The organism is Pseudomaricurvus hydrocarbonicus (assembly GCF_011602365.1).
GTDB lineage: Bacteria > Pseudomonadota > Gammaproteobacteria > Pseudomonadales > Cellvibrionaceae > Pseudomaricurvus > Pseudomaricurvus hydrocarbonicus.
Map to the genome: position 1 here is coordinate 1 of NZ_JAAONZ010000015.1, position 57,671 is coordinate 57,671.

47 protein-coding genes and 1 pseudogene (1 of these 48 running past the window's edge) are annotated in these 57,671 nt (G+C 50.2%); 30 read left to right on the top strand and 18 right to left on the bottom strand.

Translation table 11 applies throughout. The features are described from left to right. Positions 1-585: 585 nt before the first annotated feature. Together G8770_RS16625 and G8770_RS16630 are read right to left on the bottom strand one after the other, a co-directional pair. Positions 586-1,713 (bottom strand): alcohol dehydrogenase catalytic domain-containing protein, encoded by a 1,128-nt coding sequence (locus G8770_RS16625; RefSeq protein WP_167189385.1) that lies wholly within the window; start codon positions 1,711-1,713, stop codon positions 586-588. 264 nt (positions 1,714-1,977) lie between these two features. After that, a complete protein-coding gene (locus G8770_RS16630) occupies positions 1,978-2,478 on the bottom strand; it encodes a lactoylglutathione lyase family protein (protein ID WP_167189388.1) in 501 nt (166 codons plus the stop codon). A 94-nt stretch (positions 2,479-2,572) separates the two neighbouring features. Here G8770_RS16630 and G8770_RS16635 point away from each other — a divergent pair, with 94 nt between their 5' ends. From G8770_RS16635 to G8770_RS16645, 3 genes are all read left to right on the top strand, one after another. Continuing rightward, a complete protein-coding gene (locus tag G8770_RS16635; RefSeq protein ID WP_167189391.1) occupies positions 2,573-3,442 on the top strand; it encodes a LysR family transcriptional regulator in 870 nt (289 codons plus the stop codon). 637 nt (positions 3,443-4,079) lie between these two features. Continuing rightward, positions 4,080-4,988, top strand: coding sequence for a haloalkane dehalogenase (locus tag G8770_RS16640; protein WP_167189394.1), 909 nt, complete (start codon positions 4,080-4,082; stop codon positions 4,986-4,988). Positions 4,989-5,102: 114 nt separating this feature from the next. Next, entirely contained in the window at positions 5,103-5,519 is a 417-nt protein-coding gene (locus G8770_RS16645) for a GFA family protein (RefSeq protein ID WP_167189397.1), read from the top strand. A 620-nt stretch (positions 5,520-6,139) separates the two neighbouring features. Here the strand turns inward: G8770_RS16645 and G8770_RS16650 are convergent. Continuing rightward, positions 6,140-6,613, bottom strand: coding sequence for a PEP-CTERM sorting domain-containing protein (locus tag G8770_RS16650; protein ID WP_167189400.1), 474 nt, complete (start codon positions 6,611-6,613; stop codon positions 6,140-6,142). A 550-nt stretch (positions 6,614-7,163) separates the two neighbouring features. Between G8770_RS16650 and G8770_RS16655 the strand changes: the two genes are divergently transcribed. From G8770_RS16655 to G8770_RS16705, 10 genes and pseudogenes are all read left to right on the top strand, one after another. After that, positions 7,164-7,811, top strand: a complete 648-nt coding sequence (locus tag G8770_RS16655) for a PEP-CTERM sorting domain-containing protein (protein ID WP_167189403.1) — start codon at positions 7,164-7,166, stop codon at positions 7,809-7,811. Positions 7,812-8,430: 619 nt separating this feature from the next. After that, positions 8,431-9,699: an MHYT domain-containing protein gene (locus tag G8770_RS16660; protein WP_167189406.1), complete on the top strand. Its 1,269-nt coding sequence runs from the start codon at positions 8,431-8,433 to the stop codon at positions 9,697-9,699. Between the two features lie 383 nt (positions 9,700-10,082). Next, complete coding sequence (locus G8770_RS24700; RefSeq protein ID WP_425050692.1) at positions 10,083-10,343, top strand: MAPEG family protein; 261 nt, start codon at positions 10,083-10,085, stop codon at positions 10,341-10,343. Positions 10,344-10,611: 268 nt separating this feature from the next. Beyond that, the gene (locus tag G8770_RS16670; RefSeq protein ID WP_167189412.1) at positions 10,612-10,863 is read left to right on the top strand and encodes a hypothetical protein; all 252 of its coding nucleotides are present in this window, start codon (positions 10,612-10,614) and stop codon (positions 10,861-10,863) included. Between the two features lie 276 nt (positions 10,864-11,139). Next, positions 11,140-11,508: pseudogene (locus G8770_RS24705) on the top strand (IS66 family transposase). A 151-nt stretch (positions 11,509-11,659) separates the two neighbouring features. Then, the gene (locus G8770_RS24710) at positions 11,660-11,803 is read left to right on the top strand and encodes a transposase domain-containing protein (RefSeq protein ID WP_425050694.1); all 144 of its coding nucleotides are present in this window, start codon (positions 11,660-11,662) and stop codon (positions 11,801-11,803) included. 611 nt (positions 11,804-12,414) lie between these two features. Beyond that, on the top strand, positions 12,415-13,008 hold the full coding sequence (locus G8770_RS16690; RefSeq protein ID WP_167189421.1) for an RNA polymerase sigma factor: 594 nt from the start codon (positions 12,415-12,417) through the stop codon (positions 13,006-13,008). Further along, the gene (locus tag G8770_RS16695) at positions 13,001-14,062 is read left to right on the top strand and encodes a FecR family protein (protein WP_167189424.1); all 1,062 of its coding nucleotides are present in this window, start codon (positions 13,001-13,003) and stop codon (positions 14,060-14,062) included. The genes G8770_RS16690 and G8770_RS16695 overlap by 8 nt, the downstream gene beginning before the upstream one ends. Before the next feature lie 94 nt (positions 14,063-14,156). Beyond that, positions 14,157-17,342 carry a TonB-dependent receptor gene (locus tag G8770_RS16700; RefSeq protein WP_167189427.1) on the top strand — a complete coding sequence of 1,062 codons (3,186 nt, stop codon included), beginning with the start codon at positions 14,157-14,159 and terminating at the stop codon, positions 17,340-17,342. 466 nt (positions 17,343-17,808) lie between these two features. Then, on the top strand, positions 17,809-19,266 hold the full coding sequence (locus G8770_RS16705) for a DASS family sodium-coupled anion symporter (RefSeq protein WP_167189430.1): 1,458 nt from the start codon (positions 17,809-17,811) through the stop codon (positions 19,264-19,266). A 125-nt stretch (positions 19,267-19,391) separates the two neighbouring features. On the opposite strand, the gene G8770_RS16710 is transcribed toward G8770_RS16705, so the two are convergent. From G8770_RS16710 to G8770_RS16720, 3 genes are all read right to left on the bottom strand, one after another. Then, complete coding sequence (locus tag G8770_RS16710) at positions 19,392-20,516, bottom strand: alpha/beta fold hydrolase (RefSeq protein WP_167189433.1); 1,125 nt, start codon at positions 20,514-20,516, stop codon at positions 19,392-19,394. 121 nt (positions 20,517-20,637) lie between these two features. Next, positions 20,638-22,920: a TonB-dependent receptor gene (locus tag G8770_RS16715; RefSeq protein WP_167189436.1), complete on the bottom strand. Its 2,283-nt coding sequence runs from the start codon at positions 22,918-22,920 to the stop codon at positions 20,638-20,640. Between the two features lie 166 nt (positions 22,921-23,086). Beyond that, entirely contained in the window at positions 23,087-24,052 is a 966-nt protein-coding gene (locus G8770_RS16720; RefSeq protein ID WP_167189439.1) for a helix-turn-helix transcriptional regulator, read from the bottom strand. A gap of 540 nt (positions 24,053-24,592) precedes the next feature. On the opposite strand from G8770_RS16720, the gene G8770_RS16725 reads away from it, so the two are divergent. The 3 genes from G8770_RS16725 (at position 24,593) to G8770_RS16735 (ending at position 26,836) form a co-directional block, all read left to right on the top strand. Further along, positions 24,593-25,903, top strand: a complete 1,311-nt coding sequence (locus G8770_RS16725; protein ID WP_167189442.1) for a DUF2157 domain-containing protein — start codon at positions 24,593-24,595, stop codon at positions 25,901-25,903. Next, positions 25,900-26,415, top strand: coding sequence for a GDYXXLXY domain-containing protein (locus G8770_RS16730; RefSeq protein ID WP_167189445.1), 516 nt, complete (start codon positions 25,900-25,902; stop codon positions 26,413-26,415). The genes G8770_RS16725 and G8770_RS16730 overlap by 4 nt, the downstream gene beginning before the upstream one ends. A gap of 205 nt (positions 26,416-26,620) precedes the next feature. Beyond that, positions 26,621-26,836, top strand: a complete 216-nt coding sequence (locus tag G8770_RS16735; RefSeq protein WP_167189448.1) for a TIGR02450 family Trp-rich protein — start codon at positions 26,621-26,623, stop codon at positions 26,834-26,836. 485 nt (positions 26,837-27,321) lie between these two features. Here G8770_RS16735 and G8770_RS16740 read toward each other — a convergent pair whose 3' ends face one another. Beyond that, positions 27,322-27,840: a cytochrome b gene (locus tag G8770_RS16740; RefSeq protein ID WP_167189451.1), complete on the bottom strand. Its 519-nt coding sequence runs from the start codon at positions 27,838-27,840 to the stop codon at positions 27,322-27,324. Further along, positions 27,833-28,810, bottom strand: coding sequence for a catalase family peroxidase (locus tag G8770_RS16745; protein WP_167189454.1), 978 nt, complete (start codon positions 28,808-28,810; stop codon positions 27,833-27,835). Before G8770_RS16745 ends, G8770_RS16740 begins: the two co-directional genes overlap by 8 nt. A gap of 406 nt (positions 28,811-29,216) precedes the next feature. On the opposite strand from G8770_RS16745, the gene G8770_RS16750 reads away from it, so the two are divergent. Continuing rightward, a complete protein-coding gene (locus G8770_RS16750) occupies positions 29,217-30,110 on the top strand; it encodes an oxygenase MpaB family protein (RefSeq protein WP_167189457.1) in 894 nt (297 codons plus the stop codon). Between the two features lie 146 nt (positions 30,111-30,256). Here G8770_RS16750 and G8770_RS16755 read toward each other — a convergent pair whose 3' ends face one another. Next, a complete protein-coding gene (locus G8770_RS16755) occupies positions 30,257-31,924 on the bottom strand; it encodes an MFS transporter (RefSeq protein WP_167189461.1) in 1,668 nt (555 codons plus the stop codon). Positions 31,925-32,460: 536 nt separating this feature from the next. Between G8770_RS16755 and G8770_RS16760 the strand changes: the two genes are divergently transcribed. From G8770_RS16760 to G8770_RS16775, 5 genes are all read left to right on the top strand, one after another. Continuing rightward, complete coding sequence (locus tag G8770_RS16760) at positions 32,461-33,795, top strand: MFS transporter (protein WP_167189463.1); 1,335 nt, start codon at positions 32,461-32,463, stop codon at positions 33,793-33,795. A 147-nt stretch (positions 33,796-33,942) separates the two neighbouring features. Further along, positions 33,943-34,215, top strand: coding sequence for a hypothetical protein (locus G8770_RS16765; RefSeq protein ID WP_167189466.1), 273 nt, complete (start codon positions 33,943-33,945; stop codon positions 34,213-34,215). A 16-nt stretch (positions 34,216-34,231) separates the two neighbouring features. Further along, complete coding sequence (locus G8770_RS16770; RefSeq protein WP_208022320.1) at positions 34,232-34,993, top strand: alpha/beta hydrolase family protein; 762 nt, start codon at positions 34,232-34,234, stop codon at positions 34,991-34,993. A gap of 6 nt (positions 34,994-34,999) precedes the next feature. Continuing rightward, on the top strand, positions 35,000-35,332 hold the full coding sequence (locus G8770_RS23920; protein ID WP_208022321.1) for a hypothetical protein: 333 nt from the start codon (positions 35,000-35,002) through the stop codon (positions 35,330-35,332). Between the two features lie 542 nt (positions 35,333-35,874). Beyond that, a complete protein-coding gene (locus G8770_RS16775; protein WP_167189469.1) occupies positions 35,875-36,582 on the top strand; it encodes a hypothetical protein in 708 nt (235 codons plus the stop codon). A 381-nt stretch (positions 36,583-36,963) separates the two neighbouring features. On the opposite strand, the gene G8770_RS16780 is transcribed toward G8770_RS16775, so the two are convergent. Then, a complete protein-coding gene (locus G8770_RS16780; RefSeq protein ID WP_243760546.1) occupies positions 36,964-38,706 on the bottom strand; it encodes an ABC transporter transmembrane domain-containing protein in 1,743 nt (580 codons plus the stop codon). A 517-nt stretch (positions 38,707-39,223) separates the two neighbouring features. Between G8770_RS16780 and G8770_RS16785 the strand changes: the two genes are divergently transcribed. The 3 genes from G8770_RS16785 to G8770_RS16795 all read left to right on the top strand — a co-directional run bounded on the left by G8770_RS16785 (position 39,224) and on the right by G8770_RS16795 (position 44,582). After that, complete coding sequence (locus G8770_RS16785) at positions 39,224-42,598, top strand: efflux RND transporter permease subunit (RefSeq protein WP_167189472.1); 3,375 nt, start codon at positions 39,224-39,226, stop codon at positions 42,596-42,598. Then, on the top strand, positions 42,595-43,653 hold the full coding sequence (locus G8770_RS16790) for an efflux RND transporter periplasmic adaptor subunit (RefSeq protein WP_167189475.1): 1,059 nt from the start codon (positions 42,595-42,597) through the stop codon (positions 43,651-43,653). Before G8770_RS16785 ends, G8770_RS16790 begins: the two co-directional genes overlap by 4 nt. A gap of 200 nt (positions 43,654-43,853) precedes the next feature. Beyond that, positions 43,854-44,582 (top strand): spermidine synthase family protein, encoded by a 729-nt coding sequence (locus tag G8770_RS16795; RefSeq protein ID WP_167189478.1) that lies wholly within the window; start codon positions 43,854-43,856, stop codon positions 44,580-44,582. A gap of 61 nt (positions 44,583-44,643) precedes the next feature. Here the strand turns inward: G8770_RS16795 and G8770_RS16800 are convergent, their stop codons facing one another. Next, positions 44,644-45,405: a Mut7-C RNAse domain-containing protein gene (locus G8770_RS16800; RefSeq protein ID WP_167189481.1), complete on the bottom strand. Its 762-nt coding sequence runs from the start codon at positions 45,403-45,405 to the stop codon at positions 44,644-44,646. A 186-nt stretch (positions 45,406-45,591) separates the two neighbouring features. After that, positions 45,592-45,750, bottom strand: a complete 159-nt coding sequence (locus tag G8770_RS16805; protein ID WP_167189484.1) for a hypothetical protein — start codon at positions 45,748-45,750, stop codon at positions 45,592-45,594. Between the two features lie 154 nt (positions 45,751-45,904). On the opposite strand from G8770_RS16805, the gene G8770_RS16810 reads away from it, so the two are divergent. Further along, positions 45,905-47,053 (top strand): helix-turn-helix transcriptional regulator, encoded by a 1,149-nt coding sequence (locus tag G8770_RS16810; protein WP_167189487.1) that lies wholly within the window; start codon positions 45,905-45,907, stop codon positions 47,051-47,053. 213 nt (positions 47,054-47,266) lie between these two features. Next, on the top strand, positions 47,267-47,827 hold the full coding sequence (locus tag G8770_RS16815) for a hypothetical protein (protein ID WP_167189489.1): 561 nt from the start codon (positions 47,267-47,269) through the stop codon (positions 47,825-47,827). 132 nt (positions 47,828-47,959) lie between these two features. On the opposite strand, the gene G8770_RS16820 is transcribed toward G8770_RS16815, so the two are convergent. Continuing rightward, positions 47,960-48,733, bottom strand: coding sequence for a P1 family peptidase (locus tag G8770_RS16820; RefSeq protein ID WP_167189492.1), 774 nt, complete (start codon positions 48,731-48,733; stop codon positions 47,960-47,962). 328 nt (positions 48,734-49,061) lie between these two features. On the opposite strand from G8770_RS16820, the gene G8770_RS16825 reads away from it, so the two are divergent. Continuing rightward, positions 49,062-50,747 carry a carbon starvation CstA family protein gene (locus G8770_RS16825; RefSeq protein ID WP_167189495.1) on the top strand — a complete coding sequence of 562 codons (1,686 nt, stop codon included), beginning with the start codon at positions 49,062-49,064 and terminating at the stop codon, positions 50,745-50,747. A 200-nt stretch (positions 50,748-50,947) separates the two neighbouring features. Here G8770_RS16825 and G8770_RS16830 read toward each other — a convergent pair whose 3' ends face one another. Beyond that, complete coding sequence (locus G8770_RS16830; RefSeq protein WP_167189498.1) at positions 50,948-51,577, bottom strand: OsmC family protein; 630 nt, start codon at positions 51,575-51,577, stop codon at positions 50,948-50,950. A gap of 202 nt (positions 51,578-51,779) precedes the next feature. On the opposite strand from G8770_RS16830, the gene G8770_RS16835 reads away from it, so the two are divergent. Beyond that, positions 51,780-52,454, top strand: a complete 675-nt coding sequence (locus tag G8770_RS16835) for a winged helix-turn-helix transcriptional regulator (RefSeq protein ID WP_167189501.1) — start codon at positions 51,780-51,782, stop codon at positions 52,452-52,454. 180 nt (positions 52,455-52,634) lie between these two features. On the opposite strand, the gene G8770_RS16840 is transcribed toward G8770_RS16835, so the two are convergent. The 4 genes from G8770_RS16840 to G8770_RS16855 all read right to left on the bottom strand — a co-directional run bounded on the left by G8770_RS16840 (position 52,635) and on the right by G8770_RS16855 (position 56,206). Then, complete coding sequence (locus G8770_RS16840; protein ID WP_167189504.1) at positions 52,635-53,411, bottom strand: GntR family transcriptional regulator; 777 nt, start codon at positions 53,409-53,411, stop codon at positions 52,635-52,637. A 167-nt stretch (positions 53,412-53,578) separates the two neighbouring features. Then, positions 53,579-54,505: a polysaccharide deacetylase family protein gene (locus G8770_RS16845; protein ID WP_167189507.1), complete on the bottom strand. Its 927-nt coding sequence runs from the start codon at positions 54,503-54,505 to the stop codon at positions 53,579-53,581. Next, entirely contained in the window at positions 54,505-55,464 is a 960-nt protein-coding gene (locus tag G8770_RS16850; protein WP_167189510.1) for a polysaccharide deacetylase family protein, read from the bottom strand. Before G8770_RS16850 ends, G8770_RS16845 begins: the two co-directional genes overlap by 1 nt. A gap of 76 nt (positions 55,465-55,540) precedes the next feature. Beyond that, positions 55,541-56,206 (bottom strand): isochorismatase family protein, encoded by a 666-nt coding sequence (locus tag G8770_RS16855; protein ID WP_167189513.1) that lies wholly within the window; start codon positions 56,204-56,206, stop codon positions 55,541-55,543. Between the two features lie 382 nt (positions 56,207-56,588). On the opposite strand from G8770_RS16855, the gene G8770_RS16860 reads away from it, so the two are divergent. Beyond that, positions 56,589-57,671: the 5' portion of an MmgE/PrpD family protein gene (locus G8770_RS16860; RefSeq protein ID WP_167189516.1), read on the top strand. 270 nt of this gene lie beyond the right edge of the window; the window shows 1,083 of its 1,353 coding nt (coding positions 1-1,083); the start codon lies at positions 56,589-56,591; the stop codon falls past the right edge of the window.

Sequence of the window (57,671 nt, forward strand, 5' to 3'; positions counted from 1 at the left end):
TGACGAGGTTGGGTCATGAGGAGAACTCTTACATCGTGAGCCGGAAGTTTGTTACTACTGAGACTATAAGAGACTGTCCTGGATGCAAGAACGGAGAAGGTGAATTGTTGTTGAATTGGAATGATATTGGGGTGTGTTTCAGACTTAAGTGTTGGTTTTCGTTCTCAGGTAGTGCCTGTCCTCTTCAGCTTTGCCCCTTCGGGGCTGGGACGGCCTACACTACGCTTCGCTACGTTCCGGCTGCCGTTGCTATGGTCGTTAACTAGCAAGGAATCACAGATGTACGCTCGGCTCAAAAGTATCATGAGCCCAGATTTGGACTACAGGTCCTCACCGGACGATCCTGAGAGCGGCCATGTCCTAATCAAAGCGGAAATTGGGCCATCTACGACCGTTATGCCCTGGCGTTCAAGCGTCGAGCCGTTAAGCTGGCGAATCACCAGGCGATGCTGTACCGCTGGTGTATGGATCATAGCAACGGCGCGGCGGTTCTTCGCGAAAAACCGGTAGTGATTTTTGCTTTTATCGAGAAGAACCCACCTGACTCCAACGCCCTGGAATGGCCTTGCTGCCAGACCCTAAACGTTAGCTCTGTGGATTGATCAGGAACTTCTCTCCGGTCGCCTGTTTACGGTAAACCGAGATCGCATCCAGTTGTAATGCACCGGCCAGGGATACTTCGTGAGTGTAGTGACTGGCAAACGTGGTTTTGATCTCGGCGGCTATGCGTTTGCGCATGGCGTTGTTGGTTTCCTTGCCCAGTTTTTCTAATACATTAAATAATAAAAATCCGTTCACACCCCAGGCAAACCCAAAAGTGCGGTTCAGCTTGATCGGCCCGCGATCAAGGCCGCCATAGATATACACCTGCTTGTAGATGTCAGATCCATACACGCTGTATTCAGTCATGTTGCGAGAGACCGCGACTTCCATGCAGGTGAGAATATCACTGGCCAATCTGCCGCCACCGATAGGGTCGAAGGCGATGGTAGCCCCGGTTTCAATAAGGGCTTCGGTCAGGTCTGTCATAAAGCTGTCGCTACTGGAGTTGACCACGTATTTGGCGCCCATATCGCGCAGCAATGTTTCCTGTTCCGGCTTGCGAACGATATTGACCAGGTCGATGCCGTCGGCGATGCAGATGCGGTTGAGCATTTGTCCGAGGTTAGAGGCGGCGGCAGCGTGAACGATAGCTTTGTGACCTTCAGCTCGCATGGTTTCTACCATGGCCAACGCAGTAAGCGGATTAACAAAGCTTGAAGCGCCTTCGGCTGCAGTCGTACCCGGCTCCAGTTCCAGACAGCTTTGGACATTGGTACAGAGATATTTGCGGTAGCTGCCACCGCCAATGACCGCAACGGTTTTGCCCATTAGGCTTTGCGCAGCGGCTGATGAGCCAGCAGCAACGACTGTACCGGCGCCTTCGTTGCCGACGGATATAGGCTTGCCAACCCGCATTTTAACTGCGCTCATGAAGTTGGCCGGGACGTCGGCACTGATGACCGGGCGATCGGCGCTACCGGATTGGCTGGCAGTCGTCATATCGGCCGCGCTGAACATCACGCCCAGGTCAGACGGGTTGATAGGGGCAGCTTCGATGCGTATGACCACTTGGTTTTCCCCCGGCTGCGGGATCTCGATATCGCGCAGGGCAAGTTTCAGTTTGTTGTCTTCGCTAATGGTTGAAGTAAGCTCGATGTTGGTATCTGACACTTTTTTCTCCTACAAAAGTTAAGTGGTTTGGCACTTTGTTAACCGGTGTTACCACATAAAATGTGGCGCAGGCCCCTAGCGCCTGCGTGATCCGCGTTGCTGGGCTCTCTGATCGTAGTAATCAATGGGTTCAGAGTAGCTGATTTATTCGATCAGTTCCCCTAAGAACTGCAGACCATCGTCCGCGATGCCGCCTCAGAGGTCACAGGTTAAATTCAGGGATCTCCAATCTCAGAAAGCTCCCCAAATCTTAACGGTAATCCTTCAGTAGGCACCCTCGCTGTATATCAACTCGTAGCTGTGGCTATAAATTTCTAAGATGTTCCCAAACGGATCTTCCATATAAATCATGCGGTAAGGTTTCTCGCCCGGATAGTAGTAGCGCGGCTTCTCCATGCGCTTTTTACCACCAGCAGCCACAATGCGTTCTGCCAGTTCCTCGACGTTCGGGTCTTGCACGCAGAAGTGGAAAACTCCGGTTTTCCAATACTCGAAATTGTCCTCCGGGCTAGTCTGGTTTTTAAACTGAAAAAGCTCCACACCAATTCGATCTCCGGTTGATAGGTGAGCGATACGAAAGCTTCCCCAGCCTGCGCCGAATACATCTGTGCACATCTCCCCGATGGCGCTGTCGTCCTCTTCGATCTCGGTTGGTTTCATAATCAGATACCAACCCATCACTTCTGTATAGAATTTAACGGCGCGCTCAAGGTCCGTTACGGATATGCCAATGTGTGAAAAATTTCTTGGGTACACGTTACTCATCGTATGTTCTCCTCTAGTAAGACTGAAAACAGGTTACATAGCCCTTTCAATTAGGTAAAATTATCATTAATCCTTTTTATGATTATATATTGTAATGATTAATACCGTTTGGTTACGCACTTTTTGCACATTGGCTGAGGTTGGTCATTTCACCCATACGGCCGAACGCCTCCACATGACTCAATCGGGCGTTAGTCAGCATGTGCGTAAGCTTGAGGAGCAGCTTGGTGTCGAGCTGCTTGTTAGGCACGGAAAGCAATTCTCTCTATCGGGTGCTGGCGACAGGCTTTATGCTGAGGCGCAGTACATCCTCATAGCGTTGTCGAATATTGAACAGAAAGTCGGAGAAGATCCGCCCTTTGAAGGAAGTGTGCGGATCATGTCTCCGGGAAGTGTCGGGCTGAAGCTCTATCCGCATTTGTTAGAACTACAGAGCAAGCACCCAAAGCTCGTTATCGATTACCGGTTTGCACCAAATCCGGATGTCGAATCCGCGATCGCTGAGTCTGCTGTTGATCTAGGGTTCATGACGTCGAAATCTACACTGGACAATGTAATCTGTACGCCCATCGCGCAGGAATCGCTTCTGTTGGTAACACCGGATACCGTCGAAGAACCGGATTGGGACACACTGATGACCCTTGGGTTTATCGACCATCCCGATGGAGGTTACCACACCAGCTTGCTTCTTGGCGCCAACTACCCTGAGTTTCAACACAGTAATCTATTTCCCAAAAAGGGGTTTTCAAACCAGATTAGTCTAATTCTAGAGCCGGTCAGCATGGGTTTGGGATTTACTGTCTTACCTGCATATGCCGTTGAGGCATTTGAGAAATCTGAGCGCATCAAAGTCCATCGTCTTGCTAATCCGGTCAGCGAAACGCTATATCTATGCATTCTTCGGCATCGGGAACTGCAGGCGAGAATGAAAAATATAATAGAAGAAGCCAAACAGTGGCTTTAGACTGACCTAGAGGTAATACAGGACAGGCACTCCCAAAAAATTCTAAATGTATCTCGTCACGATCCATGATGAATCCTGTTGGCTATTCAAAAATAATCACAATGGGTGGTGCAAAAGCAGCGTAAACGCCAAATCCTCAAATTCCGGACACAGATAGTTTCCGCAAAATGCGATCAACCAAAGCGAAGGAAAACCTGTGCAGCTACGCCGATTTGCGAAATCGTCGATGCACGATCTTTTCAAAGTGCTGGCTGTGGATCAGCCAAAGCTCAGCGGGAATGTTGAATCGTTTCAGAATGGGCGGCAGGTGTTCGGGCACAGGTAGCGCCTGTCCTCTTCAGTTTTGTTAAGCCAGGTTGATTGCCTTCTAAGGTGGCACTGATGAAGTGCAGATTAAGCTACAATTACGGTATTCAAGTGTCTCAGTTTAAAGGTTTGGTGGCGCTTTGGGCGCCACAACGTGGCGTTGTTCAATAATGAGTGTCGCCAGTTTTAACAATACGGGCAACGTGGACCTAGCTACGCCGCACCACTATTTGGTTCGCTACGCTGACTGTACCAAATAGTGGCGCAACGCAGCTGAGCCGGTTACCTCAGTGTTAAGCTCTTTGAGTTCGCTACTATATTGAGGTGACAGATGACTAATGAAGTTCTACGGACACCCGAAGAAAGGTTTTCATTACTGCCAGCTTTTCCATATCAGCCACATTATGTTGATAAATTACCAGGCTTTGAATCGTTAAGAATGGCCTATATAGATGAGGGCGAAATAACTTCTGGAGAGGTGTTTCTTTGTTTACACGGTGAACCTGCATGGAGCTATCTTTACCGAAAAATGATTCCAGTGTTTAGTCGTGCCGGATATAGAGTTGTTGCACCAGATCTATTTGGTTTTGGTCGATCAGACAAGCCTGTTAAGGAGTCGGTCTATTCCTTTGATTTCCATCGAAAAAGCATTATTCAACTCATTGAGTATCTTGATTTATCAAATATCACCTTAGTATGCCAAGACTGGGGCGGTATTCTGGGTTTGACGATACCAATGGACATGCAAACGCGTTTTAAGCGATTGCTAGTTATGAATACCGCTATTCCAATTGGCGAGCCTTTGTCTGAGGGTTTTGCCAAATGGAAGGCGTTTGCAGCTAAAGCCCCGGAAATTCCAATTAGCGGTATGTTTGCCTCGGATGCATTGTCAGAGGTAAATTTGATGGATGCGTTAGCCTATGATGCACCATTTCCTGATAACAGCTATAAAGCTGGAGTAAGGCGATTTCCTCAGCTAGTGCCTGTCGAGCCGGGTATGGAGGGGGTGGAGCTTGGCATTCGTGCACGTGAGTTTTGGTCCAAAATATGGGCTGGGGAAAGCTTTATGGCCATCGGAATGAGGGACAGTGTTTTGGGTGAAGTTCCGATGCAAAATCTGAGAGCTACAATTAGAAACTGCCCTGAGCCCCTAAAAATTCATGAAGCAGGACATTTTGTGCAGGAGTATGGTGAAGGTATTGCTAAAAGTGCTTTAGAGCATTTCGGCTTAAATGTATAACACCAGTGGATTAGCTTAACAGGCGCAGTCACTTTGACAAAATTCCCGCTGCGCTTGAATTTCGCCCGGTGCTGCGGGCGTTAGGCACACTCACAACCACAGGAGCCTAAAAATATGGAAAGAGAAGCAAGATGCATGTGTGGCGAGTTAAGAATCAAGACTAGCGGTGAGCCCATTCTGACACTTGCATGTAATTGTCATAATTGCCAGCGTCGTACCGGGTCAGTCTTCGGTGTTGGGGCGTACTTTGATAACAGCATGATCCTGGAAAAGAAGGGCACTGCTAGAAAGTTCGATATAGATACAGAAAGCGGCAATGCCGCCACATCTAACTTCTGCGAAAAGTGTGGCTCTACGCTTTATATTGAAGCTGAAATGTTCCGGGGTATGACTGGCATTCCCGTTGGATGTTTCACCGACCCTAATTTTCCAGAGCCCACATTGGCAGCATGGTGCCGCTCTAAATATCAATGGGTAGATTTTCCTGAGCATTGGCACTCTATGGATACGCAGGGGTCTGATAATGCCTAACATAAAACAGGAAAATACAACAGGACAGGCACTCCCCAAAAAAGATCTATATGCCTCCCGCATAATTCAACATCAACCCCGCTAGCTTTTCAAGAATAATCAGATTGAGTGGTTTAAAGACAGCTTAAGCGCCAAAATCTCAAATCCCGGACACAGATACTCATCAGTAAATAAAGGTCGGGTGAAAAGAGTAGGGAAAATCTGTGAAAGCTACGCCGATTTTCGAAATCGTCGATGCACGATCTTTTCAAAGCAATAATTCGGGACAGGCACTCCAATAATTCGCAGGTGTTCGGGGACCGAGCCTCGTTTGTCATCGCGAACCGCGCGTCCTATCCAATCAACCAGTTGTAGGTAATCACTGATAGAATAGGCAATACGCGATTGGCCGCGAGCCTAGGTGCCTGTCCTCTACCGCCTCTCATGCGAATTGCCAAAAGACGTAACCAGCAGCCCTGCAACCGATACGGATGGTATTTTTCACGTGGTAACTAAATACTTTATTGAGATTTCCTCAGATGAAGGTTTCAACTTAACCACCATCGAGCGGCAGGCATAAAAGGCATCTGCACAGGCATCTTGCAACAGACACCACAGAAAACAGATACCGTAACTCGTTTTTATTCAACACGCCGCTTGCGATTCAGCAGCAGGCCTGTCATACCCAAGAGCAACAACATCAAACTGCTTGGTTCCGGAACCGTTTGTTTATCCTCTTCGACCACATACGCCCACGCAATTTCATAATCGGGGAAACTGGCACCGTCCAGAGAAAACGTGGCAAGTGGAAATTGAGCAGAATTTTGTGCTGCTACCAGATAGGACACACTGCCCTGCAGGTCATAGGCAAAACTAGGACCAATTGAAGCCTGTACGTCCATATCTTCGACAAATCCAAGAGCGCCGGCAAACTCCAGGGCTAGACTTTCATTTCCCCACCAAATCTGACTCATTAAGTCGTAAGCAGAGTTTATATCGTCAAAGTTTCCAATAGCCCATTCGACGTTGTAATCGGTACTGTTGACAGTAATCAGCGTGGCAGATACTGGCGCAGTAAAACTCAAAATCATTAGCAGTGCAAAAAGTGGTTTCATTATTTCAGGTCTTCCCATTTTTAGGTTGGCTCATGGGGAAGGCATTATTTGTACCAACTAATAAAATCTCATAGATATCAGCACCCTACCACTCAAAGATGATCCACCGAAGACATAAGTGTAAATATTTTTGACAGCTTTAAATGCCAAAAAACTCACAGGGACTCCCAGTTAGAAGCTAGTGCCTGTCCTCTTCAGCTGTTTTATTTCTGAGCTGTCAATTTTATTTACAGTTTTTCATGCTGCTTGAAAAGTCATTGGCAGATGTCTGCTGGTTTTAGAGTTATGGCTATATTGTGATCTCACCTGATTCTGTTTCCTAATAAATAATCTGAAAATGGTATATACCCTTGGATTTTAAGGCTCCCAAGAGTTAACGAGCACAGATGTTTGTTGAGGTTGTTACTATGGTTTGAATCTTGCCTTGTTAATCGCTATTCAAATGGTTTATCCCCAAAAGACTTTTCCACTATTGGGCTTGCGGTGAGGAGGGTCTTTTATTCCGTTCATAAAATCCCAAATGAAATATATAAAGAAAGAGTAGCCACTTATGAGAAAAATTACGCTCAACAAAAACAGATTTAAAGCACTGTGCCTGGCTTTTCTGATAATTGGATCTTGCTACAACGGTTCCGCATCGGCCGGCATTATTATTGACTCGATCACTGCAAATTTTTCGTCCGGTGCATTTTTCAAACTTGAGTTTGACGATACCGAGTATGGTCCATTACCGTTCGGCCCTGACGATATTAATCTCAATGGTGTGACGGGTATTGTTCCAGGTTTTCCGGCTCAAGGTGCCGGAGATATCAATGTCACTATGAACGACTTCCAGAACGGTTATATTGGTGCCTATATCAATGAGCTCGGCGAGGTAACCATCACCAGTTTCTTTCTGACTTTCGCCAATGGTAACTTGAATTCAACGTTTGATTACTTTCTGGATATCACGCCACAGGATATGTACCTGGATTATTGTCCCTTTTTACCCACTGGCGATTGTAATAAAAAGAGTATGCTCTGGACCTCATTGACTGGGGGCCCTCTGGGCACATCTTATTCGATTGTTTCCAGAGAGGCCCCCCCGTCGGATGTCCCCGAGCCAATGACGCTATCCATTTTGTTTTTGGGATTGTTAGGCATCTTTGCCTCGAGAAAAATCCGGCAGCCGGCAGATGCAAAGGCCATACTGGCCTGAACCGATAATGACTAATCTTTGAAATCTGCAGCAGGATTCAAGGTCAGAGTAAAAACTACTCTGTCGTCATGGTTTTACTCTGACCCCGAATACCTCGCTAAGCACGGCTTCCCGAGCGCAGTCTATCCAGCGGTTGAGTCGACGGGTTTGCTCTGTTTCCAGGGGGTGTTGTTGCAGTTCTCCGGGCGGTACTGCAGTCGGCACTCTGTGCTTTTCAGCGTTTCGTCGCGGCTGGCAAACTGATCTCCGACAGTTCTTCTACCTTGTCCTGTTCGCTTATGGGCAGTGACAATCTGTTCAGTTCTATGGCCTCACCCACAAGCAGAGGGGGGTATGCCGTAGTGTCGCCAGAGCCACCTCGGGTTCTTTTACGGATACATCGGCCAGATTCAGGTGACGTAATTCATTCTCGTCCTGAAAAAAGTTACCAATCCAGCGAGTGAAGGGTTGAATAACAGGAATAAATAAAGACAGGCTAATCAGATTAAACAGGCTGAACCTTAACCCCACACCCACATGGATAATTAACCCGATAGTAAAAAACAATAATCAAGAGTCATCTAAATCATCTACTGACGCGTATAAAAAGCAATTATATTAATCCTTTGGGGAATTTTCGATGAAGGGAACCTACGCTCTTGAGCTAGTATTTGCCTCCTATTGTGTTGCAGTGATCGCTGCCTTCACTGCTATCTACTTTGGTGCTCGTGTGCGCTCCCTATCGGGTAGCACTAAAACATTCTGGTTCGCTATTGGCGCTTTCTGCCTGGGGACAGGCATCTGGTCAATGCACTTTGTTGGCATGAGCGCCTACAAAATGCCAATGGAAATGGAGATGAGTTTTGATTTTAAACTCACAGCAACTTCATTAATTATCGCAGTTTTAGCATCCGGCCTGGGACTTAAAGCTATTACCAGCGAAGCGTTATCCCTGCCCCAGCTCATTATCCATGCGTTTATTATGGGTACTGGCGTCTTCACCATGCATTACACCGGCATGTTTGCAATGAAGATGGATCCCGCGATGCAGTATGACAACTTTCTGGTGTTTATATCCGGAGTTATCGCAGTGGTTGCCTGCGGCGCGGCGCTGTGGATCTGCAGAAATATTGACAAGGCCGGTGAGCGTTACAGTTTCTGGGTAAAACTGGTTGCTGCGTTAGTGATGGGTGTTGCGATTTGCGGTATGCACTATACCGGCATGGCCGCGGTAAGCTTCCCCATAGAATCCCAGATGGCTGCCAGCAATACATTACGCGGCAACTGGATGGGCACTCCAACCGCCATCGCCTCTTCTATCTTTATTTTACTGCTCGTCTATATTGCGTTTCAGGATTTTCGTGAGCTTGAAAGAATCAAGAAAGAGAAAATGGCGACAGAACAAACCGCTCTTCACGCTGCGTTTAATGACAAGATCACCAATCTGCCAAACAGAACCGCATTTGAAGACCAGCTATTAAAAGTCATTGGTAAAAGTGACAGTTTTACCTTGCTCTATCTGGAGCTCAATAGCTACAGGGATATGAGCAAACACTACGGTGAGGCACAAGCACAAGAACTTGCCCGTACCTTCTCAGAAAGACTTCGCGGAAGCTTTGGTGAGGCGATCTATATCGCGCGTAACTCGACCACCGGTTTTTTTGTGTTGCTTAATAGCGCAAACAAAAGTGAAGCTACCCAACAGGCCAAGCAGTTTGTCGACAAAAACGATCAGCCACTGAACATCAACGGTGAATCATATTGGCCAACTTTCAGCGTAGGGTTTAGCAGCTATCCAAGCTCAGGTACCAATACCCGCTTGTTGATTCGACAAGCTCAGGTCGTTAAAACCAAATTTTCGACCCAGCCGGTTACCCGCATGGTAAAAGATGAAGCGGTAGTGGCTTAGTTTTCATCGCTGGAATGGAAGCCATAACTTCGATTCCAGCAAGAAACTATTGAAACATATAAGGCATACCAGTTTTCTGTTCTGACCTCAAAGCCCAGTAGCTCTGCCCCACCCACAATGAAATTACCAGGTGGGTAAAAGAACTCCTTTACAACATCTGCCGATGATGCACGAATCGTGTGCTCACTTCAAAAAGGTATGTATGCATATGGACCCGCAAAGGCCGAGCATGACGTCAGGTGTATCAGCCAAAAAGAGTTTTTTCTTGCTCTACTAGCGATTGCGATAGAATTGATCGCTGTGAGGGCGAGAGTTGTTAACGTGAAAAACGGTTCGTTAACTGCCAGTTATTTTGGGCTAATGCTGGCTGTAGAGCTGCCCGAATCCATTATAAAGCCACGCGTTTCTTCAATAATTTGTTTGAGATATCAGTTTTCTATTATGTTGTATGCACGTTATATATTTTTTTGGAAGTAGAAAGTACTTTGGCGCTGGTGAGTGCCTGGCTATTTGTTGTGAGCCGTATTTTTCAAGCAGTTGTTCACATAACGTATAACAAAGCCCCGTACCGAATGCTGGTATTTGCAATATCAATTTTGTGTGAGCTTTTTCTCTGGGTAGGTTTTATCGTTTCGTTATCATAAAACGGATGTTTGATCTTTGAGGTGTGTCGCGTTGCATACGATGTTGAATTTCTGAGAGTTAGTCATTTCTGATCACAAAATTCATCAGCTTCAGATGTAAAGTTCTATACAGGCTGACCTGGGTGCTGTTTATAGTGACGAGTACTTCAATAATTGAACCAGGTAGTTGTTTTTATTTGACCTAACGGTTTAAATAAAATAGCAAAAAATAATTTACGCAGCCTGGCGATATGAACGTGTGGCATTATGCAGTCAAAGGTAAACCTCTATGAAAGTAATTATTGCAATATCTATTGCTGTTATCACGCTGCTATTTTTTACGCGCTATGATTTATATGAATCTGAAGACAGCTTTAGTAACTCTTATGTTGTCGTAGAAAAAGGCTTTTATCTTCAAGAGAGCTGTATTTCAAAAGGTGAGCAGCTAGATAAACCTTATAAATGTATTGGTTATAATACCTGGAGCGAGTTTCGAAAAAAGAATCATAACTACAAACAGGAGCGTGATGTTCAATACTAAAAGGTGTTGTATTTAATTTTAATGTGTGATGTTTAAGAAGTAATGATACACAATTTATGTTCAGCAGGCTTAAGATAATGTATATCGATTTACCAAAGGGTATTCTCACTCCGCATTTATGATTACAGGCACAGGGATCTTTATCACTGACTCGCTCAATAACGAAGGCGTTTATAAAACTTTGATCGAGACATCCTATTTTTATTTTCGTATGGACGTAGATATGATCTGTGATTTTGGCCCTAAACGAGTTCGCCGTTATCGAGTATAAATACTTTGGTCTATGTCTTTGCGCCGAACAGATCGGGTGAACACACTCGAAAGTTGCTGCAAAGCTGTCAAGGCAAGCTGGTTTGTGAAGACTACAGTGGTTATAAGGCAAGCTTCGAAAGAGGCATTAAAGCGGTGCGATGCATGATTCCTGCACGCCGCGTATCAGAGCTCCCTGGAAAAATATGCACGGGAACAGATTAAACTTCTGTACAGTATCGAAAACAGATAAAACCTCTGAGCGATGAAGAGCAGCAGTGTGTACTACAAGAATTATCAAAGCCAATACTGGATGGACTGCATCAATGGCTAGCCCTGCAACGCCAGAAAGTGCCTGATGGTACGAGGACGGCCAGAGCGATAGATTACAGCTAAAGCCATGGGATACTTTACCTGGCTACTGCGAGGATGGCGCTGTGCTCATCGACAACCATCGGGTGGAAACCAGAACCGACCTTGGGCTATAGGTAGCAATAACTGGTTGTTTACGGGCTCGCTTCGCAGCGATCTGCGTGCCGTCAACGTCATGAGCCTGATCCAGTCAGCCAAACTTAACGATCACGATCCTTATGCGGATCTGAAAGATGTACTGGCCAGACTGCCAACACATAAAAATAACCGGTTGAATGAGCGTCTACCACACAACTCTAGGGATCCAGTCAAGGAATGATGGCCGGACGTGTATGTTTGCTGTGGTATTAACGTTGATATCCGATCCTAATTGAATGAAAATAATTGCTTATTTAGCTTAGCATCGAGTGAGAGCGACCTAGATGCACTGCTTATCTAACGGAGCGCAGGCGTCTGAAGCCGAGCATCGGATGGAAACATCGCCGAGGGGAAGAATTTCCGACGAGCTGTGTTTGATTTTTGATCGTTGTTGTCTGAGGCAGAGATTTCAGTAGACTGTGTTGTGAGGTTTGCCACATTGAGTATCGCCGTGTATCCCTGCAAGCCCAGAAGCTTCTGCCCCAATTGGTCGGTGAAGCCTTGCCCGAAACTTCTGCATGCAACTATTTGTAATTTAAACGTTTCTTCCATGCGGGAGGGGTGTCAGCTGATTATCCTGAGTCATCTAATGGTTGATATCCTCTTCCTGATGGTCATATAACGAAGATATTGCCGGCGAGAATGAAGCCTGTGTGCTGGAAATAACCTCTAATTTAATGAAAACTGAAAAAATCATAAAGAAAGGCTAGTGGTTTCTCTAACCTGAATCGTCTGTATTATAGGTCCGATCAAAAAACTACATAATTAATCGATAATGAGCTGATATTAGCTATGACCGACGAGACAAACACTCACAGTATTTTTATGGGTTTAAGGAAAAGTCTGGCTGGCAGTATAGCCAGTTTTGTTCCGCCAGCTGATGTGGAAGATATCGTCCAGGAAACCTATGTAAAGATTTGCCAGATAAAGAATATTAATGAAATCAAATCGCCGAAGTCCTTTTTGTACAGGATAGTTCGCAACCTGGCTTTGGACCATCACAAAAGGGCTGAGATCAGGTTAACTGAGCCGGTCGAGGATCTCGACAGGCTCCACTTGGGGGGCGGCCACAACAGTGCTGACCAGCCCTTTGAGCAGGTCGCTGCAAACCAGGAATTTGGCTTTTTTTGCGAGGCTGTTCGGCGGTTACCCACTCAATGCCGACGAGCGTTTGTGCTGAAAAAAGTTTATGGATACTCCCAAAAAGAGATTGCCCGGGAAATGAATGTCAGCATAAACACGGTGGAAAACTATATTACTTTTGGTTTGAAAAAGTGTACCCAGTATATGGAACAGTATGACGAAAAATTTGGTCGCCGAAGAAAAAGAAGCTCGGCATCGGCCAGTTCTCGGCCGTCTCTGAAAGGAGATTTAAATAATGGCTAATAATGTGGTTGCATTACCTACAGAGGAGTCTCGATACGACGAAGCGGCTCGCTGGATTGTTCGTCTTGATGAGAGCTTGACGACGGCTGAACAGCAAGAATTACGAAAGTGGCTCGCAAAGAATCCCGAAAATCAGTTGTTACTAGAAGACATGGCGAGCCTTTGGGACAAAATGGATAGCCTATCCCGGTTGTCGAATTTGTTTTCCCCCAAACCCTCCTGTCGCCCACGCTCGCGGTTTTCCGGATGGGGCGTGGCAGCCTCTTTATGTCTGGGAATTTTGGTAGGGTTAGTGGCATGGCATGGCAGTGGGTTTCTCGATAACGGCAATCAAGAGTTGATTGCTCATGAAAATGTTTATCAAACTTCTATTGGTGAGCGTTCAACAGTGAGACTGGTGGATGGCTCCAGCATAACACTGAATACCAACAGTCTGGTTGAAGTAGAGTTCACCGATAGCTATCGCCTGATTTCACTTATTCGTGGAGAAATACACGTTAAAGTGGCCAAGGATGAAAAGCGGCCGCTGGCTGTGATGGCAAATGGCAAAGTTGCTCAGGCTGTTGGTACAGAATTCAATGTTGAAATTACAGATGAGAAAAACATTGAGTTGGTTGTTACGGAAGGAAAAGTAAGAGTCGCTGTGCTTGCTGCTTTGCCAGAAAAACAATCGGTTCGCACTGCCTTGGAAGGTTTGCCTGTGTCAGCGCCTGAAGTATCTGCCGGTCAGCAACTGATTTTTGGTGAAGTTGAATCTGATGAATCTTTGGCTGCTAAGGTTGCTGAAGTGGCATCGGAAGATATTGAGGTCAAGTTGTCCTGGCAGAGCGGAAATCTTGTTTTCCGTGGTGAGTCGCTTGAAGAAGCTGTTAAAGAGGTCGCTCGCTATACATCTGTGGAATTTATTATTCAGGATGAATCATTACGCCAAATTCGTGTTGGTGGGCATTTCAAAGCGGGCGATGTGGAAAGCCTTATTGCTGCATTAGAAGATAACTTCAACATTGTTGCTCGTCGGAAAGATGATAAGCAAGTTGTCTTGAGCTCCAAATAATTACAGCTACTTTTATCCGGTACATAATCCTTGGGTTGAAACCGCGCTAGTGCGCTAGACCAATACCTAATTTTATAGGGGGGGAGGATTTTTTTTGCATAATTATAATAATTACAAGTGGAAAATTAATCCTGAATCGTCACATATATACGCGATGTTGAAGCGTACTGCTGGGGCGATGAGAAGAAAGGTTTTCTTTTTATTATTGGTGGTGATTCCAATAATTTTTTCAATAGAGTCTGGCGCTGAGGAAGATATCCCTCGAAGTAGTTCACAGACTGTCCTTTTTAATATTCCTCAGCAATCTGCAGACCGGGCACTCATCCTGTATGCCGAACAAGCTAATCTTACGGTGCTTTTTCCTTTTGATAAGGTCAGCACCGTTACCGCAAATCAGGTGAAGGGTAATTTTACTTTGCAAGATGCGGTAAACATTATGCTGGTCGGTACTGGTTTGGAAGCCTGGTTTGAAAATAAAAATACAATAAAAATAGGTTTAATAGAGGATAGAAGAATGCAATATAAGAATAATTTGTTAGCACTTCTAGTCGGAACTACAGTTGGCGCGAGTGGTGCTGGTGCATCTGATCAAGCAGAACTTCCTATGATGGAAGAGGTAAGAGTCACGGGATCGCACATTAAAGGCGCTAGTACAAATATGGCGAACCCCGTGTCGTCAATAAATCGTGATGATATGGAATATAGCGGTTCTCCAACACTGGTTGAACTGTTGCGCAATATGCCTGGCATTTCGGGCAGTGATGGTGAAGCAAACCTGTTTGGATCGGCCGGGCTGGAGGGCACAGCCAATATTAATCTCCGGGGTATGGGACCAGGGCGAACTTTGGTTCTGATTAACGGGCGCAGACAAACTTTTTCACCGCACAGTATTGTGACGGATAAAATGCTTTTTGTTGATATTAACAATATTCCTGAAATGGCTATTAGCAAAGTAGACTTTTTGAAGGAAGGTGCAGCGGCAACCTACGGTTCCGATGCGATGGCCGGTGTGGTTAACTTCTTGACCCGATCTGATTTCGAAGGTTTGGAAATTACAGGGTCTTATAAGGATATTAACGGTTCCGATGGCGATACTGATTTAGGCATGATCTGGGGTGTGGGAAATGAAATTACCCATTGGGTGACCTCATTGAGCTACAATCAGCGCCGACCACTAAAGGTTGCTGATGATTCAGATAAGTTGCTCAGTTATGCCGACAACCCACAAGGTGGGTGGTCGAGTTTCGGGAACCCTGTCACCATTTATGACGCAGCAGGCGGCTCCGGGACAGCCGATCCCAATTGTGAGCTTTTAGGTGGGGTTGACTCTACTTTTTGTCGATTTCAATACACGGGATTTTTTAATCTGATTAACGATGAGACCCACCTTAAAGGTTTCTCTGAGCTTAATCACAGCGTCAATGATTCGCTTAACCTTCATGCTGAAGTGCTTTATGCTAAAACAGAGACTAGAGGGAAAGGGGCTCCAAGTTTGCCGCCTGCCGTGGCGGTAGATAACCTGAACCGGTTTGTACCGGACTATCACCCCGGTTGGCAGGATATGGTTGCACAGTTTCCTGACTTGGCCGCTCTTGATGACCAGCAAAATCCAGAGGGTCTTAACGGGGTGGCTTACAGAGGTCGAATCATCGGTTCTGCAGGCCCTGCCGCAACACACATTCGTGACCACGAAACGTTCCGCGTCGCGTTCAACGTTGACGGTAGTTTCGATAACGGCATTAACTATGACGGCGGTGTAACCTATTCCAGGGCCGAAATGGAAGGTCGAAGAGAGGACGCCTTCGTAGATAGATTACGGCTTGCACTGCTCGGGCTTGGCGGTCCTGACTGTAGTGGATCTACACCGGGTGCAAACGGTTGTCAGTTCTACAACCCGTTTTCAAACGCAATCCGCGTGTCTGGTAATAATGGTGTTGTAAACCCCAGCTATAATCCTGCTGTTGCCAATAGCGCTGGATTAATGAGTTGGGTCTCGCAACCCACGGGCGCTGATGAAAGTACCGATTTGTTTACCGCGGATATCGTATTCAGTGGGGAACTCTACAACTTTGAGTTGGCAGGCGGTGCCCTCGGTTACGCGGTTGGTGCCCAGTATCGTCGCGAATCTTATGAACTCGATCCTATCGATAATTCCGACTTGAGTATCAACCCTTGTCCGACTCCCGGAGACACTACCTGCACCATCAAATCTGGTCCGTTCGGTTATGAAGCGGCAACTCTCCCATTCGAAGATGATCAGGATATTGTAAGTGTGTTCGGTGAGTTGGCCTTGCCGTTAACGGAAAATCTGGATGTTCAATTAGCGTTACGCTTCGAGGATTACGGTGGTGAAGTGGGGTATACCATAGACCCGAAGGTTGCAGTACGCTGGCAGCTTTCTGATAGTCTGGCGTTACGAGGTTCGGCCAGTACCACCTTTCGTGGGCCAACATTAAACCAGCTAGGTGGTGTCAGTACGGCTAATGTTTATGTTTCAGAAGCGGGCGCCTATAAGCCAGTAGATACTCGGGGGAACCCGGACCTGGAGCCTGAAACAGCTGTAGGGTGGAATGTTGGTCTGATTGCTTCGCTGATGGATGATGCCATGACGCTAACAATAGATTACTGGAGCTTCGATATCCAAGACTCCATCGTTGTGGAACCTACCAACTCGGTCATTGCTGCTGCTAAACAGGGTATAGCACCATACGTCGACCAGGTCGCATTGGGGGCAGCAGGTAACTTCTCAACGGTTGAACGCATCAATACCAGTGTCATTAACGGACCTGATCTCGATATTTCCGGTATTGATTTTGGCGTTCGGTATGATGTTACAGCCGCTTGGTACCTTAGTATGGATGCCAACTATAACGTCGAATATGAGGTGAGTGATGCGGGTATTATCAACGGCTTCTCGGCGCTGGGTAGTCTAAACCAAGGCAGTATTGTGCGACCATTACCTCGCTGGAAAGGTCGGTTTGTTGCCGGTTATAACGGAATGAAAAATAGTGTGAACCTGGTTGCCAATTATGTTCATCACTACTCGGATAACCGATCTATATTTAGTAGTAATACAAATGGTCAGGTCATTGATAGTCAAACAACCTTCGATCTCAATTATAACTATCTTTTAAGCGAAGATACGCGTTTAAGTCTTTCTGTGCAAAATCTCACCGACGAAGATGCGCCTTTTGCGCGGTTGGATTTGAACTACGATCCTTACACTCATAGTCCCTTGGGCCGCACTCTGAAATTGTCTTTCTCACACCACTTTAACTAATAGCGCCAGATACAGAGAAATAGTCAAGGAATAAAAGGCGGCCTTCAGTTCAATAGCTACGGTATATTGCCTCTGAAGGTCGACTTTTCTTGATGGATGTTTTCCAATATGATTCTCAAAAAAATGAATGTTAATTAAGTTGAAATACGCGGTTAAAGAATTTAATAACATAGTTCGTGCGCCTATCTTGTGGGTTCATATCTGGTCATAAGGCGTTTCAGTTGCGCTCTTTTTTTCACGACTTTAAGCCAAACTTTGGGGCGGGAAAGAACAGTATAAATGGACTTTATTCGTTGTCTAAATTTTCATAAATAAAAAATCAACAGGCGTGAACTGAGCTAAGTTCCGTGTCAGAAGCTGGATAATATGCACTTATACAATGTCTCAGCCTGATGGGTATGAGACAAATAATCAAAAATAATAAAACCAGAGGTAAGTGATGCTTAGGATTCCCATTGAGGTGGAAGTGGATAATTCACGACAAAGTAGCATGCTTAGAGTGAGCAATATTGGCTTGATTTTAGGTGCTTTACTCTTGCTCTATTTTGTCGTTAGCCCTGCTCCAGAAAACCTGAACCGGTCTGCGTGGTTGACAGCAGGAGTGATGAGCTTGATGGCTGTCTGGTGGGCAACGGAAGCGGTACCGCTAACTATCACCTCACTCATGCCAGTGATTCTTATACCTGCGCTCGAAATTGCCACATTAAAAGAAACTACTAGCGCCTATGCTTCACCTGTAATGTTTTTGCTTATTGGTGGATTGATGATAGGTGTTATTCTTCAGAAATGGAATTTACACAAACGCCTATCCTTGTATGCAATTCGATGCGTTGGTACAAACCCTGCGATGATTGTTTTCGGAATCGTGATGACAACCGCGACTCTTTCAATGTGGATCAACAACACCTCTGCTATTATCATGATGATCCCGATTGCTCTTTCCATCTCGGAAGTTGTAGTCGGTAAAAACCACAGCAATCATGCTTTTACAACGTGTATTATCCTTGGTGTTGCTTATGCAGCGAATCTTGGTGGGGTGGGTACAATTATTGGTTCACCACCGAATGCGATATTCGTTGCTTATCTTGAGGATACGACAGGGACCACTATATCTTTTGTTGGCTGGATGATGATAGCTGTACCGTTAATGCTTATCCTTCTTGCAGCTACACTCTTTGTTCTGACAAAAATTGTTTTTCGATTTGATTTGCCACCCCAGGAAAATTTCAAAGAATACGTCGAACAACAGCTTGCTGAAATGGGACTGATTTCAACGGCTGAAAAGCGTGCTATATGCCTTTTTGTCGCTTTGGCACTTGGGTGGGTCTTTCGGCCGTTGCTCCAGCAAATCCCCGGCCTTGGATTCCTCACCGACACCCATATCCCACTCATTATCGCCATCGCCGCATTTATCATTCCTTCTGGCGAGCGCGATGGCCAGGACACTGCACTTTTGGACTGGAAGTCTGCCAATGCGATTCCTTGGGATGTTTTATTTTTACTGGGTGGCGGGCTATGTCTTGCGTATATGGCGTCGAGTACGGGATTGGCGGTTTGGTTAGGCAGTTTATTGCTTGAGTATGTGCAGGTTTCTGCGCTAGGCGTAACTTTTATGGTTGTATTGCTAAGTATTACCCTAACCAGTTTTATCAGCAATACCGCAACGGTGACCACCATGCTTCCTGTGTTGGCTGGTGTTTCTGCGGCTGCCGGGATGGATCCTGAGCAACTTCTTATTCCCCTTACCATAACCGCGAGCTGTGCTTTTTTATTACCTGCATCTACCACGACAAACATACTTGCCTATTCAACAGGGAAGATAAGTATTGCACAAATGGTGAGGGCGGGTTCGTTACTCAGTGTGTTATCGGTGTTACTGGTTTCACCGTTTCTCTATTTTGTTATTCCTCTTGTGTTAGGTTAGTGGTGGGTATCGATGCTGTAAAATGAAAATTTAGTTTGGTATGCCAATTTGTTGTAGGGCAGGCACTTCCTGTCCTCTTCAGATCCTGCTCTGCAGATTCTCATGCAGCGACAAGCGAAGTGCCATTATGAGTCATCGCAGGTAGAAGCGGTTATTCCTGAGGTCCAAACAGCACGCGAGTTGGGTTGGCTAAACGGCTGGCGCAAAAAATCTAACAGCTCCTCGCGAAAAACAGGCTGGTTTTCAATAAAAGGGCTGTGACCCGCATCAGGCATCACGACTTCTTTAAACCAACCTCCGTTACGCTTGTAATCGTTGAGCAGGTATCGAGTCTGCCCAACCATAGGCTGTGGAGGGAAAACATCACCCCCGGGCCAATCGGGGATCAGGCCCAAGCTGCCGAGTAATGCCATGTCTGACTGGGATTGATCGCTGATGATCGTATCTTGCTCACCCCTTATCCAGAGCACCGGCGGCTTGCGTGGCAATTTCACCAGAGCACTTACATTGTAATATTTGGGGCTGATGGCATTCAGCGGACCCCAGTTTCCCGGCGCGACGAAGGGCCAATTGGCGGACCTTAAAAAGTCACCTGGGTAACGCTGGCTACCCAGTTTTTGCTGCAGTGAACTGGCAAGCAGTAAGGCTTCGCGTTGTAAGGGTTGTGGCGTGTGAAAAAATGATGTCTGTATCACATTTCTTGGTGAAAAGGGGCTATCTTGTCCTGTGTCCCTGCTGTGAATACGTTGAATAAATTCATCTGCGACAATGCCACCGCCGGAGCCTGCGTAATCGTCATAACACGCCGTACCTATTGTATCCCCAGTGGCACCAAACCCAAATGGGCTCACAGGTGCAACCAAAGTTAAGGAGTTAACCCTGGCGGGATAATCCAGCAAGAATTGGCTCACAGCCGCAGCCCCGGCAGACCAACCAAGCAAGTGCGCGCAGGGAATCCCCAATGTCTCAAACAAGGCTGATAAATCGTCTGCCCAATCGCGCGCACCCCGGGTTGCATCTATCACCTTGTCTTCTGTCCAGCCGTAGCCGCGCAGGTCTACGGCAAGGCAAAAATACTCTTTCGGCATCGCAAGCATTAAAGCTTCAAAATAACTCGATGCCGAAAAGTTGCCGTGGATAAAAAACACCGGTATTCCCGATGGGTCTCCGCTCATTAAAACATGAGTGCGCAAACGTGACGTCTGCACATAGGTGGAGCGAATACCGGCTAAGTAATCAAAATCCGACATACAAATTACCTGGAGGCTGAGCAGCTGAGTTGCGCTATCGGATTGCCGCAACAGTGCGGCAATCGACAGTGCACAAACATCAATAATGTTCGTTAATGAGTGAGGGAAGTATTGCTAAAGCTTAGAAGCTGTAGCTTGCACTCAGGCTGTAAGTTCTGGGAGCGCCATAGTAACCCAGCTCAACCCCGGGAAAGGCCGACAAATCAAAGGCGTGTTGTCGATAGGTCTTATCCGATAGGTTTCTGCCGCCAAGCATGACATGCCATTGTTCATCGTTGGACTCAAACATCAACGCAGCATTAATCAGACTGTGACCACCCTGTGCCAGATTTTCACTGCTGTTCACCTCCAGATACGTTTTGCTACGGTAGCTTACATCCGCCACCATGGTGAACGTTCCCCATCCGTTATTAGCCAGTTCGTAGTTCAGGCCAATGGCTGCATCCCACGTAGGGGTATTCACCATGTGGCGCTCATCACTCACATCCACAGCGACATTGTTAACGGCATCGGCCTCGGCAAAGAATTCTTTATATTCGGCATCAAGATAACCCACATTGGCGGTCACGGTTAAACGCTCAGAAACTAATGCTGTCAACTCAATCTCAACGCCCTGCATGATGGCTTCACCGGCGTTAGAAAAAACCGGCAACAGACTATTGCCATCGGCAGATGCTTCGAAGCTGCTGACCTGGAGGTCGTCGTATTGATTGTAAAACAGGGCCGCATTCAACCGTACGCGATCATCCCAAACCTGAGTTTTATAGCCCGCCTCGTAACTCATTAAAGTTTCTTCATCAAAAGGCTCAAGCTGACCATCTGCCATGCGACCATTGAACCCCCCACTTTTGAAACCGGTGGAAGCATTGGCATAAATCTGGGCGTTTTCACTCGATTGATATTTAATGCCTAGCTTGGGTGAAAAATTATCGAAGCTGGCACCGTCTGGATCCGCCAGTGGACGTGCTACGCCTATCCCGTCAAGGTGTAGATCTTTGCTGGACGGGGATAGTAAGGCTGGGTTGGCATAACTCACACCGTCTGAGCCAAAGGATATTCCAGCCAATGTGGTCAAATTTAAATCTTCTGTCTGACGCTGATAATCTTTTTCTTCCTCAGTATAACGAAAGCCCAGCGTCGCAGTCAGGCGATCGCTGATGGCATAATCAAACTGGCCAAACACGGCATAACTTTCTGTGCTAAATTCCGCTTCTCCGGCAGCCGCAATCAAAAAGTTGCTGAAGATACCGCCGTCAAAGGTGCTGCCTTCTTCTTTGTAATAATAGACTCCGGATATTGCTGAAAGATGTTCACCTTGATAGGACAGCTGAAACTCCTGGCTGTATTGTTTTTGATCGTTGAAGTAAAAAATCCCAAAGGCGTTAATTGGGGTGCCATCGAGATCAAGCTCAGTACCATAGTCGAGTTCACGATAAGAGCTGATGGACTTCAAATTCAAATCTGAATTAATGTTCCAAGAGGCATTTAAGCTTGCGCCTTTGGTTTCGGTAAACTCAACACGGTTAAAATCTACGTTAACCTTAAACGGGTCTTCATCTCGGGCAAATGTTTGTGTGGACAAACCAAAGGTATAGGGGTCAACCGTTGTGATAGTGATCGGCGTTTCTTTTGCGGGGGTGCGCGAGCGGTTGGGTTCGCCATCGCTGTAATCTACCGAAAAGTCGAGGGACAGATTGTCTGTCGGATCATAAGCCAGTACCGCTCTGAGGTACTGAGAGTCGCTATCACCGTCACCTTTACCATCAAATTGATTATCCGCATAACCCTCTTGCTGGAGCGATGCCAAGGTGACTTGCCCTTTCAGTGTTTCACTTAGCGGACCACTAAAAGTGGCCTTCACATCTCTTCGGTCATAGTTTCCCACCGTTGACGACAATTTACCGGAGAACTCATCGGTGGGTGAAGTTGATACGTACTTAATGGCACCGCCAACGGTATTGCGGCCATATAAACTCCCCTGGGGGCCACGTAAGACTTCAATGCGCTCAACATCAATGACATCGAGAAAGGCGCCTTGTGCCCGCCCCAGATAAACATCATCTAAATAGATGCCAACACCAGGTTCAAAAAATGCAATGGAGTCAATCTGTCCAATACCTCGAATATACGCCACCGCATTATTCGCGTCGCCTTTATGAATGCTCAGGTTGGGCACCATGGCCTGTAGATCACCCAGGGTGGTCACTTGCTGGGCCTGTAAATCGGACTGGGAAAATGAGCTTACCGCAACGGGGACATCCTGCAAATTAGCCTCACGTCGCTCAGCCGTGACGGTGACTTCTTCGATAGCAAAAGGTGTCTGTGTTTCGCTAGCCTGTACGCCCAGCGTCAACAAACTCATGGTTAAGGTTGCACCAGTAATGGAACGATGGCTTTTGATCATTGTTATACCCTCTGAGTAACTCCGTTCGACAGGCGACGGTTATTGTTTTATTGTCAGACGACACTATAAGGGAGGACTTGTCATTGACCCAATGACCAATTGGATCTATCTTTGGGGTACATTTTAGCTCATCAAGAGGGATGGTAAAGTAAGAGATACTGGTGGATTAGGGGGTGAATTGATGTTGCCGAATGTACATTGCAGGCGACATGCCATACCAGCGTTTAAAGGCTCGTTTAAAGCTCCGAACATCACTGTAACCGAGCTTCTCCGCTACATCGGTGGCCAACATTTGATCGTGTAAATAATTAACAGCTAGTTCACTATTGACCCTGTCCTGCAGATCACGAAAGGTAATATTCTGTCGCTCGAGTTTTCTGCGCAGTGTGGCAACACTCATACCAAAGTGATCGGCGATCATTTCCTGGCTGCGAATGCCTTCAAGAGCAGCGTGCTTAATGCGGTTCAGGACTTGCTGGATAAAACGGTCTTGCTCAACATCCGTCTGGGGGGCGGCCAGCAAGGCGACATAATCGGCGTAGATATTGCCCGCAATATCGCCGTGCGGTTGCACCTGGAATGGCAGCTTTGCCTGGGCTACGTCATAGACCAGTTCATAGCGAGGCTGAGCCGCTAGCAATTTGCAATCCAGCAAATGCAAATGATGGTTGGGGTGATCCGGTAAATGAGGGCGCTTGGTAGCCATTTTTACTAATTTCAACTGACGTCCAGTTAAACAAGATAAGGCGCAATGTATTTTCAGCAAAGCAAATTCAATGGCAAAAATATTGGGCGTTATCTGATAGTGAAAGTCACTGTCATCCACAATGTAACTGAGATGATTACCGCGCTTGCGGACAAAATTATAATTACCGCCATGGACGATATTGTAAGTTTCGGCTAATGTTTCCAGGCCTTGTTCCAAATTCTCACAATGAGTCAGATTTGAGAATACCAGGCGTGTTGTACCGCGCTTTAGCGGTCGACTGGACAACAGTAAAGACTCCTCGTGTATGGCATTCTGATTGGCAACGATAATGCGCCAACAATCCTCCATATCGATAAGTGCTTCTGGATCCTCCAGCAGAGTGTCAGACAAATTGAGGTCTCGCAACAGGTTCGGGACAGACATTCCCTGTTCTATGGATCTCTGCATTAATTGACTGACATCTTTGGCCGCTACACAGAATACCGAAGTCCGCGCCATCGCCGTTTACCCTAGTTTCAAAAATCAGACACCAATATAACAGATCTGCAGGTTAACTCTAAAACCTGAGAGGCTAATCTGCTCTTATGGGGTTTTATAATCCATAGCCGGGTTCAAGATGCAGCCTCAGACAATATAAAAGCTCAACTTGCCGCGTTCCCCATGGGTTGCAGGCATCTCAATCTGGTGTCTAAACAGGATAATACAGTGGTAATACAGGACAGGCACTCCTGAAAAAGATCTATATGGGTAGCGCCTGTCCTCTTCAGCTTGTTCTTTAGCTTCACCCGTCCTCTCACCTTCTACTCTTCAGGCTTTCAGATTCCGGAGCTTTTCGTCTACGCCGTGGATGGACGGGCAAGTAACCATGAGGGGGAGGTTTTACTCTCCCTTTTTTATACGGGATAATCGCTGTAGATTTTGCTGTCTCTCAGAGATGGTCTCATATTGATTAGGGATAAACGTGTGCGACTGATAAGACTGTTAAAAAACGATCTGGCCAAAGAGATCTCCGGTTGGGTTGAGAAGGACCTGATCTCTACCGAGCAGGCGCGATCGATTTGTCGACTCTATGATGTAGACTACGATTCGATTCAGAATTACTCCCTCGGGTATAGGTTGTTAATTGGACTGGGTTATCTGTTTATTGGCCTGGCAGTGATTACCCTGCTGGGTGCCAATTGGGACGAAATCCCGCGTGCGCTGCGCATGGGGGGATTGTTGATGCTCACTCTGATGACTCATGGTCTGGCATTCAAGTCTTATTTAACAGGCCGAACTTCCTCGGCTGTCGGACTGTTCTTGCTGGGCAATCTGTTTTACGGCGCGTCTATCATTCTTATCGCGCAGATCTATCATCTGGGTGAGCATATGCCCGATGGCATATTCTGGTGGGCATTAGGCAGTTTGCCCTTTGGTGTCTTGTTGAAAAATTCCTGGTTGACGTTGTTCAGTAGCTTGCTGGCGATGTTGTGGTTTGTGCTTGAGTTCGGGATGGGATTTTTCCCTTCACTGTTTCCTCTGTTTATCGTGGTGTCGGTCTATGTTCTGTACAAGGGGCCGTTCAGCAGTATACTTTTCTTGACCACAGTTGCCAGCATCGGCCTCTGGATTGAGGCGGTTCTGTCGGCGGTTTGGGCGGGTGAGCGCTACGATTACACTATCCACATGGAGCACCTTTTGGTGAGTGTGGCGCTGTTTGTCTGGGCTTACGCGGTCAGTGGCTGGTTGTATGCGCAGAGCAGTCACAAAGCTAAAGATTACGGCGTGCTGCTGTCGCTTTGGGCGTTGAGGTTCGGTCTTGTGGCCTTGTTCGTGTTCAGCTTTGAAGGCCCCTGGGAGACGCTGATCGAATCCAACTGGGATCAGCAGCGCTCTATGTGGCTGTGTGTCATCGTGTTGTTGACGGCTTCTCTGTGGTTTGCCTGGCAGGGCAGGATTCTACAACTTCTACTGCCGGTGGCAGTGTTTGCCAGTCTGTCGATGATGGCGGTTGTTGCGACCGAAGACCGGTCAGCAGCTGTGTATTTTCAAATCGTCTACAACATCGCACTGATCGGCACCGGCATTGGGCTCATTGTTCGTGGCATTCATCAGGGCATTTCCCACTACTTCTTTTTAGGCGTCGCCACCATTTTGTTGACGGCGTTTATGCGCTACATCGATTTAATTGGTGACTATATTGGTGGCGCCATTATGTTTATGGTACTGGCCGCTGTACTGCTGTGCGCTGCAAAGTACTGGAAGACTCATCAGGGACAAGGAGGCACGCCATGAAGCGATCAACGGTTGCTGCGGGGTTAGGGCTGGCGGTCATCGTGCAGGTGTGCGTACTGGTAGGCATGGTGGTCAAGGCCGCGATGCCCTTGTGGGTGGGGGATGAAATCCGCGTGCAAACGGTTCCTGTGGACCCCCGTTCATTGTTTCGCGGTAATTACGCTCGCCTGAACTATGAAATCGGACGATTGCCGGAGAGTGCGCTGACTGATTATCCCAGGCTGCGCAAGGGCGAGGTTGTCTACATCAGCCTGCGACAAGGTGACGATGGCTTGTTTCACTATGCCGATGCCTCACTCAATACACCCGCAGCCGGTGTGTTTCTGCGAGGACGTATCACCGACAGTTCACCTGTGTATCGGGTGAAATACGGCATTGAAGCTTATTTTGCTCCCAAGAAAAAAGCCCTGAAACTGGAGCACGATTTGAGGGATGGCGGTGTCGCGGTTCTGATGGTGTCTGACAATGGGCAGGTGGCATTGCATAATGTGCTGCCTGGACCCGATGAGTAGTATCAACCAGCAGTGCAGGGGGCACCCGCTCTTTTCAGCTTTTAAAGCGAACCGGGTGTGTGGATAACGGTGAATTGAATGCGCTTTCTGTACAGCCTCGTTAGGCGTTCTCCCTGTTAATATAACGATATACTGAACTTAAATATCGAAGAGTCCGTACAACTGAACAGTTTCTCAAATACAGTCAGAGTGTTATGGAGTTTGTATGAACCAAATTAACCCTGCTAAATTGCGCAACAGCAAATGGACTGCGGTAAAACCAATGAATCGAGAAAAACACTTCTTGGTGTCAGAGGTGGAGTTTGAAGAAGACGGTTCAGTAATTTCGTGTAAGTTGGAATCGGTCCTCTCAAAAAAAGAATATTTAATAGATTGGACAGAACTGAAAAATCGAGAGAAGTGGATTCAAGGTTGGAAATAGCGAAAACCTCACACACACAAATTTCATTTGACACGCAGCAGCACGTTAGTCCGGAAAAATCCGCCGGTGCGGCATGCCTTGACGTCATAGAAAAATGCAAATCAGAAGGCGTTTTTTTATATAACATGACTTCACTATCAGCATCACCACAAAGGGAAGTGGCTGTGGATAACGCTTTATTGCGTGCTGTTTTACTGCCGTCTTGTTATTACTTTTATATTCCTTGTAAGGCATAAGTGCTTATTTATGGGACTGAAATGACTTCTCTTGGTTTTGGTCATAAATATCAAGGTGTCCGATCGGACGCTGAATCTTGCCCTTAATTAACCGTTTTACAAACAGCAAGATGTGTCTACTTCAAGCAGGATCAATTTCCTTAAGAGTTTTACAGTTAAATTTCTTGCTTGGTTGTCTGTTAAGACCGGGAGGAATGACGACATACGTTGCTGCTCCCTCAATGAGAGGGGCAGCGTTAATTGAAAATACTAAAGCATGCTTTTTAATACATTATCTTTGCGAACAAAGTGATGATGTAACGCGGCAACAGCGTGTAAACATATTAAAGCCATCAAAAAAAGCGCCAACCAGCCATGAAGTTCACGAAATATCGAATATGTCTGAATATCTACGCTGAGAGAGGCGGGTAATCTGAATAGACTAAATACCTCTACCGGACGACCCGCGGCATACTGCATTAAATAACCAGAAATGGGCATTGCCAGCATAAATCCATACAGTAATACATGGGATAACCTGGCAATCGCTTTTTGCAGTGCCGAGAGATCACTGGGTAAATCGGGTACCATATTCCGGAAACGGTTGAGAAGTCGGATAATGACTAATATGGCAGCTAATACACCGAAGCTTTTATGTAGGCCTAGTATGGTGATTTGCCAAGGTTCTAATGATTGCACCATCAAAAGTCCTGCGGATAACAGTGAAATCAGTAACGCAGCCATGGCCCAATGGAAAATACGCATGGACAAAGAAAAACGATTATTCATTGCTGTTTGCCTCCAAAGCACCATTTAGCACCTCGCGTGCACGACGCCGATATGACTCTGCATAAGCTCCAGAACGTGCCCGTAAAATAGGGTCAGCCGTGGGCTCGATACCTTCAGGCAGTACAAGTGGGTCATAATTGATGCTATGGCATTCACCTTTCAATTGAAATTGCCAATCTCGTATCACCAGTTGTCCGGCGGTGATTTGTTGCCGTGAGTTAGGCCACGCTCGAGCGGGGTCATTCTCGTTATCAGCTTCGGTTGCTAATGTATAGACCCAATCAAAGACGATATCTTCTTTCGCCAAGCGCTGTTGCAACTCTTGCTGTAGTGCATCCTCACCTTTCAACCCTTCAGGCGTAGCGGTAAGGGTTGGGCGCATATGCCAGCGCACAGCTTGTTTTTCGTCCTGTTCATTGATCAGATAAAAGGCGTTGATGCTGTTATAGGTTTCAGCGGCGAAACTCCCCGAAGGCTGATAGCTCGACTTCCAGTTTAAAAAGTCTTGGCTCTCTGGATGATCTTTAAAAAATTTCTGTATGGCCTCAGGGCCAGCTTTGATTGCGATTATCTGTTGATAAAAGGTATGTGGATCAGAAACGGCCATTACTGGAGGAGTATTCATAGCGACTCGCCATTGCTGTGTGGCGCTGGTAGCAAAGCTAAGTGCCATGCTTCTTACCGGTGCTTTTAAATCAGGTGCTGAGGGATTACTACCTGCGATAGAGAAACGACCGATAAACGGAGTCGAGCCTTTTTCAAAGACCTTAGCGTGTGTATATTTGGTCAGTGAGCCATTGGATAAAAATTCACCGCTTATGCAAATACCCTTTGCGTGTGCGCGACGAAATCCCTTATGTACAATGTCACCTTCCTGTAAGTTGACAAATTGTTGCGGCGTCACTTTAGAAGGCTGCTGGGCCAATGCTATACATGGTAAGACCAGCCCCAGCATAAAGATGGTTTTCATATGTGAATCCTGACTCGGTAGTTCGTGTAAAAAGTTTTAACTTGAACTGAAGATCGGTTGTCGAGTAATAAAATTATGAGTTACCCCACCACGAAATTTATATAGCCTCAGGGGTTGATAACAATTTTGCAACTATTTTCTGGATTCTATGACTTTGTGTTTAAAATTGAACTGGAAGTAGGACTCTGTGCCAATCTATTGGTTCCGATTGCGAGAAAACTTATCTGTAAGGTCTCACTGAGACATAAGCAGTTGTTTTTTGGATGAGAACTGCTGTACTTCTCAAAGGTAGATCCGAAAATCAACGTAGATATCTGGGACAGGCACTTTTATATCCCGGAGACTACAGTGCGTATGTATCCTGCTCGCGCACCTATGGCATAACCTTACGCGGACCATTCTGATCATGATCGATGTGAGTCAGCAGCAGGCATCTGTGGCCGACAAAAAGCCCGGGCGCACAGGAGCGCGGTTCGATTTTCTCCATCCCGCGGGCGAGGAGGCTTTGTTGCCGGCCGATTCGGTCACCTGGCGTGTTTTCAAAAATCCGGTCGCCATGTTTGTCGGCGGTGTTGCTGCGGTGATTCTGGAGCTGGCGGAGCCGAGGGTGTGCGACGGAGTTTGGAACAATACCACTTTCCGCACCGATCCACTTGGCCGTTTGCGCCGCACCGGGCTGGCTGCCATGGTGACCGTTTACGGGCCGCACACCAAAGCCGAGGCCATGATTGCCGGCATCCACCGGTTGCACGGCAACATCTCCGGTGTGACCGCGGCGGGGCAGGCCTACAACGCGAACGACGAGGAGTTGCTCAACTGGGTGCAGGTCACTGCCAGTTTCGGTTTTCTGGAAGCCTACTGCCATCTGGTTAAAGCCCTCCCGGCTGCCGACAAGGACGCCGTTTACCGGGAAGGAGCTATTGCCGCCAGATTGTACGGGGCCGTGGGGGCGCCAGCTTCGGTGGCGGGGCAGGAGGAACTGTTCAAGGCCATGCGCCCAAAGCTGCAGCCCACAGACGTTATCGAAGAATTTCTGCAGTTGATGTTGCAGACGCCGATCCTGCCCTTTTTCCTTCGACCCTATCAGCACCTGCTGGTGCGCGCCGCCGTGGGTATCCTGCCCGCCGAAACCCGGCGATTTCTGAAGCTGGGTGCCCGTTGGCAGCTGAAAGACTGGCAGCTGGATTTGGTGCGATGGACGGGCCGCCTTGCAGATCGGCTGGTGATTAAAGCCAGTCCTGCAGTGCACGCTTGCCGGCGGTTGGGGTTACCGGATAACTATCTTTATAAACGATCTTGATAAACCGTCTTAACCCCCACATTGATATCAATGTGCATTCCGCGATACCGGGCAGGTGTGTGGGTGCTCACTGTTGGGTGCCGGGTGCGCATGAGCCGGTGTAAATTGTCCTCTGGCCATAATCGTAACGATCTACGTTGACCCGCCTAGGAGCCGATATACACCGAAGAATCCTGTTGGGTATCCGGGGTGGATACTTTCCAGCGTACCGAGCCAAAGGGCCGTTCCAGGCCGCGCCGAATACGTTTGACCGCGCCGGGCATGAGATATTGATCCGCAATCCGTTGGGCGTCTATGTCCGACTGGGTAGAGCGATCCCGCATGCGCAGATAATCACCCCAGGCCGGGAAGTGAAAGCGCTCGGTCCACTGGGCCGGATCGCCAATATCACGGCTGATTGACCAGTTGAATCCACCATTGCGCAGGCGCACCCGTCGCACTTGTTGCATGGCGTCGTAGTAGTCGCGGGCATTATCGGGATCTACCCGATATTCAATGTCGATAACAATAGGTCCTGAACGCATGGTGATCGGCAGCTCTATCTCCGGTTCATTGGTCAGGTCGACTGTCTCTGAACCCACAGTGTTTGGATTTGGGAGGGGTAATATCAGGGCAAACACTGGCAGGGTCAGCACGTATATGCCGGCGGCAATAAGCGCTATTTCGATCGACCAGTGATCGGCGATAGTCCCCCAGCACCAGGACCCGAAAGCGATGCCAGCGGTCAGAAATGATGTGAAAAGAGACAGTGAGCGGGCTATCACCCAGCGCGGTGCTGATAATTGAACGACAATGTTCATCAGCGAAATAGCGATCATCGTGCTGGCCCCGGCGATAAACATCAGCAGGCAGGTGAGTGTCAGCCAGTGACTGAAGCCCATGCTGATCAGGGCTACCCCGCCCACGACAGATACGCCAGAGACCACTTGCTCTGTGGTAAATTTGTCATTGAGTTTGCTCACCATCAATGCGCCGAAAACAGCCCCAACGCCGGTGGCACCCAGCAAGATACCAAACGTACCGGCATCGCCTTGCAACATGTTTTTGGTGATCAGTGGCGCCAGGGCCCCCGCTGTCGCAGTGACGCTGCCAAAAGTGAAAATACAAATTCGAACCAGGACGATGCGGATAGGGCTGGAGTGCAGTGCGTAGCGCACACCCGAAACGATGGCTCTGGTGATACGCTCCGGGGGCAGGCGCGAAGGAACTTGCCCTCGCTTCCATAAATAAAAAGCCAATATCAGTGGCAAGTATGCCAGCGCCGTTACGCTAAAGGCTGCCTGGGCGCCGGCTGCGACGAGGATAAAACCCCCGACTGCAGGTCCAAAACTGCGCGCCACGTTATAGCTGATTGAATTCAGGGCAATGGCCGCAGGTAATGCGCTGGTGGGCACCTGCTCACCAATGGAAGAGCTCCAGGCGGGGTAGTAAAAGCCCGCGCCAACACTGATTAATGAGCAAAAAACCAGCAACACCCAGGGGGTTGTGAGCTGGTAAAAGGCCAATAGTGTCAGAATGACAGCAAAAAAGACGGCAATGCCGAGACCGGACATGGCCACTTTTCTACGGTCATACATATCGGCTATGGCACCCGCAGGCAGGGAAATAAACATCAAAGGCAACGCTAAAGCTGTTTGCACCAGGGCCACCATGGTTGATGAATCTGTGAGGCGGGTCATTTCCCAGGCAACACCGACCCCCAAAATTAACTGACCAAAATTCGAGAGAATGCTGGTAGTCCAAATACGTTGAAAAGCGGTGATTCGCAGAGGCGCAAATACAGAGCCTTTGGTGTTTGATATTGAAGCTGACATTATTTAACGCCGATGAGATGTATACGGATGAGTAAGGGAGTCGATGCCTGCCGGTAAAAACTCATGAAACAGACGCCTGGCATATTGATGGAAACTCCGGTCCAGCAAGCTGCGATGGCGACTCTGGCGTTCAGTAAAAAGACCAGGTCTACCTGAACATCTAAAAAGTACGGGTTAGCTTTTTTGTGGTTTTGTCGGTATATACGTCAAGGGTAAATTGGCGCACTGGAACCCTCTACATGCGCCACTGCGAGCTCATTATACGCTCTGAGTCCCTTTTTATTGGGCTTCAACCATTATTCAGTGTGTTCTTCACATGACTTCATGTGGCCTTCGCTCCGTTCTTTTCAGGCGCATAGTGTATGCGCATGGTACGGGAGTGACAAATGCAATCAACAGGGTGCTGGGGCTGGCATGACCTGTCCCGAAGTACAGTCGGTAGGGGACTGATGTAGCAGTGGTTTCTGTTACACGGTATGATCCTTAAAACAAAGCAACACTGTTGTCTAAATAAATATCAGTAGAGACCCTTTATCATGTCCGTTGAGCAAGCACCGGCCTCCATCGAAGTTCTGCACGAATCCAATATCACGCCCATGCAATGGATGATTTTGCTGCTGGGGTTGCTAGCCAGCATGATTGAGGGTTTTGATATTGTGGTGATCGCCTATGCGGCGCCGGCCATCAGCGAAGACTGGGGTATCTCCACCGAAAAAATGGGGATCGTTCTCAGCGCCGGGGTACTGGGTATGACGCTGGGGGCGATGTTTCTGTCATGGCTGGCGGATTGCTATGGGCGACGCATTACGGTCAGTGGCAGCCTGCTGGTGGCGGGGTTGGCGACCAGCGCGATTGTCTTTACCTCGACGGTGTGGGAGCTGGTGTTGTTGCGGGCCGTGGCGGGTTTGGCGTTGGGGGTGCTGGTGGCGTCGCTGACACCACAGATGGGCGAGTTCAGTCCGCTACGGCATCGGGTCTTGATTATTTCGGTATTGGTGGCGGGGGCTTCTGCTGGTGCGGTGGCCGGCGGCCTGATTACGGCGGCGTTGATTAGTAGCCTGGGGTGGCAGGGGATATTTTTATACGCCGGCCTGATCACACTGGCCTTGGGGGGGCTGATGTACTTGTTGGTGCCTGAATCCATCGCTTTTACCATCAAGCGACACCCTGAAACGGCGCTGGCCAAGGTCAATCAGATTCTGGCGTATATCGGCCAGGCACCGGTGCAACAATTGCCCGCCATGAGTGTCACTGCCCAAGCGGAAAGGGCCACGGTGGTGTCTCTGTTATCCCCACACAGGCGTATGGCCACACTGTTGTCCTGGAGTGCTTTCTTTACCGGTTTTGTGGTGGTCTACTTTATCAGCAGCTGGATGCCTCAGGTGTTGACCAACGCCGGACTGCCACAGGAAAAGGCGATTCAGGCAACCGCGGCTATTCCTTTCGGCTCCATCATCGGCACCATACTGATTGGTTACATGGCGAAAAAAATCCCCCTGAACAAACTTATCGCCAGCGGTTTTACGCTTGGCATGCTTTGCATTTTTGTCGTCGGTAGCATGGCAAGTAATCTGGGGGCGGTGCCCTATCTCCTGGTACTGACGATGTTGTTTCTGATCGGGATCACGCTGATGGGGGCGTTTTCCAATCTCTATAGTATTGTGTTGGTGATCTACCCTGCCCAGGTGCGCAGCACGGGCTTGGGTTGGTCGGCGGGCCTTGGTCGTGCCGGGGCGGTGATCAGTCCCATGTTGGCTGGGCTATTGATGGGGCTGGGGCTCTCCATGCCAGTGTTGTTTGTCATCTTTGCAATACCGGCATTGATCGCGGCGCTGTGTGTCTGGCTGATTCAGCCGCGTGAGTTGCTTTAGTTCTCCGGGTTTAAAGTTTTAACGTCGAGCGTATAAAGTGGGGGCATATAAAGACGCCCTTTAACGGTCAATCCAGGCCGATTTCGAAAGCCTCAAGGCACGAACCTGGCAACGTGGTGGCTTTGGATCCGCTATGGGGCGGCAGGAATGTTTAACCGTTTGAGAATCCTCGGCAGCTGTGTGGACTTTAAACGCGTGTCTCTCCTGACATTTTACCGAGCGAACCGTACCAGGGGGATTGTTCCAGATGCCCTTAACGCGAACAAGCGCATATACTTTGATGAACTGGGTTACAACACCGATGGCATCGGTGTTGTCATGTTTTTCGTCACACGCCCACAGGCAAGGTCGGAAGTAGAAATGTTGGATTGGTATCCAGCGACCAAGCTGCGTGAAAAAAGTGCCGCAGCTGAAAATTAACAGAAGGCCAAAATCGTTGATTGATTCAGCCAGTCATCGTCGCAGTACACTTTTGCCAGCGCTGACGGTCATCATCAGCGTGTTGCTGAATGCCTGCACAACGGTACCACTGGAACCCTACACTGAAGAGTCACCACCTTACATCCTGATACCAGCCACACAGGCAGGTGTGGTGGACAAGCGTGGACGTTTCCGTGAAATCTTTTGCAGTATTCTCCGGGCGCGGGGCACAAAATTACCCGATTTCCGCCCTTGTGACGAGGCGCTGACGCGTATCGGCGATGAACCAGAAGGCACAGGAAGAACAGTCGCTCTCGGCCATGGGAGACGACCGCTGGTGGCGGTTATCGTTCCTGGGCTGGGTTGGCATTGCTTTTCCAGCTGGTTGGATATCAATCAGAGTGTCGTCGAACATGTTCAGCAGTTCGGCTACGACCTGAGAATGTCCCAGGTTGGCTCTCTGTCCAGCACACCCAAAAATGCACGCCTAATCCGTGATGCCATCATGGACATGCAAGCAACAACACAGCGCAACCTGGTGTTAATAGGTTACTCCAAGGGCGCTCCCGATATCCTTCAGGCCGTGGTAGCTTATCCGGAGATACATTCGAGAATCGCCGCTGTTATCAGCGTGGCCGGTGCGATTGGTGGCTCGCCGTTGGCAAATCATGCCAAACAATCACAAGCTGAATTGCTGCGACACTGGCCAGGTGCACAGTGTGACATTGATGGCGGCGGGGTGGTTGAAAGTCTGCGCCCGATTGTGCGAAAAAAGTAGTTGGCCATGCATATTTTACCTGAGGATATTTCGTATTATTCACTGGTGACGCACCCCAAACCCGATCGTATTTCTTCCATCCTTAAGCCCAGCTATAAAAAATTAAGTCGCATCGATGCGCGTAATGACGGTCAGCTATTGTTTTATGATCAAGTCATTCCCGGCAGTGCATTGCTAGGTTATGTCAATGCGGATCATTGGGCCATATCCGTACCCATCGCACGCTCACATCCCATTATTGGTTCTACTTTTGTTGATCAAAACGACTATCCCCGTGAAGCGTTACTTGAAGCCTTGTTACGCTTCGTCGAAGAAGATTTGAAGGCATCCGGAAAATAGTTTCTTCACCGTTAAACCTGCCGAATCCCTTGAGTTATCTGCTCGGATTCTCCCAGAAATCAGGGCTCGTTGACCCACAGCGTCATGTGCCCAATAGCCCGATGTCATTCATAGCAACCCATCACTAAGAAGCGATAAGTCAATCTGCAGCGTAAGTCTTGATGGCCATCCATCTCGAAATTTGAAAGTCATCTGCTTTAGCTGGATAAGGTTATTTTGGTGTCTATACTTCCTAAGGATTGAAGCAGAGTTATAAACGGCCTGCTGTATATACGCAGGGCTTTTTATACTGTTATTAATAAGCATGGAATTAACCCTGTTCATAACTTAAAAGTGTCAATAAATTTTACAGTGTCGCCTTGTTGATTTTCTAAGTTATTGATTTTAAAAGGGTGGCGCAAATATTGCCTTATGTTGGTTGTTGCATGGCACATGGTTCTAAATGCGGATGGACTGGTTGTAAGACGGTATGGAAAAGGTCACAAAGCTGCGGAGGGTGTGAATTAACAACGTACGATTTATTCAAACAATGAGGGAACGCAATGAATAAGATCCACTGGATTTTGGCTCTGGTTGTCTTCATGGGAGTGAGCACTGGTGTACACGCCGGCTTTTTCAGTTACGGTGGGGGGTATAACGACGGCACGTCGTTCAAAGTTTTGTACGAAGATAAAGCTGGCAATACCGACGATGGGTTTTGCTCCGGAACGGACTGCCGAATTTTTGATATTATTTTTGATTTCGGGCCCGGCAGTGTGTTGGGGAATTACGCGGCTAATCCTGCTAACCCCTTCCCGGGCAGCTACCCGAACATCTTCGCCGTCAACCTCGACGACCCGCTGCTGAATAATATCTTCAGCTTTTCCCTGAGCGGGTTGGACGGACCCTTTGGGGGATCGTTTTCGCTGCTTCTGGAAAATCCCGATCCGCTATTTGGCACGGACTCGGTGAGACTCAGTGATGGCCCGCTGTTTATCAATGACGTCTATTGTCGAGGGCTGGTGCCTGGAGGGCCTAACGAGGGAAACTGTACGCATACGAGCAGCGGACCATTATTCGCGGGCATCAATCTAGGGCACACCAACGGTGCACTGGCCGAGTTTATGGCCATTGAAAACCCCTTCCCGGATTCGGTTAATGAAGTGCCCAGCCCGGCGACGTGGCTTTTATTGGTAACCGGGCTTTTGGCGATTGCAGTATTGCAATACCGGCCTCGCAGACGAGCAGGTCTGGCGACCGCCCGAGCATAAGCCTTGTCGTTTGGCCCCCAATCGCTGGGGTCATGGTGACTGAACACAGGGCACCCAACAGTGCTGTGACCATGATTTTCCCAATCAAAGCCTGACCCAGTCTGGATCAGGCTTTGTGGGGGGGGGGGGATAGATGGCTGATTTTATTATGTCCTTATGCAACACACTTATCCGTGCAGCCTATCCTAGGGTTGCTGAAAGACCTGGTCACCGTTAAAAACTGTCACTTTTACTTTGATGTCACCAATCCCGGACACAGGAATCTCAAACGGATTTGCGTCAAGCACGATAAAATCTGCGTACTTCCCAACTTCCCAACTCACCCGGTGAGCGGCATGGATTTCAGCGCCACCGCCGCATTCAGGGTAACTGCCTTGATGGCTAGCGTGTGGTTTCCCGAAATTGTAAATCCGCCAGCCGCTTGTATAGTGGCGATGTTTCAATCAGCTCCGCATGTTTGCCTTGCGCAACCAGCTGGCCCTGATCGAATACGGCAATGCGATCGACATGCAGAATGGTGGCCAGACGATGGGCGATAATGATCGTGGTTCGATCGTGCATCAGCGTTTTTAGCGCTTGCTGAACATGGTATTCACTTTCGGAATCAAGGGCGCTGGTGGCTTCATCCAGCAGTAAAATTCTGGGGTCATTCAGAATGGCGCGGGCGATCGCGAGGCGTTGCTTTTGGCCACCGGACAGGCGGGTACCCTGTTCACCCAGGTGACTGGCGTAGCCATCGGGCAAACGTTCGATAAAGTCGTGGGCGTGTGCGGCCTTGGCCGCGGCGATGACTTCTGCATCGCTGGCATCGGGTTTACCATAGCGCAGGTTGTACCAGACGTCGGCGGAAAACAATGCCGGCTGCTGAGGAACGACCGCAAATTGTTGGCGCAGTGAAGTAATATTGAGTTCGCGAATGTCTTTGCCATCAAGGGTGATGCGCCCACTTTGCGGGTCGTAAAAACGCTGTAGCAGTTCAAACAGGGTGGATTTTCCAGCGCCTGACGGGCCTACCAGGGCCAGGCTTTGACCTGTTTCGATGTTGAGGTTTATTCCCTGCAGGGCTGCGTGCGCGGGTCGCGACGGGTAATAGAAAGTCACCTGCTCGAAGGCCAGCAAAGTGTTTGATTCAGGCGCCGCGGTGCGATCACTGAGGTCGCCAATATTGGCCGGGATCAGGGATTCTACCTGCAGTAATTCCACCAGCCGTTCAGTGGCGCCGGTGGCACGCTGTAACTCACCGTAAACCTCTGAGATGGTCGCCACAGCCGAACCCATCATAATCGCGTAGAAGACAAACGCAGCCAGGTCACCACCGCTGATGCGTCCGGCAATCATGTCGTTGCCGCCAACCCACAACAGGCCACTGATGGCCCCAAACATCAGTAGAATGACAACCGCAATTAACAGCGCTCGTTGACGGACACGGTGTTTGGCTATCTTGAATGCCGTTTCGACTTCTCTGCCGAACGCTTGCTGCTCGTGGTTTTCGCGAGTGTAACTTTGAACGGTTTTGATGTTTTGAATGATTTCACCGGCATAGCTGCCGACATCGGCGATAGAATCCTGGCTGGCTTTGGAGAGTTTTCTGACCCGGCGACCGTAGAGCAGGATCGGCAGCAGCACCATGGGGACACCCAATAACACGATTAAGCTGAGTTTGAGGTTGGTGACTATTAGCAATATGAGTGCGCCAATAAACGTTAAGGTACTGCGCAAGGCCATGGAAAAGGACGAACCGATGATGTTTTGCAATAAACTGGTATCGGTGGTGAGGCGCGACATGATTTCACCGCTGCGATTGGTCTCAAAAAAGCTCGGGTGCAGCGTGACGATGTGATCGAAGATGGCTTTGCGTAGATCTGCAACGACACGCTCTCCCAGCCAGGAGACTAAATAAAACCGGGTGTAGGTACCCACCGCCATCAGCACGGCCAGGCACATAATAACCATCACGCTCTCTAGCAGTGCTGCACTGGAGCCTTTTGCAAAACCATCATCAACCAGTAACTTGACGCCCTGCCCAATCGATAATGTGATGGCGGCGGTAAGCACCAGGGCAATCCCTGCGCCTGCCAGCACGGCCTTGTAGGGGCGGATAAACTGCCACAGGGTGATCAGCATCGTGCGTGTGGCGACGGGCTCCGCTGAACGCCTGGCGGATAATTCTGGTGCTGCAGTCTCAGTGCTCTCGGCAGTCATCAAGGGGGCTTATACTTGGCTTAGTGGCTGTCCAGTTTAACAGCGGCTGCCCAGTTTAACAGCAATCAAGAGAACAAGAAGAGAACAAACGGCGGATATCGCTTAACCTGTTCTGGCTATTGTGCTGGGGAGTCCAGTTTAAAGTGTCGATTTTATGCGTTTAGGAATCGTGACTGTCCTTTTATCTCGCTGTCTTCTTCTCACTTCTCTCCCAAAATGGCGCTTCAAAATTATCTGACGGCTTTCAACAATTTGAAGGCTAATGACTGTACAGTGGTTAAAAAAATAAGGACAGCCGCGAGCAAGAATAAAGCGCCTATTGTCTGGCGGGTCCATAGAGTGAGTTGGACATAAAAAGAAGGACAGGAGGATACTTGTGTTGTGTCTTCTCTGAGTCTGACTTATCCTTTTTTAATCACTCCTCAAAAGCACAGGCGCTATGAAACCGGCATCCCCCCTGGAATCACTGGTTCGCTACAGCCTCTCAGGCGGTCTGCCGCTGATGTTGCTGCTCCTGTCACTGGGGCTTGGCGCCCTGGCTCTGACTTTTACCCCGCGAGAAGAAGAACCGCAAATTGTCGTGCCTATGGTGGATGTGTTGGTGGAGGCGCCCGGCTTGTCCGCCTCTCAGGTGGAGCGGCAGGTGACCATTCCGCTGGAAAAACTGCTGGCCCAGATCCCGGGGGTGGAGAATGTGTATTCCACCACCATGACCGGCCGCACCACCGCGACCTTGCGCTTTTACGTCGGCGAGGACCGGGAGACCTCACTGCTCAATACCTACAACAAACTCTATTCCAATCAGCAGCGCGTGCCAGCAGTGGTGAGTCGCTGGCAGGTGAGCCCGGTGGAGGTGGACGATGTGCCTATCCTGTTGCTGGCCCTGTGGAGCAGTGACCCCGATCGCACCAGTGACTATGAATTGCGACGGGTGGCGGACGAGGTGTCGACCTTTTTGCAGTCGGTACCCGACACCAGCGAGGTGAATGTGGTGGGCGGCCGACCGCGCACCATTCGTATCCTGCCGGATCCGGAAAGCCTGGCGGCTCGCGCCAGCACCGTTGGCGATATTCTCAATGCGCTGCAGGTGTCCAATCAGTTGCTGTCTGGCGGCAACTGGACGCTGGGTAATGAAAGCCTGCAATTGGAGAGCGGAGATTTTATTCGCTCGGTTGACGAGTTGCGTCAGTCGGTGATCAATGTGGTGGACGGCCAGCCGGTGCTGTTGCGCGAGGTGGCCGAAATTGTGGATGGTCCGGCCGAGCCCGACAGTTACACCTGGATCGACTTTGCCGAGCCTCCTCCAGTAGGTAATGAGAGGAATGTAGTAGGTAATGAAAGGAATGAGGGACATGTGGGCGGGCAAGGTTTGCCCATGGTCACGCTCAGTGTCGCCAAGCAGCGGGGCAGCAATGCGGTCAGCATGGCCAAAGACATCCACACGATGATGGCGCGCTTGCAGACCGAATTCCTGCCATCCGATATTCATCTGGAAGTGATTCGCGACTACGGTGCAACCGCCAATGAAAAGGTCAATAACCTGGCCCAGAGTCTGGGTTTTGCGGTGTTTACCGTGGTGGTGTTTATCGCCGTGTTCCTCGGCTGGCGTCCGGCGGTGGTGGTGGGCGTTGCCGTGCCCATCAGTTACGGTGTCACGTTGGCGCTGGACATGGCCTTCGGTTACACCATCAACCGCGTCACACTGTTTGCGCTGATTCTCTCCCTTGGCTTGCTGGTGGATGACCCCATTACCGGGGTCGATAACATCGAACGGTTTATGCGCGAGCGCGGTGGCTCGCTGAAAGAAAAAATCGTCGCCGCCATCAGTGAAATTCGCACCCCGCTGGTGATGTCGACACTGACGATTGTGCTGGCGTTTATTCCGCTGGCGTTCATAACCGGCATGATGGGTCCCTACATGGCACCCATGGCTTTTAATGTTCCGGTGAGTGTGATCACCAGTACGGTGGTGGCTTTTGTGGTGACGCCCTGGCTGGCGATGAAACTGTTGTCCGGCGCTACCGTAGTGAATGAGCAAGGGCGCGGTGGCCTGCCGGCGTTCTACCGCCGCATGATGACGCCGATCCTGGCCAGCCGCGGCCGCGCCAAGTTGTTGCTGTGGGGAGTGGCGGTCTTGTTTGTGGTTGCAGCATTGTTGCCACTGTTGCGACTGGTACCGCTGAAATTGCTGCCGTTCGACAACAAAAACGAACTCCAGGTGGTCATCGATATGCCTGAAGGGGCCTCCCTTGAACACACTGCAGCCATCGCTGGAAAAGTGTCAGCACGGGTGCGTCAGTTTAACGAAGTCAAGGCGGTGGCAGCTTATGTGGGGGTACCATCGCCCATCGATTTCAACGGTATGGTGCGACATTACTACCAGCGCCAGGCACCGCACATGGCGGACCTGCGGGTCACCCTGGTGGACAAGAGTGAGCGCCAGCACCAGTCTCACAGCGTGGTGTTGCGATTGCGTCAACACCTGTCATCAATGGCGGCTGACGGGGTATCCATTAAGGTGGTGGAAGTGCCGCCGGGGCCGCCGGTATTGAGTACGCTGGTGGTTGAAGTCTATGGCAGTGAGCTGACCCCGTACCCGGAGATGCAGGCGGCTGCAGCCACAGTTATGGCGCGATTGCAGCGAGAGCCGTTTGTGGTCGAGGTGGACAGCAGCGTCGAGGCAGAGCACCAGCGCCTGCGCTTTATAACGGACAAACAAAAGGCCGCACTGTCCGGGATTTCGACCGCGGACATCAACCAGGCACTGCTGATGGCCAATTACGGTGTCGGGGCTGGCTTTCTGCAATTGGAGCAGGAGGCGAAGCCATTGCCGTTACAGGTGCGTCTGCCGCCGCAACAGCGTACCTCCGTGCACGACCTGCAGCGCCTGCAGGTTCGTGGCCAGCCGGGAATCGTCAAGCAGAGCAGTAACAGCGGGCTCGAAATCGCACCGCAACCGCTGGTGGCTCTGGGTGAGCTGGGCTCTTTCCAGTCGCTGCCCGCCGACCAGACCATTCAGCGCAAAGACCTGAAACCGGTGGTGTATGTCATGGCCGAGCTGTCTGGTCGCACACCGGCGGAAGTGATTGCCGACATCAACGCCGATCTTGGTCAGCCAGCTGGTGGCAACAGTGGCGAGAATGACCTCAGTGACTGGCAGGACCGCACTTTCCTCAACACTTTTTTGGGGTCTGGCGCTGGCGACGGCTGGCAGTTGCCCGATGACATCAGCATCGGTTGGACCGGCGAGGGCGAGTGGCAAATCACCGTGGATGTGTTTCGCGATATGGGCCTGGCCTTTTTGTTTGCACTGGTGGGCATCTTTTTTGTGTTGAAGTTGCAGACGTCCTCCACCAGTCTGGCGCTAATTATTATGTCGGCCATTCCTCTGACCATCATTGGCATCATGCCCGGTTTCTGGTTGCTCAACCAGATTGGCGAGCGGCAAGTGGCAGGTGCACCCGATCCGGTACTGTTCACGGCAACCGCCATGATCGGCATGATTGCCCTGGCGGGTATTGTGGTGCGCAACTCGCTGATTATGGTGGAGTTTATCACCCAGGAGCGTGAGCGCGGCGCGAGTATCCCTGACGCGCTGTTGCACGCCGGTGCGATTCGCATGCGGCCGATTTTGCTCACTGCCGGCACCACTCTGCTGGGCAACCTGGTGATCACGCTGGATCCAGTGTTCAGTGGCCTGGCGCTGGCGATTATTTTTGGCATTGTGGCCTCGACTTTATTCACCTTGCTGGTTGTGCCGGTGGTTTACCTGCTGGTTTTTGATCAAACGCCACCCCTGAGGACAGACTCATGAAATCACTGACCCGATGGCTTTTCCCTTTGTTGGCGATTCTGATGTTGCTGTTGATGGTGGCGTGGATGGCCGGCGTTTTTAACGACGCCATAGAGCCTGGCCTGCAACCGCAGCCCGTTGTCACAGCAAAAGGTGGGGTGCCGGTGGAAGCGCAAACAATCGAATTGTTTGAGGCCGTACCGGCGTCGGTGGAGGCCAAGCAGGCGACGTTGATTTCTTCTCGCCTGCTGGCGCGTATTGTGAACGTGCATGTACGCGCTGGTGATTCGGTGGAAGAGGGCCAGTTGCTGGTGGAGCTGGAGCAGAGCGATCTGCTCTCGCGCGTGTCCCAGGCCCGGGCGAATGTGCAGTCGGCCAGTGCTCGCCTGACCGAAGCCAGGCAGGCCCTTAACCGGGCCCAAACCCTGCGCGATCGAGGTATTCTCGCCCAGGCCGATCTGGATAAAGCCCAGGCGAACCACGATACCCTGGTGGCTGGTCTCGACAGTGCTCAACAGGGGCTGCAGGCAGCGCAAGCCGCTCTTGACTATGCCAGCGTGCGGGCGCCGATCCAGGGACGCATTGTTGATCGATTTGCCGAGCCGGGTGATACCGTGCAGCCGGGTATGAAGCTGCTGTCGCTCTACAATCCCAATTCCCTGCGGGTAGAGGCCAATGTGCGTGAAGCGTTGGCCCTGACCCTGACACTGGGACAGGCACTCACGGTGACCATTCCGGCACTGAACAAGGAAATGACGGCCGTCATCGAAGAACTGGTGCCGGCGGGCAACCCCGGCTCGCGCAGTTTTCTGGTGAAGAGTCGGTTGGAGCAGGGAGCGGGCTTATTGCCGGGGATGTACGCGCGTGTGAAAGTGCCAGCAGGGGAAGCTGACATCCTGCTGATACCCGCCGAGCGTGTTGCTCAGGTGGGGCAACTGGATCTGGTGTGGGTCGCTGGCGAACAAGGAGTGGAGCGTCGTTATGTTCGACTCGGCAAAACCTACCCGCAAGGCAAGGTGGAAGTGATGTCCGGCCTGTTGCCGGGTGATCAAGTGCTGTCGGTTCAGACCCAGTGACGGGTTGGATGACCGAGGCGTCCGGTTAGGTGCGGGGCTGGTGTTGCTTTTGAAAATCAGGGCATGCAGCTTCGATGTGACCGGAGGAACGCGGGTTACAGACAATAATACAATGTCAGAAATACAATGTCAGAGCCGGGCATCCAGCATCTATGCGTACTATAATGCCCGGCCTTGTACTGCGTTAGGAAGTGACCACTGTGTCCAAATTGTTCGAAGAAATTGATAGCCAGGACTCTCCCCTGGGAGAGATATCCCTGCGTAGACGCCGTATCCCCGTGTTTGGCGATCGTGACATCTATGAAGTTAAGCTGGGCGACGAATTTTTGATGTCGAGTATGTTTGTTGAGGCCGAAGAGGCCTTGTCGACGCTGGGTCTGGCAGCCGTGCAGGGCGATCAGCTTAAGGTTGTCGTGGGTGGGTTGGGCCTGGGGTATACCGCCGTCGCGGCCCTGGAAGACGAGCGAGTGTCCGAGTTGCTGGTGGTGGATGCCTTGGACACGGTGATTGGCTGGCACCAGGATGAGCGCGTTCCGCTGGGGAAAATCCTCAACGCCGATGCACGCAATCGTTATGTTCTCGGCAGTTTCTTTGATCTGGCCACTGACCCGGACACGGGCTTTGACCCCACAGTCGGCGGTCGAAAATTTGATGCGATCCTTTTGGATATTGATCATTCCCCCACTGAATTCCTCAATGCCGCCAACGCAGGCTTCTACACCACCGAAAACCTGGCGCTCATGGCGCAGCAACTCACGCCTGGGGGGGTGTTTGCCATGTGGTCACAAAACCTGCCGGAGGCGCGTTTTGAGGCCTTGTTGAAAACGGTGTTTTCGAGTGTCGAATCCCATGTGGTGGCGTTCTACAATCCGTTTCAGAACTGCGAATCGACGAATTCGGTGTATGTTTGTGTGAAGGGCGAGGCTTAGCCGGATAAGGCAATCAGAGTCGCTTTGCAGGATAGGGTTAACACAGATATGGCCAGGCTGTTTACGGCGGGGTTAGTCCCAATGTCCTGAATTTATCGGCAATACCGTCAAAATGACTGCCTTTCCAGTAAATCTGCCCGCAACCCTGACAGCGGTAAAACTTCTGATAGTAACGAATGGTTTTCGGTTCCAGCTGTGTCAGAATGCTGTCCTTGTCGACAGCAGCCAGTTTGCCGTTGCAATGCGTACAGCGAGAAAAGGGGTGGATGTTGTGACTGAGTTGGAAATGTCTGAGGACCTCCCGGGCTTGCTGCTCGGCGTGACAGTGATGCACATAGTGACCATACACCACACGCCGGTGAAACAGTAAACGGCGATCGCGAGTTAATAAGATACGCTGCTCGCCTTCGGTAATATTCACCAACTCCCTGTCTTCATAGGCATTGCTGTAAAGTGCATCGAAACCCAGCATGCGCAGTATTCTGGCGAGCTTGCCAAGATGAACGTCGAGTACAAACCTGACTTTGTGCAGCGGTGGTCGAAGTTGTATGGGGGGCTTTATATCGCTGTTTGCCAGGGCGGGGTAGACCGTCACCTGATCGCCGTGACAAAGCCGGTAACTGAACGTTACGCCCCGACCATCAACCACTATCTGTTCAACGTCGGTATGGGGAACCCCCATCGCTTCGATGGGATCTTTTATGCCCAGAGAATGTGTAAACCGGTAGGCTATTCGCTGGTGTCGATAGGTGGGCTTTAGAAACTCATTAAGTTCGGCGATAAAGCGAAAATTGGACTGGTATGATGGTTTGGTGTTGTTCATCACGGCAGGTGCTCATCATCGTGAATAAAACCAGTATGACTCACTTTTTCCACCTCGGACAAGGTTCCGGCTTTGTCGGAGCGCAGAACCTGCAAAGGCTTTTAAGACAATAACCTACGGCTCAGCACCATTCGAAAACCTACAGCCCAGCACCATTCGAACTGACCAGCCGCCGATGAACTGAGGTTAACCATTAATATAGTCGCGATTGCTCATCCGGGCGTAGGTACTGATGTCGATGGCTCGACGAAACTGAATGAGTGAGTTGTACTGAAAGGCTCTGCGGTGTTGAGGTGCATTACACGGCAGTATCTGCTGTTGGCTGTTGGGAGTGGTGAAGCTCATCTAATGCCTCTATATTCGTGATCCTGAAATTTTGTTGGACGACCGTTTGATAACTTCTTCTGTCCCCCCTATAATTTTTTAGTCAAAGGATACGTGATCAAGGGGTTTACGGTCACAGGGATGCCCAACATGAGACCCTGACAGGGATGTGATTATGACAAACTCCAGCGATCCTGAGCTTATTGCCAGCGACATTGACCTTATTGAAGGGATCTATGCCGCCACGACTCAGGAGGGTTCGTTAAAGGAAGCGGCCAGAACCTTTCTGTCTCTTCAAGGCGACATCGGTGGCGCCATATTTCACTTTGACTCGATTGCGGAAACGCCCTCCGGCTTCGAAGTGTTCACCTCTCCCCCGGACATGGAATCGGTCGCCCAAGAGCTGTTCGATAACTACTCGCATGAATTCGGGTCGCTTGACAATCCCTTGATTACCGCCGGTCTTAAAGATCTCATGGCCGGCAAGGTATTGATTTCAGACGATGTCATGCCCTATGAGGAATTTCAAAAAACCGACTATTACAAGACCGTTATTCATCCTTTGGGCATCCGCCGCTCCATGGGGTGGGTGGTCGCCGGTAACGCCCAGCTGTGGCTGACCTTCACCAGTTCGCGCGATGAACTGGCCGGAAAATACCAACCTCAGCATCTCGCACGAGCTCAGTTATTTCAACGACACATGGCCAGGGCCATCCATATTCTGGAGTTACTGACCGATTCCGAAGGCAATCGGCTGGTCTTCGAGCAAGCCATTGAGCGGGTACCGCAAGCCATTGTGCTGGTGGATGACACGTTGAACATTCATTTTCTCAACGCTTCTGCCAAAGCGCTCATTTCGTCGACCAACAGTCTGTCGGGCAATTCCAATCGTTTTCTATTTGGTGAAACGGCTCATGAACGTGCGACCTTTGAGAAATGGTGGTCCATTTTGACGACCGCACAAGTAGGCGACGGTGCCCGATTCAACCCGTCCAGAATCAATCCCATCTGGGAGATTGAGGTAAGCCGGGTGTCATCAAGAGGGGCTGGTGCCACTCAGGGCCGACGCTGGATGTTGTCACTAAAACGCAGCCCCGATAACGGTGTACTGCCCGTGGACTATCTGATGTCGAGGTATGCCCTGACGCGAGCCGAAGCTAAAGTCTGTATTGCCTTGTGCAACAATGGTGACGCTGTGTCTGTGGCAAACGCCATGTGCATCACCGCGAACACCGTCAGGAGCCATTTGAAAAACATCTTCAAAAAAACGGGATTTAAAAGCCAGGTAGAGCTGGCTGTAAATCTGATTCGCACTGAACAATAGTGATTTTCGGGGTAAAGACTACCCACATGGGTGATGCGCACTGCGTTTGCTTCAACCCATAATGGTGGTGTAGATACCCTTCTGGGATTATTTCACTCAGAAGCATAATAACAGGGTCGAAATATTCTCGAGCGTTCGGGGATCTGTGGTTCTCAAGAACACCACGCTTGGCCCCCTGCTTCCAACGATGGAATGTGGAGTTGTGTGATGCGAATGTCTAATAAAACCCATCTGCTTTTTTATACTTTGACAGCCTTGGTGTGTGTTTCTGGAAAGGTTGACGCCAAGTTAATTGATGCCCCGCCAAAGAATGAAAAACAGGTCACCGTGCCTGGGAATACAGCTACGGGGGCATCGGCTGCTTTAACCCAGCAACAGGTACTGCCCGATCTGTTTGCCGGCCTTGAGGAGGAAGGATCAACCTTAGGAAATACCCGCACCCACCAGGATCTCTTGAGGATTATGAGGGGCGAATTAACCGAGAGTGAGCAGGACTTACTGTCGATGTATGGGCTCACGATGGATGATGTCAGCAATATCGCCAGTGACTTGCTTAATGGTGAAATGGACATCCCCATGCCCTTGTATCAGGCCTTTATCAATTACTTTGAAACGCTGGAACGGGATAACCGTGCGGTTGCTGCGGCAGAGGTACCAGCACCCGGCACCACGCTGTTAATTTTGGTGGGGATGTTGGTCATTATTGGGCAGTTAAAGTCTTTACCCGATGCCACCCTAACCGCCACTCTAACCGAAAAAACAAAACTTGCCTGAAATACGGCAGGGAAGGGGGAACTACTGTTTAAGGGGGATGTTGGTAAAAATGCTGATACCCAGTCCAGGGACAGACCGGGTATCAGCGACTTGTGTGGGATCAAGACTGGGGGCCGTTAAACCCATACGGTGTTACAAACGCCCATATTTTGCCATCAATGCTGTCAAGTCCTTGTGATCAATGGCTGGCAGGGTATAGCCTGCGGGCTTCACGACCGGTAAGGTTTCCGCCGCCATCATGGCGTTGATGATGGCTTCTTCAACGGCCTGCACAGCGGCGGTATGCATCAGGTCACAGTGAGTATCGTTGAGGGTGTCGATGCTGAAGCTGGTTGGCTGATGAGCCCCCGGGGGCGGTACGTCGATCGGGTTGGCAACGGAGAAGGCCAGCACCAGATCGCCGGAGTAGTGACCGCCGGGTGATCCCGTGCGAGCGATGCCCATCGCCCCGCGCTTGGCCAGACGTGACAACTGGGTAGGGTTCAGCGGTAAATCGGTGGCGATGTTGACGACAATCGAACCCTGATCGTGCCCCATGACTTCTGACAGCCAGGCATTCTCCGTCAAATGCTCACCGACGGGGACACCCAAAATATTCAGTTCACTGCGCATGCCGAAATTGGACTGTACCAATACGCCCACGGTGAAGCGCTCACCATTAATTGCTATGACTCGTGAGCTGGTGCCGGTGCCACCTTTGAATTCATAGGTTTGCATGCCGGTACCACCACCGACATTACCTTCGGCAACCGGCCCGTCAGTGGCACCGTTCAATGCCGCGTGAACCTGCTCGGCTTTTACATGAAAACCGCAGATATCATTGGTCGGGCCGTCGTAGGTTTCCGCCACCACTGGCATCGCCCAGCCGTGTTGCTCAATGAAGGCGTTGCGGTACTGGTTAACCATCCATTATTAAGATGATGACCACCGTCAGGCCGGAGCCTGACAACAGTAGCGCCACCATGGCAGGCACCCCAAACGCCCAAATACAGGAGCTTGATAAGCGGTACGGATACGCAGGTGAAATCGACAGCCCTGTGTTCGATTGGGGGTTTTTAATAGCGTTTTTTATAATAAATTTATTTTTAATGACAATGAGTGTAGTGAAAGTACCAGAATTGATACTGAAATCGACATAATCAGTCAGCAAGCACTAGACTAGTAAGAATGGTTCTGGCTGCCAAAGAGCAGACGGCTAACAATGATAAATTAACCAGCCTGTGCAGGTACTCTTATGCAATCTGTGGCAATCGTCATCCTCGGTATTATCGGCATGTTGTTGGGCTGGTTTTTGTACTCGAAGTTTATCGCAGAAAAGATTTATCGACTGGATCCCAACTTTACCACCCCGGCTGAAGAATTTAACGACGGCAGGGATTTTGTGCCCACCAACAAAATTGTGCTCTGGGGCCATCACTTTACCTCGGTGGCGGGAGCCGCGCCCATCGTCGGGCCGGCCATTGCGGTCTATTGGGGGTGGGTGCCGGCCGTGTTGTGGGTGGTGTTCGGTACCATTTTCTTTGCCGGTGTGCATGACACCGGTGCCCTTTGGGCCAGTACCCGCCACAAAGGCAAATCCATAGGCGCGCTCTCACAGAGCGTCATTGGTTCGCGCACGCGCAGCCTGTTTATGGTGGTGATCTTTCTGGTTCTGTTGATGGTCAATGCGGTGTTTGGGGTCGTCATTGCCAATGCTTTTGTCAATCAACCGAATTCGGTCTTCCCCGCCTGGATGGCCATCGTTGTGGCCTTGATCATCGGCCAGTTGTTGCGCCGCAATTTCAGTCTGATCCCCTTGTGTATCGTCGGCATTCTGGTGCTGTACATCACGGTCTACGCTGGCAGCTATATCCCCATCAGCTTGCCGGAAAATTTATTTGGCCTCACCGCCAACGCTAACTGGATCATCATCCTGTTTATTTACGCCGCTATTGCCTCACTGCTGCCGGTGTGGATGCTGTTACAGCCGCGGGACTTTATTAACGGTATGCAACTGCTGGTGGGCTTGTTATTGCTCTATGGTGCGGTATTCCTGTCGATGCCAGACATCACGGCGCCGGCCTTTAACACCCAGAAAGCCATCGATACTCCCTCCATCATTCCGCTGCTGTTCGTTACCATCGCCTGCGGGGCGGTCTCCGGTTTTCATGGCATCGTGGCATCCGGTACCAGCTCCAAACAACTGGCCAAGGAGCCTGATGCCCGCTTTGTGGGCTATCTTGGCGCCATTGGCGAAGGCTCTTTGGCGTTAATCACCATTGTGGCGGTGAGTGGGGTTGCTCTGGCAGCAACCCCGGAAGAATGGCATGAGATATACAGCCATCTGGGTGATGGCAGCGTCGCGGCGTTTATTACCGGTGGCGCCAACCTGATCGAGAAGGGCTGGGGTTTACCGGTGGAATTCTCCTCCACCATTCTCGCGGTCATGGTGGTGTTGTTTGCCGGTACCACCATGGACTCCGGTGTGCGGTTGCAGCGCTACATCATTCAGGAGTGGGGCGACATCTATGACCTGCAGGTTTTGAAAAACGGCTCCTTGGCGACTTTTATTGCCGTTGGCTGCTGCTTGCTGCTGGCGTTCGGAGCGGGCGGTTCTTCCGGCAGTGGCGGTATGATCATCTGGCCCTTGTTTGGCTCGACCAACCAGATACTCGCCAGCCTGACGTTACTGGTGATTTCAGTCATGCTCATAAAAATGCATCGGCCAGCGATTTACACCATGGTGCCCATGGTCTTTGTGTTGGTGATGGCGTTTTTTGCCGGGCTGATCAAACTGAAGGAATATTATCTGGACGGTAATTATTTGCTGGTTTTTCTGGACGCTATTGTGCTCATTGTCAGCGTGCTGGTGATGCTGGAAGCGTTTGCGGTGGTGTCGAAGTTCAAGCGAGACCTGGCCAATGCAAAAATTCTTTCTTGAAACCCCTCACATTGATTCGGCTGGGCTATAGATAAAATACAAACACCCTTCTTGCCTTGTGAAGCCATACCGAGGCGTTCGATATCAAAACATGAAAAGACACCTCCTCAAAGGACGTGTCTTTTCTCCGGGTTAATTGTCCGTCTTGCGGCGTTTAGATGGCTCAAGTGAACCGTTATCGGAAGCCGGCAATTTACATATTACACGGTGGCTTCACTGACTTGTGACGACACAGCCCTTTCATCCCCACAGCGAATTTGGGTTCGCAGGGTCGTTGAGGGTGGGTTTCTTAAGGTTTGCAGAATAATACAGCTGTACTCTGCTGCATTTATCAACACCTCAATGAGCTTTTCATCGGCGTTAGTTGCTTCAATATCCACTGTGATGTCGAAGGTCTGAAAGCCAACCGGTGTGCCCTTATCCAACCGCAAGGTACCGCGCACATCCACGGTTCCCGCTACCGAGACGGCCAAAGTGGTGAGTTTGATGCCCAGTTTGTTGGCGATGATGCGGATTGTGGTATCCATGCAGGCAGACAGTGCGCCACACAAAATATCGCCGGGGGTGGGGAAGTCACATTCACCGCCGACGGCGGAGTGTACCCCCACGGGGACGGAATACGGCATGTGCTTGGTGAGCATGACTTCTGAGTACAACGGGGAAGAGGCGGGACTCTTACCGCAGGAGGTGGTCGCAAAATCCACCACCAACGCTTCTTTCGCACCTTCCGTGCCATTGCGGTAGGTGTCTGTCAGTGGGGTCTGACGCTCATTCATGGAGACGGTAGTGGAGTGTTCGGCAAGTGCTATAAAGTTATTCGTAGGGTTCATGACATTATCCTCCAAAGAAAGTATCAGCTTCAGAGTATCGCAGTGGCCGAGAGGGAAGCAGTGCACCAGCTGTAGTAACTCACTCACTTACATGTAGCCAGCCACTACGTAAAACGTAGTAACCAGACCCAGTCAGTGAATGTAGTTAGAGAGTTAGTCACTAAACACTAGGCACTAAACACCGTCAGTAGGACACATGACAATGAATACACCCGGTAGCTTATGCCCCACGGTCAAGGCGCTGGATATCGTCGGCGACAAGTGGACGCTGCTTATCTTGCGCGAGTTGTTCTTTGGCTCGTACCGCTACAATCAGTTTCAACGCGCGATGCCACGTATTTCACCCACGGTGCTCAGTAAACGTCTAAAACATCTGGAAAATTGCGGCCTGATTGTGCGTAAATCCGCCGTGGGGCAAAAGAATGTCGAGTATCGCCTGACCAGGTGTGGTCGGGAGCTGGGGCCGGTGATTGACGGTCTGGCCCGGTGGGGATTGCGGTGGGCAAGGGATCACCTCTGCAATGCCGATCTCGATGCCGGCAGTTTTATGTGGGATTTTCATCGCACGCTTAAAATCGATGAGTTGCCGGAAGGTGAAACGGTATTCTGTGTCATGGTTGATGATACAAAGTGGTGGTTGATCGCCAGTCATGACATGGTGGATCTGTGCAATGAGGATCCGGGGCGGGAAGTGGATGTCTATCTGTCTGCTCCACTTGCCGTTATGGCAGAGCTCTGGATGGGGGACACGAGTGTCGAAGCGGCCATTAAGTCCAAAGACTTGTTGTTAAGTGGATCGAATCATTTGACCAGGACGGTGACCCGCTGGTTTCCAACATCGAGCTATACGGAGGTTCGTGCAGAGCGCTTTATTTAAATAAATATTCATGGCGAGGTGCAGTCATGGCAAGTGTTTGGAAACATTGCCAGGTGCCGGCACTCCACACGGGGATTAATGCTCACCGAGAAGGTCACCGACCATTTGAAACACAGCAGAAAGCAATAACCGCAATGGGTGTATTGATTTCTGACGGTTAGAGCTAACAGCTCAATGGTGTTATTTTTCGAGCTCCAGGTCCATGCGGTACTGAAAGCGATCCGGGTGGTAATACAATTGCATATAATCCACCAGAACTTCAGGGTCGGTGCCGGAATAAGAGTGACGGGTGAGGCTGATCAGCGGGGCGCCGACCTCAGTCTTCAGTTCGCGGGCCAGTTCTTCATCGGCGGCGACAGCGCTGATGGTCTGGGTCACATGCGTCAAATGTATGCCCTGTTCACGGAACAGCTCCAGACGGGTTTTTTTCTTCACTTGCGACGCGGTGATGCGCGAGGTCAGGCCCTGCGTCCAACTGGTGTAGTAACCAAAAGGTTCGCCATCCTTGGAACGTACCCGAATCATGTGATACACGTCCTCACCCTCAGGCACCTGCATTAATTCACGAATGTGTGTCGGCGGGGCCTTTTTTTCACACAGCAGAACTTTGACATGGGTTTGTCGACCCATGCTTTCCAAGTCCTGCAGCATTCCCACCAGGGGCGCCTTAACCGGTTTCGGTTTGTACTCGTGAATGACGTGCGTGCCCTTGCCGCGACGACGCTCTACCAGCGCTTCGGCCGCCAGCTCATCCATGGCACGTTTGGCGGTTATGCGGGAGACATCAAAGGCTTCTGCCAACTGCTGCTCGGTTGGCATTTGTACCCCGCTGGCAATGGTGCCATTAAGAATGGCGCCTTTTAACAGGCTATACAGCTGATGGTAGAGTGGCGCGGGCGACTCGCCGTGCAGGGATTGAATCTGGTTTAAGGAGAACAATTCCAGAACTGTGGTCATCGTGCATGATCCAAATTAGTCAGTGTATCCCCGAGAGTGAGGGCAGATTGTATTAGGCTTAATGATATATGATTTACTGGATGGCTGGCCAGACGCTGTCACTCAACAGCTCGAAGTTATGCAACATTCTTTGCTGTTGAGTGTCAATTTCGACAAGAATTGTTCAATCACTCCTTGGTTGCTGAGCAGGCAGAGAGAATGTCAGAAGCACTTGCTGACCAGACGCCCGGGCGGCTGGTGATGTATTCCAGGGCTTGCTCCAGTTTGCCAATCCGGTGGGGCTGACCCAGCATCCAGGGGTGTATGTTGAGTGACAATATGCGTCCACCTTGCTGCTCTGCTTCCTGCAGTAGAAAGTCGCAAGCATCACTGACTTGTTCCACATAACTGTCTTCCGAATGCAGGTTGTTCATCAGGATAAAGCTATCGTCCAGCTCGTTGGACAGGGGCATGGCCGTCAGTGGGCCCTGAGCGGTCCGAAATGGGTAGGGCATGTCATCGTTGACCCAGTCACAGAGGTATTGGATACCATTGGCCGCCAGTAATTCCGGGGTATTGCCGCTTTCGTTACGAGCTGGGCTTAGCCAGCCGGTTATGGCTTGGCCCGTGGCTTCGCGCAGGGTGGTGAGGGTACGTTCAATCAGTGCGCGTTCCTCATCGATCGCCTGACCGCCATAATGTAGACAGTCCATGTTCCAACCGTGGGCGATGATTTCGTAGCCGCGTTGGTTGATGCTTTGAATCAGGTAGGGTGCCCGTTCCACCAACTCGCCATTAATGGCGACTGTGGGGGTGATGCCATAGCGGTCGAACGCTTTAAGTAAGCGGAAAATACCAACCCTGTTACCGTAATCGCGCAGTGAAAAATGGCGCAGATCAGGGTAGGGCATCGTCATACCGCCCGGTACTTTAAAGGGGATGCCCTGTTGATCCAGTGGGAAAAACTGCAAGTTCACATTGACCCACAGTGCCAGTTTGGCGTTATTAGGCCAGACAACGGGTTTACGCTCTGACAACAAAGACCAGTCGTAACGGTCGTGATCCATACCGTAGGAGCGGTGTGGGTAGTCAAAATAATCCGGTTGCAGAGACATTATGGTTTCTCCTGTGTGACGGATACGCGGGCCTGCTGCTCAATACTCTGCAGTGACGTCTCATAATGATGGGTTAGATAATATTCGGCAATCTCACGACCCGTGGTGATCCAGACGTCCTCATGGGAAGTGATGTAATCAAGGGCTTCTTCAAAAGCGCGCATTCGATGTGGACAACTCACCTGGTAGTTGTGGGTCGGGATACACATCACCGTGCCGGACTCGGCCCCTTCCTGATACAAGCGATCAAAGTTATCGCGAATCATTTGGCCGTAGCGACGGGGTTCCATCTTGTTGACGACATAGGCAATGGTGTCGTTCATTTCCAGGGAATAGGGGATGGAGATAAACCGTTTGTTGCTGCGGGTGTGAACGGGGGTCGGTTGATCGTCATGGAACAGGTCACAGGTATAAAAGCCTGCGTCATTGCCAAACAGGTCACTACCGGCTTCGGCAAACAGATCAATGGTGTGTTCAGAATGAGACAGGGCGGGCGCCAGGTAACCGGCACACTTCTGGCCCGTGTGTTGGAAGATCGTCTCGATGGAGTCCTTGATCATATCCAGCTCTTGCTGCTCAGACATGCCATAGGTGTAACGGGTGTTGTAGATGCCGTGACTGAAGAACTCCCAGTCGCGCTCTTTACACATCGAAATGATTTCCGGGTGGTGATCACACAGCGCCGTAGAGAGAGAAATGGAACCACGAATGCCGTACTTATCCAGCAGGTCCATCTGCCGAACATGGCCAACCCGATTGCCATAGTCACGAATGCCATAACCGCCAATGGCCGGATAGGGCTGCGGCCAAGCCTGACGGTGGGGGTTGGCGGGAGGGTTCAGCTCGTAATATTCAATGTTGGGAGCCACCCAAAAGGCCACTCGGGCGCCATTGGGCCAGGTGATTTTCGGGCGCTGATCGTAGGCCCAGTAATTGTACAATCCGGGGTCGTGTTTCATGTTGCTTCTCGTCGTTTCAGAGTCTCGTGGCAGGTACTGGTTTCAGGCTCCAGGGTCAGAACGAATCCGGGTCCGTTCAGGCTTGGCTATCCAGCCAGTCCATGACCGCCTGCACATCCAGCACATCGGCGTATTTGAGGGATAAATCCGTCAAGTTGGCGTAGTGGTAACTTTCGTGTTTATCGGCCACACATTCCTCAGGCACGATGGTTCGATAGCCGCGCGACAAGCTGTCCACTGCCGTGGCCCGAATGCAGCCAGAGGTAGAGCCGCCGGTGAGAATGACCGTGTCCACCTGGTGCCATACCAGCAGCGACTGTAATTGTGTTTCAAAAAATGCCGACGGCATTTTTTTGGTGTAGATAACATCCTTGACCGGATCGATGGTCAGACGGTCATCGAATTCACTGCGCTCTGAACCGTATTTGATGTTTTGCAGGGAATCCTCCGTGTCGGTTCGCGTTCCCCAGATGCCGGCATCTTCGCCAGACTCCATATAAGCCACATGAGTCCAGACCACAGGCCAACCCAATTGGCGGAATTTCTTCGCCAGTGCATCGATATAACCCATCTGATTGGGGTCTGTTTCGTACGCCGTCTTGAACAGGTCCGTGCGGGTGTAGGCTTTCTGGGGGTCAATATTGACCAGCACGGCCTTGTTGCCAAAACCAAAACGTGCTCGCGCAGGATTGGCTTTGATTTCCTGATAAATTTGTTTGGCTGTCTTGGTGGTGGTTTCCATAGCGTCTCCAGAATCCGTAAACATCGCTGGCGGGCGATACAATCGATACAAATGATATATAGTTATGATTTTATATCATGGGTGCTGGTTTGGGTAAAGTCTTGCTGGGTATGAACGGCTGCTATTTCCAGCGTTTGGGGGCAGCAGCGGGTTGTGTTAGACATTCCCTTATGTTGCCGTCGTTGTCAACGGCAACTGGGCCTTTCGAAACGTTCGGGTCGGCGGTATTGAGTCTTCTGGTGTGACTTCACGGAGCAGACAACATGGGCCTCTGGGTGGGGGTGTAAAGTGGCTGCTGATTTTCAGGTAATGATATATTGATAGGTCATTAGGTTTAATGTAGGATATTCTGCAATCACGTTTACTTATGGAATGCGGATCGGTGTTTTCACTCACGCAACAACTGGTTGTCTTGTTACGGCGACCCATCAGCCCAGCGGACCGGCAACGAGCTGCACAACACTTGCTCGATTGGCTAGGTTGCAGTGTATTGGGGGTGCGCTCGAATGCGGGTGAGAAATTTTTGTCGCTGCTGCAGTCGCTGGCGACCGATGGACCGTGTACGGTTCTGGCGCATGACGCGGTGGACTGGCAATCGGCATTGTGGGTGAATGCCGCCATTGGCAATATCGAAGAGATGGACGATGTACACCGTACGTCGGTGTTGCATCCAGGGCCGGTGGTGATTCCGGCAGCCATTGCTGCGGCGCAACGGCTGGCCGCCAGCCCGCAACAGCTGCTCGACAGCATCGTGATAGGTTATGAGGCCATGATTCGAATCGGCCAATCCCTGGGGCCTGATCATTACCGTTTTTATCACAATACCGCCACTTGCGGCAGTTTCGGTTCAGCTGCGGCCGTGGCCAGTTTGTTGGGCTTGACCGATGAACAGTTTGTCTGGGCCTTGGGCAACGCCGGAAGCCGTACAGGCGGTCTCTGGCAAATGCGCCATGAAGTGGTCGACAGCAAGCAATTCCACACGGTCGATGCGGCTTTGACTGGCAGTCTGGTGGCGTATGCGGCTGAGTCGGGCGTGCGTGGGCCGGCGGCCATCTTGGAAGGTCCCCAGGGGCTGTTTGCCGCCACGTCCCCAGAGGCGGTTGGGGAGCGAGTGCTTGCCCCTGAGGCAGACTGGCTGATGTGGCAGTGCAGTTTCAAACCCTGGCCCGCCTGTCGTCACGTGCATGCCACCATCGATGCCTGCCAACGGTTAGTCGTGCGACGTCCGTTGTCGGACATTCAGCGGATTGAGGTCCGTACTTATCGTGATGCGCTGGTGTTCTGTGACCGCTCGCAGCCGCAGAACACCCTGCAAGCCAAATTCAGTTTGCAGCATGCCGTGGCTGTCTGCTTGCTGCACGGAGCGCCACAGCTAAGTCATTTCAACGAGGGCTGCTTTCAGGATCCGATCATCGACCGTTTGCGTGGCCAGGTGCAGGTGACTGAGTGTGAGGCGTTTCAGCGA

Excerpts from the sequence above, each read along its gene's own strand:
- G8770_RS16630 (WP_167189388.1), bottom strand. The coding sequence starts at position 2,478 with ATGAGTAACGTGTACCCAAGAAATTTTTCACACATTGGCATATCCGTA.
- G8770_RS16635 (WP_167189391.1), top strand. The coding sequence starts at position 2,573 with ATGATTAATACCGTTTGGTTACGCACTTTTTGCACATTGGCTGAGGTT.
- G8770_RS16640 (WP_167189394.1), top strand. The coding sequence starts at position 4,080 with ATGACTAATGAAGTTCTACGGACACCCGAAGAAAGGTTTTCATTACTG.
- G8770_RS16645 (WP_167189397.1), top strand. The coding sequence starts at position 5,103 with ATGGAAAGAGAAGCAAGATGCATGTGTGGCGAGTTAAGAATCAAGACT.
- G8770_RS16650 (WP_167189400.1), bottom strand. The coding sequence starts at position 6,613 with ATGAAACCACTTTTTGCACTGCTAATGATTTTGAGTTTTACTGCGCCA.
- G8770_RS16655 (WP_167189403.1), top strand. The coding sequence starts at position 7,164 with ATGAGAAAAATTACGCTCAACAAAAACAGATTTAAAGCACTGTGCCTG.
- G8770_RS16660 (WP_167189406.1), top strand. The coding sequence starts at position 8,431 with ATGAAGGGAACCTACGCTCTTGAGCTAGTATTTGCCTCCTATTGTGTT.
- G8770_RS16670 (WP_167189412.1), top strand. The coding sequence starts at position 10,612 with ATGAAAGTAATTATTGCAATATCTATTGCTGTTATCACGCTGCTATTT.
- G8770_RS24710 (WP_425050694.1), top strand. The coding sequence starts at position 11,660 with ATGAGCCTGATCCAGTCAGCCAAACTTAACGATCACGATCCTTATGCG.
- G8770_RS16690 (WP_167189421.1), top strand. The coding sequence starts at position 12,415 with ATGACCGACGAGACAAACACTCACAGTATTTTTATGGGTTTAAGGAAA.
- G8770_RS16695 (WP_167189424.1), top strand. The coding sequence starts at position 13,001 with ATGGCTAATAATGTGGTTGCATTACCTACAGAGGAGTCTCGATACGAC.
- G8770_RS16710 (WP_167189433.1), bottom strand. The coding sequence starts at position 20,516 with ATGTCGGATTTTGATTACTTAGCCGGTATTCGCTCCACCTATGTGCAG.
- G8770_RS16715 (WP_167189436.1), bottom strand. The coding sequence starts at position 22,920 with ATGATCAAAAGCCATCGTTCCATTACTGGTGCAACCTTAACCATGAGT.
- G8770_RS16720 (WP_167189439.1), bottom strand. The coding sequence starts at position 24,052 with ATGTCTGTCCCGAACCTGTTGCGAGACCTCAATTTGTCTGACACTCTG.
- G8770_RS16730 (WP_167189445.1), top strand. The coding sequence starts at position 25,900 with ATGAAGCGATCAACGGTTGCTGCGGGGTTAGGGCTGGCGGTCATCGTG.
- G8770_RS16735 (WP_167189448.1), top strand. The coding sequence starts at position 26,621 with ATGAACCAAATTAACCCTGCTAAATTGCGCAACAGCAAATGGACTGCG.
- G8770_RS16740 (WP_167189451.1), bottom strand. The coding sequence starts at position 27,840 with ATGAATAATCGTTTTTCTTTGTCCATGCGTATTTTCCATTGGGCCATG.
- G8770_RS16745 (WP_167189454.1), bottom strand. The coding sequence starts at position 28,810 with ATGAAAACCATCTTTATGCTGGGGCTGGTCTTACCATGTATAGCATTG.
- G8770_RS16750 (WP_167189457.1), top strand. The coding sequence starts at position 29,217 with ATGATCGATGTGAGTCAGCAGCAGGCATCTGTGGCCGACAAAAAGCCC.
- G8770_RS16755 (WP_167189461.1), bottom strand. The coding sequence starts at position 31,924 with ATGTCAGCTTCAATATCAAACACCAAAGGCTCTGTATTTGCGCCTCTG.
- G8770_RS16760 (WP_167189463.1), top strand. The coding sequence starts at position 32,461 with ATGTCCGTTGAGCAAGCACCGGCCTCCATCGAAGTTCTGCACGAATCC.
- G8770_RS16765 (WP_167189466.1), top strand. The coding sequence starts at position 33,943 with ATGTTTAACCGTTTGAGAATCCTCGGCAGCTGTGTGGACTTTAAACGC.
- G8770_RS23920 (WP_208022321.1), top strand. The coding sequence starts at position 35,000 with ATGCATATTTTACCTGAGGATATTTCGTATTATTCACTGGTGACGCAC.
- G8770_RS16775 (WP_167189469.1), top strand. The coding sequence starts at position 35,875 with ATGAATAAGATCCACTGGATTTTGGCTCTGGTTGTCTTCATGGGAGTG.
- G8770_RS16780 (WP_243760546.1), bottom strand. The coding sequence starts at position 38,706 with ATGCTGATCACCCTGTGGCAGTTTATCCGCCCCTACAAGGCCGTGCTG.
- G8770_RS16785 (WP_167189472.1), top strand. The coding sequence starts at position 39,224 with ATGAAACCGGCATCCCCCCTGGAATCACTGGTTCGCTACAGCCTCTCA.
- G8770_RS16790 (WP_167189475.1), top strand. The coding sequence starts at position 42,595 with ATGAAATCACTGACCCGATGGCTTTTCCCTTTGTTGGCGATTCTGATG.
- G8770_RS16800 (WP_167189481.1), bottom strand. The coding sequence starts at position 45,405 with ATGAACAACACCAAACCATCATACCAGTCCAATTTTCGCTTTATCGCC.
- G8770_RS16805 (WP_167189484.1), bottom strand. The coding sequence starts at position 45,750 with ATGAGCTTCACCACTCCCAACAGCCAACAGCAGATACTGCCGTGTAAT.
- G8770_RS16810 (WP_167189487.1), top strand. The coding sequence starts at position 45,905 with ATGACAAACTCCAGCGATCCTGAGCTTATTGCCAGCGACATTGACCTT.
- G8770_RS16815 (WP_167189489.1), top strand. The coding sequence starts at position 47,267 with ATGTCTAATAAAACCCATCTGCTTTTTTATACTTTGACAGCCTTGGTG.
- G8770_RS16820 (WP_167189492.1), bottom strand. The coding sequence starts at position 48,733 with ATGGTTAACCAGTACCGCAACGCCTTCATTGAGCAACACGGCTGGGCG.
- G8770_RS16825 (WP_167189495.1), top strand. The coding sequence starts at position 49,062 with ATGCAATCTGTGGCAATCGTCATCCTCGGTATTATCGGCATGTTGTTG.
- G8770_RS16830 (WP_167189498.1), bottom strand. The coding sequence starts at position 51,577 with ATGAACCCTACGAATAACTTTATAGCACTTGCCGAACACTCCACTACC.
- G8770_RS16835 (WP_167189501.1), top strand. The coding sequence starts at position 51,780 with ATGAATACACCCGGTAGCTTATGCCCCACGGTCAAGGCGCTGGATATC.
- G8770_RS16840 (WP_167189504.1), bottom strand. The coding sequence starts at position 53,411 with ATGACCACAGTTCTGGAATTGTTCTCCTTAAACCAGATTCAATCCCTG.
- G8770_RS16845 (WP_167189507.1), bottom strand. The coding sequence starts at position 54,505 with ATGTCTCTGCAACCGGATTATTTTGACTACCCACACCGCTCCTACGGT.
- G8770_RS16850 (WP_167189510.1), bottom strand. The coding sequence starts at position 55,464 with ATGAAACACGACCCCGGATTGTACAATTACTGGGCCTACGATCAGCGC.
- G8770_RS16855 (WP_167189513.1), bottom strand. The coding sequence starts at position 56,206 with ATGGAAACCACCACCAAGACAGCCAAACAAATTTATCAGGAAATCAAA.